Source organism: Pseudomonas sp. 28 E 9, from assembly GCF_900004785.1.
GTDB classification, from domain to species: domain Bacteria; phylum Pseudomonadota; class Gammaproteobacteria; order Pseudomonadales; family Pseudomonadaceae; genus Aquipseudomonas; species Aquipseudomonas orientalis_A.
The window spans coordinates 1-56,378 of the sequence record NZ_CVTK01000037.1; the positions used below are offsets into that span (position 1 = coordinate 1).

Below are 56,378 nucleotides of genomic sequence, written 5' to 3' on the forward strand. Positions count from 1 at the left end.
TCAGGGTCTTGCCGATATCCCCGCTGAAGTTGTATTGCGACAGCGCTTGTTTGACGCCCCCGCCCGCTTCGTGGGTATCGGTGATCAGCGACGAAGCCAGCGGGTGCTGCGTACTTGCACCCAGACCGCCCAGCAGCAGCGCCACCAGCAGCACCGCCAGCCCACCAGCCTGGCCGGCCAGCAGATAGGCCAGGCCCGCCAGCGCAGTGCCGCCCACCAGCAGACGTTCGCGCCCCCAGCGCGTCGCAGCGCGGCTGGCCAGTAGCTGGAAACCGGCCATCATGCCCGCATAGGCACCGCGCAACAGGCCGACCTGGGCGTAGCTGAGGCCGAACTGCGCTTGCCAGATCGGCAACAGCACGTAGATCACATCGGTCAGCCCATCGTGCACGGCATGCGCGCCGCAACCGGCCACCAGGGAACGGCGACGCACGCTTGCCGGGTCAGGCGGCGACAACGACGGGGCTACGGTGTGCTTCAGGGTGTTCATTCGGGTCAGTGGCTCTCAGGCAGAATGCCGGGTCAACCCAGCAACTTCGCACAGTCGTTCATCACGCTGGCTTTACGCTGCAGGTATTCGGCAAAAATGTCGCGCGCCGTGGCGGGGTCCACTTCAACCTGCAGGGCGCTGGTGAACTCGTTCACCGCCGCCACCGCATGGGCGAAATGGTTGCTCTCGGTGCCGCCGGTGTGCACGGTGACCCAGGCCACCGTCGCACGGGATTTTTCCGGCGGCACGCCCATGTCCCGTACGAACCACTGCGAGTACATCGGATGGATGAACTCCACTTCGCCGTGGGTATACACCTCGTGGATCAACGTGGTCAGCAAGCCCTGCAACAGGTCGCGATCACGCAGGCGACGGCTGTCGGTCCAATCCTTGAAGGCCTGGGCCGAGGGCAGGCAATTGTCCTTCAACATCCACTGGTCATCGCCGCACAGCGCGGTCGCCATGGTGTAGAACAGGTCCGCGTGCACAGTGTTGCCCAACGCGCCCAAGTCTTCATCGGTAATGCGCTGCAGGCTGCCGCAGGCACGGTACAGCTGCGCGGCGGCAGCGGAGCCGGCGTCGGAACGCGCCAGCAAGGTAATCCGGTTGGCCAGGCCGGACACACTGGCCGCCGAATTATTGGTCTTGGACCAACTGGCGAAGAACTTGCGCAGTACCGCCGGCGAATGCCGACGCGAGGTGAGTCGCGCAAAAGCCTCTTCGATAGCCATCAGCGCCTCTTCCTGAGCCCAAACGGTTTCGAACAGGGCATGACGCAAGGTACTGGCCGGCATGTCATTCAATACCGGTTCAATGATTTTCAACAGCTGGCTGCGCTTGATCAGGGTGTCAGTCATATTCACCTCTCATAGTCCTTTATTGGATGAAAAAATCAGGCCGGTTTGCCGCGTTGCCCGGCGATCGGTGCCTGGGTGTTTACCGGTTTCCAGCCCAGCAGGGCGATCACCAGCGACAACACCTGAAAGCCTGCGATCAATGCCACGCAGCCCGGCCAGCCCCACTGCTCCCAGAGCAGCGCCGGGGCCACGGCGCCGGCGCTGCCGCCCAGGTAATAGCCGGTCAGGTACAGGCCCACGGCGCCGGATTTGTCCTGCCCGGCCGTAGTGGCGATGTAGGCGTTGGCGCAGGCCTGGGCCAGGAATACGCCGGTCGAGCTCAGGGCCAGGCCCAGCACGATCAGCCACAGGGACGGCAACAAGGTCAGGGCCGACCCGCAGAGCCCGAGGGCCACGGCGGCGCTCAATAACTGCGATTGCGGTCGCGATTTGCTCAAGCGCCCGGCAATGGGAATCACCACCAGCGCCAGCAGGAACACGGCATACAGTGTCCCCAAGGCGGCGGCGCCCAGGTTGAATGGTGCCTGGCTGAGATACAGCCCGGCATAGGTAAAGGTGGCGATTTGCGAGAACAGCACACAGAAACCGACGCCATAGGCCGCCAGCAAGGGTTTACGCAGGAGCCGGCGCACCCCGTGCGCGCCCACGGCCGCGAGGTTGGGACGTGCCACTGGATTGGCCGGCAGCAGCCACAGGATCAGCATGCCGATTGCCAGGCTGATCACCGCCAACAGCTCGAAGGCTTCGCGCCAGCCGACGTATTGGGTCATGACCCCGGAGACAAAGCGCCCGGCAAACCCGCCGAGCACCGTACCCGCGACGTACAGGCTGGTGATCTCGGTGACGGTCGCTGCGCGCCAGCGGTCGCCGATATAGGCCACGCTGGTGGCGAACACCACCGGGATCAACATACCCTCGATAAACCGCCACACCAGCAGCTCGGCAAAACTGTCCACATAGGCCGTCAGCAGCGTCGGCAGCGCCAGCAGCAAGGCGGCCGCGACAATCACTGTGCGTTGCTCGAAACGTCCGGTCAGGCGCCCGACAAACGGCGCAGTCAACGCCACCGCCAGGGTGGTCACGGTAATGCTCCACCCGGCCTGCCGGGCGCTCACCTGGAAGCTTTGGGCAAACACAGGCAGGATGCTCTGGGTCGCGTAGAGATTGAGGAACGCCGCACAGCCACACAGGAACACGGCGAGGCGGGCGTGATGCAAGCGCGGGTTCATGGGACCTCTCGTCTTATTGTCGAGGATCTTTATAGAATGCCCAGCGTGGCGAACACCAATACCGAATTCGGACCGATCAATACCCAGGAAACAGAATGCTTGATCTACGCAAGTTACGTTACTTCCTGACGGTCGCCGAAGAGCTGCACTTCGGCCGTGCGGCGCAGCGCCTGCACCTTGCCCAGCCGCCCCTGACGCGGCAGATCTCGGCCCTGGAAACCGAGCTCGGCTTTCGTCTGTTCGACCGCACCAGCCGCACGGTCACCCTGACCGCCCAGGGCCGGCACTTTCTACCCTATGCCCGCGCCGCGCTGGAGCACGCCCGGCTCGCGCAGGACATCGCCGCCAAGCTGGCCGCCGGCGCCACCGGCCAACTGGTGGTGGGCTATGCCAGCTCCATCGCGCTGTCGGAGCTGTTCAGCCAAACCCTGCGAGCCTTCGCCCAGCGTTTTCCCGAAGTGCAACTGACCCTGGTGGAGAGCGCTTCCGGCAGCCTGCATGCGCACGTGCTGGACGGTCGCATCGACATCGGCATGAGCCGCCTGCTGCCGGAGCCCGGGCAAACCGACGTCCAGGTGTTGTCGTTGGGGCAGGAACCCCTGGTCGCAGCGCTTTGCAGCGACAACCCATTAGCGGGCCAGGACGAAGTCACCCTCGCCCAGCTCAGTGAGTTCCCGTTGATTCTGTTTCCCAGCGATTACGGTTCGGGCCTCAACGGTTCCATCGAGCAGCTGTATCAACGCCACGGCCTGGCGCTGCGCCCGGGCCCCGCGGGGCGCCAGATCACCTCGATCATCGCCCTGGTGGCGGCAGGCCAGGGTGTCTCGCTGGTGCCCCAGTGCACCCGCACGCTGGCCAGGCAAGGCGTGGTCTACCGACCATTGGCAGACCCCGAAGCCTGGGTGCACCTGCTGATCCTCACGCGCTCGCAATCACGCTCGCTGCTGGTCGAGGCGTTCATGGGCGTGGTCGGAGAATTGCTGCAAGGCCGACCGGCGCTGGCGCCGCCGGCATAATCCGGGCAAAAAAATACCCCTGCGCGAGGGTAATGCCGTTCAGTTTTTGTAGGAGCGAGCTTGCTCGCGAAAAACCCCAGGCGCCGCGTTCAATCAGGAATCACGCGTTATCGTTGACGTTTTTCGCGAGCAAGCTCGCTCCTACAGAGGGCGATGTACGCTTAACTGAACAGCATTACCCTACGCGAGGGGTATTTTTCTACAGGCTGCTGCGTACAGGCGCCGCCGAAGCGGCGCCCGTTGCCGAATCAGGCCAGTTTCTTGTGGCGTACCCGGTGCGGTTGGGCAGCGGCTTCGCCCAGGCGCTTTTTCCGGTCCGCCTCGTACTCGGTGTAGTTACCTTCGAAGAACACCGCTTGCGAATCATCCTCGTAAGCCAGGATGTGAGTCGCCACGCGGTCAAGGAACCACCGATCGTGAGAGATCACAATGGCGGCGCCCGGGAAGTCCAGTAGGGCTTCTTCCAGGGAACGCAGGGTTTCAACGTCGAGGTCGTTGGACGGTTCGTCGAGCAGCAACACGTTGCCGCCCTCTTTCAAGGTCAGGGCCAGGTGCAAGCGGCCACGCTCACCACCGGACAGGTCCTTGACGAACTTCTGCTGGTCTCCGCCCTTGAAGTTGAAGCGACCCACATAGGTACGCGCCGGGATTTCATAGTTGCCGATACGGATCTGGTCGGAGCCGTCGGAAATCTGCTGGAACACCGTCTTGCTGCCATCGAGGTCTTCACGGCTCTGGTCCACACAGGCCAGCTGCACGGTTTCGCCGATCTCGATGCTGCCCGAATCCGGGGTTTCCTTGCCCATCAGCATGCGGAACAGCGTGGATTTACCCGCACCGTTACCGCCGATAACGCCGACGATCGCGCCTTTTGGCATGGAGAACGACAGGTTGTCGATCAGCACGCGGTCGCCATAGCCTTTGGAAACGTTCTTGAACTCGATGACCTTGTCACCCAGGCGCGGACCGGCCGGGATGTAGATCTCGTTGGTCTCGCTGCGCTTCTGGAATTCCTGCGACTGCATTTCTTCAAAGCGTTGCAGACGGGCCTTGGATTTGGACTGGCGGGCCTTGGCGCCTTTGCGCACCCACTCCAGTTCTTCCTTCATGGCTTTTTCATGGGCCGACTGCTGCTTGGATTCGGCGGCCAGACGGTCGGACTTGGCTTCCAGCCAACCGGAGTAGTTGCCCTCGTAAGGGATACCGGCGCCACGGTCGAGTTCGAGGATCCAGCCGGCGACGTTGTCGAGGAAGTAACGGTCGTGCGTGATCGCTACCACGGTGCCCGGGAAATCGTGCAGGAAGTGCTCCAGCCAGGCGACGGAATCGGCGTCCAGGTGGTTGGTCGGTTCGTCGAGCAGCAGCATGTCGGGAGCCGACAGCAGCAGGCGGCACAGGGCAACACGGCGCTTCTCGCCACCGGACAGGAACTCGACCTTGGCGTCCCAGGCCGGCAGGCGCAGGGCGTCGGCGGCGACTTCGAGCTGGCGCTCCAGGTTATGACCGTCGCCGGCCTGCAGGATGGCTTCGAGCTTGGCCTGTTCGGCGGCCAGCTTGTCGAAGTCGGCATCCGGCTCGGCGTAGGCGGCGTAGACCTCGTCCAGGCGCGCCTGGGCGTCCTTGATCACGCTGACGGCCTCTTCGACCACTTCACGCACGGTCTTGGTGGGGTCCAGGATCGGCTCCTGGGGCAGGTAGCCGATGTTCAGCTCCGGCATCGGGCGGGCTTCGCCTTCGAACTCGGTGTCGACGCCGGCCATGATTTTCAGCAGCGTGGATTTACCCGAACCGTTGAGGCCGAGCACGCCGATCTTGGCGCCAGGGAAGAAGGACAGCGAAATATTTTTCAGGATTTCCCGCTTCGGCGGAACAACTTTTCCCAGCCGATGCATGGTGAAGACGTATTGAGCCATGGTGAACCTAGCGTCAGTGACTGATGAATTATGCGGACGAAGCCCGTGCCAGGCCATGCGCCGCGCGGGCCGTTGACTATCATCAATGCCTGCGAGCGAAAAAAAGCCTGAATATCTGGGGCTGGAACGCCCCCGCGTAACCGGCAAAGCTACCTGAATGCGCTGGGGCAGTCCAGCCAGGCGGGACTGGCACTTTGCCACAACTCAAGGCATGCTAGCCGCCCTCCGGGCGTCCGGCTTATAGTGCACGTCGCGCGCCAGTCCAGCCAACCGCAGGATCACAGCTTGTCCAAAGTCACGCCGCCCACGCCCTTGCGCGCCGCTCATCTAGCGCCAGGAGCGCCCCTGCACGGCACCTTTAAAGGCGCGTTGGCGACGCTTGTGCTGGTGTTGCTCGCGTTATTGTTCTGGCAACTGCTCGACCAATTGCAGCAAAACCAGAAAAACCAGCAGCAATACACCATCGACTACAGCGCCGACCTGGCCGAGCAGATCAGCCAGAACATGGCCCTGAGCGCACAGATCGCCTTGAATCTGCTGCCGATGGTCGAGCCACCGCGCAACGCCGAACAACAACAGGCCCTGATGCGCACGTTGCAGCGCTCATTTCCCGAATTGCGCAGCTTCGCCCTGCTCGCCCCCAGCGGCGCGCTGATCAGCGACACCGCCGGCGACAGCCAGGACAGCGCCCTGCTCGAAGAACTGGTCAAGCGCAGCCACGCCCAAGCCTATTACCTGAGCAACGACAGCGACGGCACCGTCATCTATCTGTTGCTGCACCAGCCCAGCGGTGGCTCGAAACTGTACTGGGCACTGCGCCTGACGCCCACTTACCTGGCCAACCTGACGCGCCAGGATGCGCAGGGCCAGCGCCCGATGTGGGCGATCGAGAACCGCCTGAACCACCGCATGGTCAGCCGCGACAGCGGCATGCCAGCACCCTGGGCCACTGCGTTGACCCCGGACGAGTTGAATAAAAGTGTGCTGGTCACACCCTTGAGCAAAAGTGACTGGCAACTGCACGGGCTGTTCGACCGCAGCGCGGTGCTCGAACAACTGCTGCCGGCCTTTATCGGCAAATGCCTGCTGGGCCTGGCATTTTCGCTGATCCCGGTGATCGTGCTGCTGAACATGCGCCGGCGCCAGCGCCAGGTGAATGAAGGCCGCCGACGTTACCAGGATATTTTCGAAGGCACCGGCGTGGCCTTGTGCGTACTCGATCTGTCGGGCGTGAAGGCGTTCTGCGACAAGACCCAGGTGCAGGACAGCGAACAATTGCACGCCTGGATGCAGGCCAACCCCGCCGAGCGGCGCAAACTGCTCAAGGAGTTGCGCGTCACCGAGATCAACCAGATGGCGGTGCGCCTGTTGGGCGTCAGCTCCTGCGAGCAGGCCTGGGAGCGCCTGATTGACGATGGCCCGCACAATGCCACCTCGATCGGCCACCAAGTGCTGGAAGCCGTACTGACCCGGCAAAAACAACTGGAGCTGGAAATCCAGCTCAACGATGTGACGGGCAATGAACAATACCTGTGGCTGGTCATGCGTTTGCCGGAACAGCAGGATGACATCAGGGCGGTCATCCTCAGCATCAGCGATATCACCAGCCGCAAGCTGATCGAGCTGTCACTGGTCGAGCGCGAGAGTTTCTGGTCGGATGTGGTACGCACCGTGCCCGACCACCTGTATGTGCAGGACGTGGTCAGCCAGCGCATGATCTTCAGCAACCATCACCTGGGCCATACCCTCGGCTACAACAAGGCCGAACTGCAGAAAATGGGCGAGTACTTCTGGGAAATCCTGCTGCACCCCGAAGACGCCGAACATTACCAGGACGCGCGTCAACAGCAACGCGAGGTGGGTTATACGACCCAACTGCACTGCCAGCTGCGCTTTCGTCACCGCAACAACCAGTGGCGACGCTTCGACATTCGCGAGCAGGCCCTGGCCACGGACACCTCGGCGGTGGTCACACGGATCATCGGCGTGGCCAAGGACATCACCGACCAGATCGAGGCCAGCGAATCCCTGCGCGACAGCGAACAACGCTACCGCATGCTGGCCGAAAGCATCAGTGACGTGATCTGTTCCACCGACAGCCGACTGGCCCTCAACTACGTCAGCCCATCGGTCAACGCCGTGCTGGGGTACGACGTGGACTGGGTGTTCAAGAACGGCTGGCAGTCGATCATTGCCAACCCGCAGCAGCTCACCGGCATTTACGGCCTGATGGAACAGGTCAGCCGTGCCGTGGGTAATCCCGAGGCGCTGAACAGCCTGCGCGATGAGGTGCAGACCCAACTGTTCCTGTTCGACTGCCTGCGCGCCGATGGGCGCAAAGTGCCGATCGAGCTGCGCGTGGTGCTGGTGTGGGACGAACATGGCGCGTTTGAAGGCATCCTCGGCGTCGGCCGTGATATCAGCCAGCAACGCCGCGCGGAAAAAGACCTGCGCATGGCGGCCACGGTGTTCGAACACTCCACCTCGGCGATCCTGATCACCGACCCGGCCGGCTATATCGTACAGGCCAACGAAGCCTTCAGCCGGGTCAGCGGTTACGCCGTCAGCGATGTACTCGACCAGTTGCCGAACATGCTCACCGTCGATGAACAGCAGGAAGCCCACCTGCGCTACGTGCTCAAGCAATTGCACCAGCACAGCACCTGGGAAGGTGAAGTGTGGCTCAAGCGCCGCAATGGCGAGCACTACCCGGCCTGGGTCGGTATCACGGCAGTGTTCGATGATGAAGGCGACCTGGCCAGCTACGTGTGTTTCTTCAGCGATATCAGCGAGCGCAAGGCCAGCGAACAGCGCATCCACCGCCTGGCCTACTACGACGCCTTGACCCACCTGCCCAACCGCACGCTGTTCCAGGACCGCCTGCACACCGCGTTGCAGTCGGCCGAGCGGCAGAAATCGTGGGTGGTGCTGATGTTCCTCGACCTTGACCGTTTCAAGCCGATCAACGACTCCCTGGGCCATGCCGCGGGCGACCGTATGCTCAAGGAAATGGCCACGCGCCTGCTCGGTTGCGTGGCCGAAGACGACACCGTGGCACGGATGGGCGGCGACGAGTTCACCCTGCTGCTGCAACCGCGTATCAACCGCGAAATGGCGCTGAACCGTGCCATCACTGTGGCCGAACAGATCCTGGCCAGCCTGGTGAAGCCGTTCGTGCTCGAAGGCCGCGAGTTCTTCGTGACCGCCAGCATCGGCATCGCCTTGAGCCCCCAGGACGGTAACGAGCTGAGCCAGCTGATGAAAAACGCCGACACGGCGATGTACCACGCCAAGGAGCGCGGCAAGAACAACTTCCAGTTCTACCAGGCCGACATGAACGCCAGCGCCCTGGAGCGCCTGGAACTGGAAAGCGACCTGCGCCACGCCCTGGAACAGGACGAATTCGTGCTCTATTACCAGCCGCAGTTCAGCGGCGACGGCAAACGCCTGACCGGCGCCGAAGCCCTGCTGCGCTGGCGCCATCCACGCCGCGGCCTGGTGCCGCCGGGGGATTTCATTCCGGTGCTCGAAGAGCTGGGGCTGGTGGTGGATGTGGGCGATTGGGTGATCAGCGAAGCCTGTCGCCAGCTCAAGACCTGGCACCAGAACAAAGTGCGGGTGCCGAAAGTCTCGGTCAACATCTCGGCGCGACAGTTCTCCGACGGGCAGCTGGGCACGCGCATCGCCACCATCCTCAAGGACACCGGCCTGCCACCGGCGTGCCTGGAGCTGGAGCTGACCGAAAGTATCCTGATGCGCGAAGTCAACGAAGCCATGCAGATCCTCGCCAGCCTGAAAAACCTGGGGCTGAGCATTGCGGTCGACGACTTCGGCACCGGTTATTCATCGCTCAACTACCTCAAGCAATTCCCCATCGACGTCCTGAAGATCGACCGCACCTTCGTCGACGGCCTGCCCTCCGGCGAGCAGGATGCGCAGATCGCCCGCGCCATCATCGCCATGGCCCACAGCCTGAACCTGGCGGTGATCGCCGAGGGCGTGGAAACCCACGAGCAGTTGGACTTCCTGCGCGAGCATGGCTGCGATGAAGTGCAGGGCTACCTGTTCGGGCGGCCGATGCCGGCGAATCGGTTCGAGGCGCAGTTCAGCAATGATGCGCTGTTCATGTTTGACTGAGATGTGTGGTGAGGCCACTGGCCTCATCGGGGGCAAGCCCCCTCCCACATTTTGATCTGCGAACACATTCAAGTGTGGGAGGGGACTTGCCCCCGATGAGGCCGGCACAGTCACCACCCACACCCAGATGAGCCCCACTTGTCCGCGACATGATGTCCTTTCATATGCCATCCAAAACCCATTGGGTTAGAATGCCCTCCTTTTCTGCCCCCGATCCTTGAGGACCGCCATGTTCAGCCGTGATTTGACTATTGCCAAGTACGACGCCGATCTCTTCGCCGCCATGGAGCAAGAAGCCGTGCGCCAGGAAGAGCACATTGAGCTGATCGCTTCGGAAAACTACACCAGCCCTGCGGTGATGGAGGCTCAAGGTTCGGTGCTGACCAACAAGTACGCCGAAGGTTACCCAGGCAAGCGCTACTACGGCGGTTGCGAATACGTCGACGTGGTTGAGCAACTGGCCATCGACCGTGCCAAAGAGCTGTTCGGCGCCGATTACGCCAACGTCCAGCCCCACGCCGGCTCCCAGGCCAACAGCGCCGTGTACCTGGCCCTGCTGCAAGGTGGCGACACCATCCTGGGCATGAGCCTGGCCCACGGCGGCCACCTGACCCACGGCGCCAGCGTGTCCTCCTCCGGCAAGCTGTACAACGCCGTTCAATACGGTATCGATGCCAACGGCCTGATCGACTACGACGAAGTCGAGCGCCTGGCGGTCGAGCACAAGCCAAAAATGATCGTGGCCGGTTTCTCCGCCTACTCGCAGATCCTCGATTTCCCACGCTTCCGTGAAATCGCTGACAAGGTCGGCGCCTATCTCTTTGTGGACATGGCTCACGTTGCAGGCCTGGTCGCTGCGGGCGTCTATCCGAACCCGGTGCCTTACGCCGATGTGGTCACCACCACTACCCACAAGACCCTGCGCGGTCCACGTGGCGGCCTGATCCTGGCGCGCGCCAATGCCGAGATCGAGAAGAAGCTCAACTCCGCCGTATTCCCGGGCGCCCAGGGTGGCCCGCTGGAACACGTGATCGCGGCCAAGGCGATCTGCTTCAAGGAAGCGCTGCAGCCTGAGTTCAAGACCTACCAGCAACAAGTGGTCAAGAACGCCAAGGCCATGGCCGGCGTGTTCATCGAGCGCGGTTTTGACGTGGTGTCCGGCGGTACCGAAAACCACCTGTTCCTGCTGTCGCTGATCAAGCAGGACATTTCCGGTAAAGATGCTGACGCTGCCCTGGGCAAAGCCTTCATCACCGTGAACAAGAACTCCGTGCCGAACGACCCACGTTCACCGTTCGTCACCTCCGGCCTGCGCTTCGGCACCCCGGCTGTGACCACCCGTGGCTTCAAGGAAGCCGAGTGCAAGGAACTGGCCGGCTGGATCTGCGACATCCTGGCGGACCTGAACAACGAAACCGTGATCGACGCGGTACGTGAGAAGGTCAAGGCCATCTGCAAGAAGCTGCCGGTGTACGGCGCCTGATTGCAGTTGCTTGAATGAAAAAGCCCGGCTCTTGAGCCGGGCTTTTTTATTCCAAGTTGAAATGCGGTCAAGTGTGGGAGGGGGCTTGCCCCCGATGGCAATCTATCAGTCGCTGCCTGTGGTGACTGACACTCAGCTATCGGGGGCAAGCCCCCTCCCACATTGGGTTGCATTTCAAGTCAGGTGGGTTGATAGACCCTGGCAAAGCCTTGGCGAATCTTGTCTTCCGGCAATTCATCGGCAATAAACACAATCACACTTTCCCGCGCCTCGCCCTCGGCCCACTCGGTGTCCCAGTCGAAGCCGTAGAGCTTCAGCACACCCTGAAACACCATGCGCCGATCTTCCCCGGCAATATTCAGCACGCCCTTGTAGCGCAGCAGTTGCTTGCCATGGTCTTCCAGCAGTTCGTTCATGAACTCACTGAGGCGGTCGATATCCAGCGGTTGGTCGGTGCGCAGCACCAGGCTGGAAATACGGTCGGCCGATGGCGCAGCGCTGACCGGGCGCAGGCTCATGCCGGCGTTGAGGTTGAAGCCGCGCACATCCAGTAACTCGGCGAGGTCGATCTTGCCATGCTCCACCACCCGGATCGGTGCGCGGCGATTGATGCGGGTCAGGCGTTCGCTGAGGGCGTTGAAGGAGGCTTCGTCCACCAGGTCGCGCTTGCTCACCAGCAGGCGGTCGGCAAAGCCGATCTGGGCCTGGGCGATGGTCTGGGTCAGGTGTTGCTCGGCGTGGGCCGCGTCCACCAGGGTGATGATGCCGTCGAGGATATAGCGCTCGCGCAGTTCCTCATCGATGAAAAAGGTCTGGGCCACCGGCGCGGGATCGGCCAGGCCGGTGCACTCGATCACCAGGCGGTCGAAGGCGATTTCGCCGCTGTCCAGCCGCTCGAGCAGCAAGTACAGCGCCTTGGTCAAATCGGTATGGATGGTGCAGCACACACAGCCGTTGGAGAGGGTCATGACCTGTACCGGCTCTGCGCCCAACAGTTGGGTATCGATGCCGGCATCACTGAATTCGTTTTCGATCACGGCGATCTTCAAGCCGTGTTCGGCCTTGAGCAGATGGCGCAGCAAGGTGGTCTTGCCGGCGCCGAGAAAGCCGCTGAGCACGGTGACCGGAATGGGAGAGGACACAGACAGTTCTCCTTATGTCTGAAGGAACACAAAACAAATGTGGGAAGGGGCTTGCCCCCGATGGCGGTGTGTCAGGCACTGATGTGTCGCTGATACACCGCTATCGGAGGCAAGCCCCCTCCCACATGGAATCACTACTGGCCCGAGTGCCGGGTCAGCAGCACTTGGGCCCACCCTTGCCGCCGTAACGGGCCTCCTGGCGTTCGCGGAAGAACGCCTTGTAGTCCATCATCGGCTTGTCCGGGTGCTTGGTTTGCATATGCTCGACGTACGTGTCGTAGTCGGGCATGCCGACCATCAGGCGCGCGGCCTGACCGAGGTATTTACCGAGGCGACTGATGTCATTGAACATGGGTGCAATCCTCGGTTATGCGTCCGGTACGGCCTGGAACGGCGCTTCTTTATCCGTACGCTCTTTGTTGCCCCAGGCGGCAATGCCGACCTTGAGCGCATAGAACAGGATGCTGAACACCACGAACAGGAACAGCGCCGTCAGCGTTGCGTTGGTGTAGGCGTTGTAGATCACGTGCTGCATCTGGTCGATGCTCTTGGCCGGGGCGAGGATCTGACCGTTGGCCAGGGCATCGCTGTATTTCTTCGCCAGCGACAGGAAGCCGATTGCCGGGTTGGCGTCGAACAGCTTGATAAAGCCCGCCGTGGTGGTGCAGATCAACAGCCAGACGGCCGGCACCAAGGTCACCCAAATGTAGCGCTGACGCTTCATTTTGATCAGCACAACCGTGGCGAGCATCAGTGCGATCCCGGCCAGCATCTGGTTGGAGATACCGAACAGCGGCCACAAGGTGTTGATGCCGCCCAGTGGGTCGATCACGCCCTGGTACAGCAGGTAACCCCACATCGCCACACAACCGGCGGTGGCGATCAGGTTGGCGGTCCAGGATTCGGTGCGCTTGAGCGACGGCACGAAGGAGCCGAGCAGGTCCTGCAGCATGAAACGACCGGCACGGGTACCGGCGTCGACCGCCGTCAGGATGAACAGCGCTTCGAACAGGATCGCAAAGTGGTACCAGAACGCCATGGTGTTTTCACCCGGCAGTACGCTGTGCAGGATCTGCGCGATACCGACCGCCAGGGTCGGTGCACCGCCGGCACGGGCCAGGATGGTGGTTTCACCGATGTCATGGGCCACGGCCGACAGCGCCTCGGGGGTGATTGCAAAGCCCCAGCTGCTGACGGTCTGCGCCACGGTCACCACGTCGCTACCGACAATCGCCGCCGGGCTGTTCATGGCGAAGTACACGCCAGGCTCGATCACCGACGCGGCAACCATCGCCATGATGGCCACGAACGACTCCATCAGCATGCCGCCGTAACCGATGTAGCGCGCATGGCTTTCATTGGCCAGCAGCTTGGGCGTGGTGCCCGAGGAGATCAGCGCATGGAAGCCGGAGACCGCGCCGCAGGCAATGGTGATGAACAGGAACGGGAACAGGCCGCCCTTCCACACCGGACCGGTGCCGTCGATGAACTGGGTAAGCGCCGGCATTTTCAGGTCAGGCATGGTGACCAGGATGCCAATCGCCAGCGCGATGATGGTGCCGATTTTCAGGAAGGTCGACAGGTAGTCACGCGGGGCCAGGATCAGCCACACCGGGAGTACTGCGGCAACAAAACCGTAGCCGATCAGCATCCAGGTGATCTGGATCCCGGTAAAGGTGAAGGCCTTGGCCCACACCGGGTCAGCGGCGATCTGCCCGCCCAGCCAGATCGAACCCAGCAGCAACAGCACACCGATGATCGAAATCTCGCCAATGCGGCCCGGGCGAATGTAGCGCATGTAAATGCCCATGAACATTGCGATCGGGATGGTCGCCATCACCGTGAAGATGCCCCACGGGCTTTCGGCCAGGGCCTTGACCACGATCAGCGCCAGCACCGCGAGGATGATGATCATGATCAGGAAGCAGCCGAACAGCGCAATGGTCCCGGGAATGCGGCCCATTTCTTCGCGGACCATGTCGCCCAGGGAACGGCCGTTACGCCGGGTGGACAGGAACAGGATCATGAAATCCTGCACCGCACCGGCCAGCACCACACCGGCAATCAGCCACAGCGTACCGGGCAGGTAACCCATTTGCGCCGCCAATACCGGGCCGACCAGAGGGCCCGCACCGGCAATCGCCGCAAAGTGGTGACCGAAAAGGATGTGTTTGTTGGTCGGCACGTAGTCCAGACCGTCGTTGTTGACCACTGCGGGAGTTGCCCGCCGTGGGTCCAGTTGCATCACGTTATTGGCGATGAACAGGCTGTAGTACCGGTACGCGACCAGGTAGATGGCCACCGCAGCGACCACAATCCACAAGGCGTTGATCGCCTCGCCGCGGCGCAAGGCCACTACGCCGAGGGCGCATGCTCCTACGATTGCCAGCACCAGCCAGGGTAGATGGCGTAGCAGGCTATTATTATTTTTCATTTTTATATTCCAGCCAGGGTGGACAGAAAGGACAGCCAGCCCGAGTTTAGCGCTGTTGGCCTTAAAGGCCACCCCCCTACCTTGGTCTAGAGCCTTGCCGAGGCAAAAAAAGCAGAAATAAAGGCTGGATGATGGCGCAGCGGTGGCTGCATTGCTGGAAACCTGGAATCCACACAGGTCAAAATGTGGGAGGGGGCTTGCCCCCTCCCCTATTGGCTTCAGGGTGTTGCTGATTACTCGAACAGCGCATCCAGCGCCTGTTCCAGGCGCGTGACCCCGATCACCTGCAATCCCGGCGGCATTTCCTTCGGCGCATTGCCCTTGGGCACGATCGCCCGCTTGAAGCCATGCTTGGCCGCCTCTTTCAAGCGCTCCTGGCCACTGGGCACCGGTCGCACTTCGCCCGACAACCCCACCTCGCCAAACACCAGCAAGTCATGGGGCAACGGCCGATTGCGCAGGCTGGACATCACCGCCGCCATCAACGCAAGGTCGGACGCGGTCTCCAGCACCTTGACCCCGCCCACCACGTTGAGGAAGACGTCCTGATCGTGAGTCGGAATGCCGCCATGGCGGTGCAATACCGCCAACAGCATGGCCAGGCGGTTCTGGTCCAGGCCGAGGGTGACCCGGCGCGGGTTGGCCAGATGGCTGTCATCCACCAGCGCCTGGACTTCCACCAGCATCGGCCGGGTGCCTTCCCACGTCGCCATCACCACGCTGCCCGGGACTTCTTCCTGAGCGCGGGTGAGAAAGATCGCCGACGGATTGGAGACTTCTTTCAGCCCGCGGTCGGTCATGGCAAATACACCCAACTCGTTTACCGCGCCAAAACGGTTCTTCACCGCCCGCAGCAACCGCAGGCGGCCATCGGATTCACCTTCGAAATACAGCACGGTATCCACCATGTGCTCCAGCACTCGCGGCCCGGCCAGCGCGCCTTCCTTGGTCACGTGGCCGACCAGGAAGATCGCCGTGCCGCTCTGCTTGGCATAGCGCACCAACAGCGCCGCGCTTTCACGCACCTGGGATACGCCGCCGGGCGCCGATTGCAATTGCTCGGTGAAAATCGTCTGGATCGAGTCGATCACCATGACCTTGGGCTTTTCGATGCGCGCCGTGGCGATGATGCTTTCGATGCAGGTTTCGGTCATGACCCGCAGTTGGTCCTGGGGCAGGCCCAGACGACGGGCGCGCATGGCCACTTGTTGCTGGGACTCTTCCCCGGTGACGTACAGCGCCGGCATGCGGCTGGCGATGCTGCACAGGGTTTGCAGCAGGATCGTGGATTTACCGATGCCGGGGTCGCCGCCGATCAGCACGACCGAGCCGTCCACCAGGCCACCGCCCAATACCCGGTCCAACTCGCCGGAGGCCGTGGAGAAACGCGGGATCTCTTCGACGCTGACTTCGGCCAGGGTCTTGATCTGCGCTTGTTGCCCGGTCCAACCGGCGCGGCCGGTGGGCGCTGCGGCGCCACCGCTTTCAATCATGGTTTCAGTCAGGGTGTTCCACGCACCGCATTCGCCGCACTGGCCCGCCCATTTGGGAAAGGTCGCGCCGCACTCCGTGCAGCCGTACATGCGCTTGGCCTTTGCCATTGAAGAACCTCCAACCGAAAAACCGCGATGATAGCTCAGCGCGGCGCCGGGGTCCGGATTTCACCGTTGGCCAAGCGTGAAGCGCTGTTGCCGATGGGGTCTTCGGCGTTCAGGTCGGCGCCTTTGGCCTTCAAATCGCTTAACAATTCCACGCGTTTGAATAGCCCGGCGTACATGGCGGCCGTCTGCCCCGCGCCGTTGCGTTGGTCGGGGTTGCAGTCGGTGTCCAGCAAGCGCTGGGCGATTTGCAGTTCGCCTTTGAAAATCGCGCCCATCAGCGCGGTGTTGCCGCGTTTGTCCTGCACGCAGGCGTCGGCGCCAGCGGCCAACAGGCGCTCAACGTAGGCGCTCTGGCCGTGATAGGCGGCGAGGATCAAGGCGGTGTAGCCCTTGTCGTCCTGAGTATTCAGGGCGTAGCCCGATTCAATGAACGTGTTGAGCATGTCGAGGTCGCCACGACGGGCGGCGTCGAAATAATAATCCTGAAGCTGCGCCTTGAGCGCACCAGGGTCATTGGATGGGGGTTGTTCAGCCAGCACACTGAACGAACAGCAGGCCAGCAGTGCCCATATGAACGTACGCATGATCAAGATCCTTGAGAAAGATCCCCTTGCAGGAGCGAGCTTGCTCGCGAAGAACTCAAAGGCAACGCATTCATCCAGGATGTACGCGTTATCGTTGACGTTCTTCGCGAGCAAGCTCGCTCCTACAGGAGGGCGTGGTTAGTCGCTCAGTTTGTCAGCCAGTGCTTTGACACGCGCCAAGTCACCCTTGGCCACCTTGGCCACACCGGTGCCGTACTCCGGGTCGGCCTTATAGAGGAACGACAGGATGATGTGCTTGCTTTCATCATCGGTGGTCGCCAGCGAGCCGCCGAAGTTGTCGATCAGGTCCTGACGTTCTTTCTTGCTGTAGGAGCGATACAAGTCACCGGCCTGCTTGAAGTTCTGCTCACGCTGAATCTTCGCCTGCTGGGTGCTGCCCGACAGCGGCGACTGGCTGTAGCGCGCAGCTTGTGGCTCTTCCCGTGGCAACAGGCGGCTTGGCTGGTAGTTCACGCCGGTGGTGGTCTTGCCGAAGTTCAGCGCGCCGTCCTGGTTGCCGTTGTTGACGGTGACCCGTGGGGCGTTGATCGGCAGTTGCAGGGCATTGGCGCCCAATCGGTACATTTGCGTGTCGGCGTAGGAGAACACCCGACCTTGCAGCAGGCGGTCTTCCGACGGCTCGATACCCGGCACCAGGTTGGCCGGGGCCATCGCCACTTGTTCGGTCTCCTGGAAAACATTGCCCGGGTTGCGATTGAGCACCATTTGCCCGACTTTGCGCTCCGGCACATTTGGCCAGATCTTGGTGGCGTCCAGCGGGTCGAAATCGAACTTGGCCAGGTCTTCAGGTTTCAACACCTGCACATACAGGTCCCACTTGGGGAAGTCGCCCTTGTTGATATGGGTGACCAGGTCATTGGTCATATGGCTGTAGTCACGCCCTTGCACTTCGGTGACTTGCTTGGGGTCAAGGTTCTTGATGCCTTGCAGGCTCTTCCAGTGAAACTTGACGTAGTGCACTTCACCCTTGGCGTTGATCAACTTGTAGGCATGTACGCCGTTGCCGTCCATCTCCCGGTAACTGGCCGGCGTGCCGGAGTCCGAGTACAACTCGGTCAGTGTGCGTGTGGACTCGGGAACATGGGAGAAGAAGTCGAAACGACGCGAGTCATCGTCCAGGTTAGTGCGCGGGTCCGGTTTGAATGCGTGGACCATGTCCGGGAACTTGATGGCATCGCGAATGAAGAACGTCGGGAAGTTATTACCGACCAGGTCCCAGTTGCCTTCGGCGGTATAGAACTTGGTGGCGAAGCCCCGTGGGTCGCGCAGGGTTTCCGGGGAATGGTTTCCGTGGACCACGGCCGAGAAGCGCACGAATACCGGCGTGGCTTCACCGGCGGCAAATACCTTGGCCTTGGTCAGGTCGCTGAGGTTGTCGGTCACGGTGAAGGTGCCATGGGCGCCCGTGCCACGGGCATGCACCACGCGCTCGGGGATACGTTCGCGGTCGAAGCGCTGCAGCTTCTGAATCAATTGAACGTCCTGCAGCAGCACGGGGCCATTGGCGCCGGCCGTCTGCGAGTTCTGGTTATCGCCAACAGCGGCGCCGTTGTCACGGGTCAGGTTGGCGGCTTGCACGGAGAGGGTCAGCAGGCTGGCGGTCACCAACGCCAAGGCTTGGCGTGCCGACACGGGCCTGCGATTGATTGAATGGTTCATCAAGGTTTCCTCTGGTTTTTTTAGTGCACATTCAGTTGTGCTTGCCAGAGGCTAGTGACCTGCGGGTCAGAAGATAAATAGAAAAACCCCACAGGCGCGATTGAGAAAAAAATGTGGTAACCCGCTGAAATTGGCCGTATTCCGCGCGCGATTGGTGGCACTTTGCAAACTAATTGCGTTTTAATGTGTCGATAAAAACCAACAGTGTTAAAGGTTGTGTCGCGCGAGCCCGCTACGACTGACTTACACTGACCTCCACCCTTCTCATCTGTAACAAGGAATAACTTATGGGCGTGATCAGTGAGTTCAAGGCCTTCGCGGTCAAAGGTAATGTGGTCGACATGGCCGTCGGTATTATCATCGGCGCTGCGTTCGGCAAAATTGTTTCCTCGTTTGTAGGCGACGTGGTAATGCCGCCCCTCGGCCTGTTGATCGGTGGCGTGGACTTCGGCGACCTGGCAATCACGCTTAAAGCCGCGCAAGGCGATGCGCCCGCCGTGGTGCTGGCATACGGCAAGTTCATCCAGAGCGTGGTCGACTTTTTGATCGTCGCCTTCGCCATCTTCATGGGTGTAAAGGCGATCAACCGCCTCAAGCGCGAAGAGGCCGTAGCCCCGAGCCTGCCGCCGACGCCGACCAAGCAAGAGGTGCTGCTGGGCGAGATTCGCGACCTGCTCAAGGCACAGAACGACAAACCGCTCTGACCGGCAGATGCAAAAAGGCGCCTTGTGAGGCGCCTTTTTTTACCAGTAGTTTTCCACCGCCACCTGGCCCGGGCGTCGGCTCAGGCTCAGTTGCATGTCGCGCTGCTTGAGCAACTGGCGCGTGTCATCGACCATCTGCGGGTTGCCGCAAATCAGCACGCGGGAGTGTTGCGCCGTCAACGCGATGCCGGCCGCGCGCTCCAGCTCCCCGTTCTCGATCAAGGTGGTGATGCGCCCGTTCAATGCGCCCGTATGCCGCTCGCGGGTGACGATAGGGATGTAGATCAGCTTGTGGGCGTATTCGGCCAGGTATTCGCGCTCGCCCAGGTCCTTGATCAGCGTCTGGTATGCCAGTTCCCTGGCCTCGCGTGCGCTGTACACCAGAACGATACGTTCAAATTTCTCCCACACCTCGAAATCCTGCAGGATCGACAGGAACGGTGCCACCCCGGTGCCGGTGCCCAGCAGCCACAGATCACGCCCGTCTACAAAGCGGTTCAGCGTCAGAAAGCCCGTGGCCTGGCGCTCCACCAGCAAGCTATCGCCGACTTTCAGGCGGCTCAACTCACTGGTGAACTCGCCGCCTGGAACCACGATGGAGAAGAAATCGAGGTATTCGTCAAACGGCGACGACACGATGGAGTAGGCGCGCCACACGGTACTGCCATCCGCCTTGGTGACACCCAGACGCACGAATTGGCCGGCGGTAAAGCGAAAACCGGCATCACGCGTGGTGCGCAGGGTGAAAAGGCTGGGAGTCAGCGATTGCACGTCGAGCAAGGTCTGGCGGGTAAATTTCTCAGCACTGGCCGTCATGGGGGGGCTCCGTTTTGCACAGGGCCGTAGTGTCTCTCAAAGCGCGCCGCGCAAACACCGCTGATTGGTAATGGCATTACAGTCAACCGAGTCGACGGCCCTGTCAGGCGCGTAACAATCGGTGACAAAAAGCGTCCCAACACCGAACTAAACATTTCGCTATCAATACGCCCGCAATACGCAACAACACGAAGGCGAACGTACCGATAGCGTCACTTTGACATCATTCGTAAATGATTGAAAAACTGCGCTCTCTTCCATAAGTCCGACTAAAGCCCAGTCCTTGTCCACGCTGTTACAGCCTGACCCAAGGCGGTCAAGGAGTTTTTTTTCAGCCTCACAAGTAAGACTTATCCTACACTTTCCATTCAAGTCGCATTGGGATCAGGACGTACCCAAGTCACACGAAAACCTATGGAGAGCAATCGATGGTCAAATGGCGCAATACACGGCTGCCCAAGCTTGAGGGCGAGAGCGAAATCACCAGCGTGTTTGAAATGGTCGTCAATCACACGTATGAATTAGGATTCCAACATTGCTCATTTACGATGAGTTCTCAAGCCCCAAGCAACCAAACAGACCCCATACATCTTGATAACCATCCGAGTGAATGGAGAAATATTTACAAACGAGCGCATTTCTTCGAAATAGACCCTGTTGTATCCCACTGCAAGAACAGTGTCCTGCCCATTGTCTGGGACCCGAAAACGTTTAGCAGTACCCCCCAGTTGTGGGAGTTGGCCCAGTCGTTTGGCGTGCACTTGGGCTGGACCCAGGCGGTCCATGATTTCCAGGGTGTATTCAGCATGCTCACGCTGACGCGTGGCAAAGGCGAGGTCAGCCCCGAAGAGCTTTACGAAAAAGCCGGGCAGGTGTTGTGGCTCTGTCATGCGATGCATGCAGTGGTTGCAAAAAAATACGCCGACAAAGCCCATATCAACACGCCCAGCAAGTTGACCGCACGGGAGACGGAGGTGCTCAAGTGGTCCGCCATGGGCAAGACCGCTTCCGAGATCGCGGCCATTCTCTGCCTGTCCGAGCGTACCGTGGGCTTTCATATCAGCAGTACCTTCAAGAAACTTGGCGTGCACAATAAGATCCAGGCCGTGCTCAGTGCCTCTAAAGCAGGACTGTTTTGACCCAAACAAGAAACACCGCATGTCATCGTGCTGAAAAAAAAGTAACATTTGCGGCCCATTCTGAGTGTTGATTCAGCCCTTTCACAGGTTGCCTCGCCGTTCACTCAGACGGTTCCGTCGATTACCCAGAGCCTCCCCCGCCATGCCCCTGCTTGACAGCCCCTTCGCCCAGCTCGATTTGATCCGTCAGCCCGAGCAACACAATGATCCGCTGCAAGCCTTCGATGCCGCCGACGAATACCTGCTCAACCACCTCGCCGGCCAGCAACCCCCTGCGGAAACCCGTGTGCTGGTACTTAATGACAGCTTCGGCGCCCTCGCGGCCAGCCTTGCAGGCCAGGTGCAGGTGACCTCCAGCGGGGACTCGTTCCTCGCCGCCCAAGGCCTGGGAAAAAACCTGGTGCGCAACGGTAAAGCCTTTGATGCGGTAACGTTCGTACCGGCCAGCCAAGTGCCGGTCGGGCCATTCGATCGGGTGTTGCTGCGTGTGCCGAAGACCCTGGCGCTGCTGGAAGAGCAGTTGATCCGGTTGCAGGGGCAACTGGCACCGGGCGCCGAAGTGATCGCCGGGGCCATGGTCAAACACTTGCCACGCGCCGCTGGTGAACTGCTGGAGCGTTATATCGGGCCGATGCATGCCACGCTTGCGGCAAAGAAGGCCCGGCTGCTGATCGCCACCGTCGCGCAACGCCCCGCGCCCGTATCGCCCTACCCTACCCGCTACTCGCTGGATACCCCGGCCATCGAACTGCTCAACCATGCCAACGTGTTCTGCCGCGAAGGCCTGGACATCGGCACGCGCGCCTTCCTGCCGCACCTGCCGAACAACCTGGGCGGCGCCCGCGTGGCCGACCTTGGCTGCGGCAACGGCGTATTGGCAATTGCCAGCGCGCTGCAAAATCCCGACGCGCACTACACCCTGGTGGACGAGTCCTTCATGGCGGTGCAGTCAGCTGCCGAAAACTGGCAGGTCGCGCTGGGCGGGCGTGATGTCATCGTGCGCGCCGACGACGGCCTGGCCGGCCAGGACCCGCAGTCGTTGGACGTGGTGCTGTGCAACCCGCCTTTCCACCAGCAGCAGGTGGTGGGCGACTTTCTCGCCTGGCGTATGTTCCAGCAGGCGCGGGAGGCGCTGGTGGTGGGTGGCGCGCTGTATATCGTCGGTAACCGTCACCTGGGTTATCACAGCAAATTGGCGCGCCTGTTCCGTGGCGTCGAACAAGTGGCAGCCACGCCCAAGTTTGTCATTCTCAAGGCGCGCAAATAAAAAAACCCTGCCCTTCCGGTAAGAAGAGCAGGGCTGAAAAACCGGGCCGCAAAGCCCGGATCGGGATGTCAGTGGGTGGTCAGCCCGGCCGCGTTCATGAACATGCGCATCAGGCTGGCGACGATAAACAAGGCCAGCACACTGCCGGTCCAGATCATCGCCAGCCATCCAAGGCGCCGCCACAGCGGCTGTTTCTCGGCCTGTTCGATATCGTGCAACGAAGGTTTGCCCGCCATGCTGCGACCCTCCTAGTGATAGCCGTCTTCATGGGTGACCTTGCCGCGGAACACGTAGTAGCTCCAGAAGGTGTAGCCCAGGATGAACGGAATGATGAACAAGGTCCCCACCAGCATGAAGCCCTGGCTTTGCGGCGGCGCGGCGGCGTCCCAGATCGAGACTGACGGTGGAATGATGTTCGGCCACAGGCTGATCCCCAGGCCGCTGTAACCCAGGAAGATCAATACCAGCGTCAGCAGGAACGGCGTGTAGTGCGCCCGGCGTGCCACGGCGCGGAACAACCCGTACATCGTCACCAGCACCAGCAGCGGCACGGGCAGGAACCAGAACAGATTCGGCAGGGTGAACCAGCGCGAGGCGATTTCGGCGTGGGTCAGCGGCGTCCAGAGGCTGACGATACCGATCACCGCCAACACCACGAAGGCCAGCGGGCGCGCCAGGTTGTGCATCTGTTCCTGCAACTTGCCTTCGGTCTTCATGATCAGCCAGGTGCAGCCGAGCAAGGCATACGCCACGATCAACGCCACGCCGCAGAACATCGTGAACGGGGTCAGCCAGTCCAGCGAGCCACCGGCGAACTGGCGATTCACCACCGGAATGCCATCGATAAACGCCCCCAGCGCCACGCCCTGGAAGAACGTGGCCGTCAGCGAGCCGCCGATAAACGCCTTGTCCCACAGGTGGCGCTTGTGGTCCTTGGCCTTGAAGCGGAACTCGAAGGCCACGCCGCGAAAGATCAGCCCGATCAACATCAGGATCAGCGGCAGGTACAACGCCGACAACACCACCGAATAGGCCAGCGGAAACGCACCGAACAACCCCGCGCCGCCCAATACCAGCCAGGTTTCGTTACCGTCCCAGACGGGCGCCACGGTGTTCATCATGACGTCGCGGTCGGTCTTGCCCTTCACGAACGGAAACAGGATGCCGATGCCCAGGTCGAAGCCGTCCATCACCACGTACATCATGATGCCGAAGATAATGATCACGGCCCAGATCAGCGGAAGATCAATGCCCATCTCAATGCCCCTTGTGCTGGATGTCGTCGTGGTCGTTGTCGGTGCCATCATCGGCAGCGGACAACGGACGCGCCGGGGTACGTTTCTGGCCAGGTCCACCCTGGGTCGGCTCGGTGACCTGGTAAACCACAGGCCCTTTGCGCACCAGTCGCATCATGTAACCCAGGCCCGCGCCGAACAGCGCGAAGTACACCACCACGAACAGCACCAGGGTGATAGTCATCTGCGCCAGGCTATGCCCGGAAGAGGCATCCGCCGTGCGCATCAGCCCGTAGACCACCCACGGCTGGCGGCCGATTTCGGTGGTGAACCAGCCGGCGAGAATCGCGATCAACCCTGAAGGGCCCATCCACAACGCCAGGTACAGGAACGGCTTGGACGTGTACATCTTGTCGCCGCGGCGCAGCCACAGGCTGAACAGCCCCGTGAAGATCATCAGGAAACCCAGGCCGACCATGACCCGGAACGACCAGAACACCACGGTCGAATTCGGCCGGTCTTCAGGCGGGAAGTCCTTGAGCGCCGGCACCTGTTTGTCCAGCGAGTGGGTCAGGATCAGGCTGCCCAGGTAAGGGATTTCCACCGCGTACTTGGTTTTTTCCGCCTTCATGTCCGGCCAGCCGAACAGGATCAGCGGCGTGGGTTCATTGCCGATGTTTTCCCAGTGACCTTCAATCGCGGCGATTTTGGCCGGTTGGTGCTTCAGGGTATTGAGGCCGTGGAAGTCGCCGATCACCGCCTGGATCGGCGCGACGATCAAGGCCATCCACATTGCCATCGAGAGCATCTTGCGGATCGCCGGGTTGTCCTTGCCGCGCAGCAGGTGCCAGGCCGCCGACGAACCGACGAAGAACGCCGTGGCCACGAAGGCAGCGGTGGCCATGTGCGCCAGGCGGTAGGGGAACGAGGGGTTGAAGACCACGGCGAACCAATCGGTGGGGATCACGCGGCCATCGACGATTTCAAAGCCTTGGGGTGTCTGCATCCAGCTGTTGGAGGAGAGAATCCAGAACGTCGAAATCAGCGTACCGATCGCCACCATCACGGTGGAGAAGAAGTGCAGGTTGCGCCCTACCTTGTTCCAGCCAAACAGCATCACGCCCAGGAAACCGGCTTCGAGGAAGAAGGCGGTGAGCACTTCGTACGTCAGCAGCGGCCCGGTGACGGCGCCGGCGAAGTCCGAGAACCTGCTCCAGTTGGTGCCGAACTGGTAAGCCATGACCAGGCCGGAGACCACGCCCATGCCGAAGTTGACGGCAAAGATCTTCGACCAGAAATGGTAGAGGTCACGGTAGGTGTCATTGCGGGTCTTGAGCCACAAGCCCTCCAGCACCGCGAGGTAACTGGCCAGGCCGATGGTGATCGCCGGGAACAGGATGTGAAACGAGATGGTGAACGCAAATTGAATTCGGGCGAGATCTAGCGCCTCCAAACCGAACATAAGTCTTCCTCTGTCAGGTAATACCGGCTGCGGGCTCGGAGCCTGCACCCACTGCCCCCACGGATATGGAGTGTGGCGAATTTCAATTCGTTTCTTTTTTTACCCGTCACGCAGGGAGTCTGGCCTTTCGACCGCCAGAACAATCCCCTGGCAGGTTTTGATCTGGATCAAGCATCGTTGAAAGAGTAGTCCCATTTGCGCTGTCCGGTTGTGTGGTCTTTTGCCGCGTGACAGCTTGCCTCACCCGAGTTATTGCAACTCTTTGTTACAACATAATGCTAATCTCGATGTTCACTCCGACCCCCGACCTGTACGCCCAATGTCTAGCGAACCCGCGTTGCTGTTACGTCACCACCGCCCTTTCGTCGCGTTCTGGCTGGCGCGGATCTTTACCGCCAGCGGCTTCCAGATGCTGACCGTGGCCATCGGCTGGAACCTCTACCAACTGACCGGCAATGTGCTGGACCTGGGATTGGTCGGCCTGGTGGAGTTCGTGCCGCGTGTGCTGTTCATGCTGCACACCGGGCACGTGGCCGATCGCTATGAGCGACGCAAGGTCGCCGCCATCTGCCAGACCGTCCAGGCGCTGATTGCCCTGTCCCTGGCCATCGGCGGGCTGACCGGCAACGTAACCCGCGAGATGATCTTCATTCTCGCCTTCCTGCTGGGCGCCGCCCGTTCATTCGAAATGCCCACCACCCAGGCAATGCTGCCCAGTATCGTGCCCGCCACGCTGTTCCCCCGGGCCGTGGCGTCGTCGCAATCGGCCCAGCAATTGGCGACCATCGTCGCCCCGGCCCTCGGCGGCTTGCTCTACGCGTTCGGCAGCGTGTGGGTGTACGGCCCGACCGTGGTGCTGTACCTGATCGCCTGCGGGCTGACCCTGAACCTCCCCGCCCGCCAGACGCCGCTGAACAAAGGCAAGGCCACCCTCGACTCGTTACTGGCCGGGATTCGCTTTATCCGCAGCCGGCCGGACATCCTCGGCGCCATCTCCCTGGACCTGTTCGCCGTACTGTTGGGCGGCGCCACCGCGCTATTGCCGGTGTTCGCCAAGGACATCCTGTTGACCGGCCCCTGGGGCCTGGGCCTGCTGCGCTCGGCACCGGCGGTGGGGGCGCTGCTGATGTCACTGTGGCTGGCGCGCTTTTCGGTGGACCGCAAAGTGGGACGCGTAATGTTCACCGCCGTCGGCGTGTTCGGCGTGGCGACCATCGCGTTCGGCCTGTCGACCTCGTTCTGGTTCTCCCTGGCCGTACTGGTGGTCCTCGGCGCGGCGGACATGATCAGCATGGTGATCCGGGCTTCGTTCGTGCAACTGGAAACACCGGATGAAATGCGCGGCCGAGTGAGCGCAGTCAACGGCTTGTTTATCGGCGCATCCAATCAACTGGGTGAGTTCGAATCGGGCATCACCGCGCACTGGTTCGGCACGGTGCCCGCCGTCGTCATGGGCGGCGTGGGTACGCTGGTCGTGACCGGAGTGTGGATCAAACTGTTCCCGACCCTGGCCAACCGCGACCGTATGCATGTTCCGGTGGAAGAAACGGCCTTGAAAACCACCGCCTGACCCGCTTTGACAATAAGGTCAAATGTGGCATGGGGCTTGCCCCCGATAGCCAGCCCCGGATAACCCCGGATAGCCATAGTTATCGACGCAACTTTGTAGCGCCAACCGTAACCACGATGCGCAGCGAGTCGCTCTTGATCTTGATCTGCTCTTGATCCTAGGCGCCCCGTTAAACCACGCTGGCCGAACGCAGGCTTGAATCCGTGGGCAACCCGGCAGGACGCCGGGTTAGCCGCCCCGCGCCATGGATGGCGCGGGGCGGCGGCCCACGGATTCAAGCCTTCGTTCGGGCACACCGAGCCTAGGCGAGGTGCCGAGTGGTGGGGCAAGAGCGTTTTGCTTACTTTTGCGCTTTTCAAAAGTGAGCCGCTGTAAAAGCGGAACCATTAGCAGCCGTTACCGCAGAAACGGATATGTACTCGTTCCAATCCAGCATCCTGGCCAGCCCAGAGGCCGCCATCGGGGGCAAGCCCCCTCCCACATTTGGACAGTGGCGCATCAGTAAAACAGCTATGGGCTGCCCCCTGCCTTTTAGAGCACCTTGTCCAAGGTAATCGGAAACTCCCGAACCCGTTTGCCAGTAGCGTGATAGATAGCATTCGCCACCGCCGCCGCCACCCCGACAATACCGATCTCTCCCACACCCTTGGACCCCAGGGCATTGACGATCTCGTCATGCTCTTCGACAAACAGCACATCAATCTCGCCAATATCGGCATTCACCGGGATATGGTACTCGGCCAGACTGTGGTTCATGTAGCGTCCCAGTTCATGATCAACCTGAGTCTCTTCATGCAGCGCCATGCCAATCCCCCACACCACGCCACCAAGGATCTGGCTGCGCGCCATTTTCGGATTGACCACACGCCCGGCCGCAATCGCACTGACCACGCGGCTGACCTTGATGGTGCCAAGGTCCTCGTCCACGCGAACTTCGACAAACACCGCCGAATGGGTGGCACTGGCATAGCCCTCGCGCTTCTTGTCAGGCTCGCTGTCTACCTGCACCTCCAGCGCGTCCTCACCGCTGTCCTTGACCAACTGCGCCAGCGACACACTCACATCGCCAGTATGCAACTGACCCTCTTCGAATCGCACGGACTCGGCGTCCTTGAACACCGGGTAGACCTGCCGCGCGGTTTCCAGCAGTTTCGCATTGAGCGCTTCACAGGCCTGCTGCACGGCGGTACCAACGGACGACACGGTAAACGAGCCGCCCTGCAAGGGCGCCGTGGGCAAGGACGAATCGCCCAGCAGGAAGCTGATATCGCCCATCGCCACGCCGCTGGCCTGGGCCGCGATCTGGGTCATCACGGTGTAGGTGCCGGTACCGATATCGGTGGTGGCGCTGCTGACGGTGAGTTTTCCGTCCCGGTCGATGCGCGCCTTGGCACTGGCTTTCATCTGCATGGCTTCCCACACCCCGCCGGCCATGCCCCAGCCGATCAACTGGCGGCCGTCGCGCATGCTGCGCGGTTCGGGGTTGCGCTGGCTCCAGCCGAAACGCTCGGCGCCTTCGCTGTAACACTCGCGCAGGGCCTTGCTCGACCAGGGTTTGTCCTCGTTCTGGTTACGCTCGGCGTAGTTGATCAGGCGCAGTTGCACCGGGTCGATGGCCAGGGCACAGGCCAGTTCGTCCATGGCGCACTCCAGGCCGATCACGCCCAGGGCAGCACCGGGAGCGCGCATGTCCAGTGGGGTGAAGACGTCCAGCGGTACCAGCTTGTAGGTCAACTGCACGTTATCGCAGTGGTAGAGCATGCCGCTCCATTCCACCACGTGTTCGCTGAAATCCTCGAAGCGCGAGGTCTGGCCGATTGCGGTATGCCCCAGCGCCAGCAGGCGCCCGTTGGCGGCGGCGCCCATCTGCAAGCGCTGCAAAGTGCGCGGGCGGTAGCCGAAGGTGAACATCTGCTGCCGGGTCAGGGTGACGCGTACCGAGCGCTTCAATGCCAGCGATGCCATGACCGCCAGCGGCAATTGGTACTGCGGGCGCAGGCCCGAACCAAAGGCACCGCCGACAAACGCGGCAAAGATGCGCACCTGGCTTTTATCCAGGCCAAACACTTTCTGCACATAGGCCTGGCAGTTCTGCGGCCCCTGGGTCTTGTCGTGGATATGCAGCGTGCCGTCCGGCTGGTACAGCACGGTGCTGGCGTGGGGTTCCATCGGGTTATGGTGTTCGATGGGCGTGCTGTAGTGCAGATCGAGGCTGATGGCGGCGCCGGCCCATTCGGCCTGGAAATTGCCACGCGGGCCGGGCGGGGTCTGCGGCGAAGGGTGGGCCGATTCCTGCTGGGTGATCAGGTCCGTCTCGAAGTCTTCGGGCGCGTATTCAATCTCCACCAGCGAGCCGGCATGCCTGGCCAGCTCCAGGTTATCGGCGATCACCAGCGCCAGCGGCTGCCCGCTGTAGAGCACGCGGTCGTTGTACAGCGGGCGAAACGACGAGCCGTCGGCGGCATCCGCATCGGCGAAGGCATCGTCGTAGCTGGCGATCCTGGGGCGATTGAGGTGATCAATCACTTCCACCACGCCCGGCAAGGCCAGGGCCCTGGAGGCATCGATCCGGATGACCCGGCCTTTGGCGATGGTGCTAGATACCACACTGCCATGCAGCAGGCCGTCTTCGGGAAATTCACCGGCGTAGCGCGCCTGGCCGGTGACCTTGAGCAGACCGTCGACACGGTCCAGGGGTTTGCCGATGGCACTCATGGCTGTTCTCCCGCGACCGCAGCGTCGCTCAGTGCTCGAATGATTGCGCGACGCGCCAGCTTGATCTTGAAGCCGTTGTGTTGCAGCGGCTCGGCATCTTGCAGCAGGGCATCGGCGGCGTTACTGAAGGTTTCGCGGCTGACGGTGCGGCCGATCAGAGACGCCTCCACCGCACGGTCACGCCAGGGTTTGTGGGCCACACCGCCAAGGGCCAGGCGGGCGTCGATGATCTCGTCGCCGTCCAACTCCAAGGCAGCGGCAACCGACACCAGCGCAAACGCGTAGGACGCGCGGTCGCGGATCTTCAGGTAGTGACTGTGGCGAGCCAGGTTATCGGCGGGCAATTCCACGGCGGTGATCAGTTCGTCATCGGCCAATTGGTTGTCCCGTTGCGGCGCATCACCCGGCAGGCGGTGGAAGTCGGCAAACTCGATAACCCGCGCCCCGCCGCGCCCTTGCACATGCACCCGCGCCTCCAGCGCTGCCAGGGCCACGCACATGTCCGAAGGGTGCGTGGCGACGCATTGCGCGCTGGCGCCAAGGATTGCGTGGATGCGATTCAAGCCGGTGCGCGCCGGGCAGCCGCTGCCGGGCTCGCGCTTGTTGCACGGCACCGTGGCGTCATAGAAATAGTAGCAACGGGTGCGTTGCAACAGGTTGCCACCGGTACTGGCCATGTTGCGCAGTTGCGGCGAGGCCCCGGCCAGGATGGCCTGGGACAGCAACGGGTAACGCTGCTCGATCAGCGGGTGCCAGGCCAGGTCGGCATTGCTCACCAGCGCGCCAATGAGCAGGCCGCCCTCGGCGGTTTCTTCGATGGCGCGCAGCGGCAATCCGGTGATATCAATCAAGTGGTCGGGGCGGCTGATGTTCTCTTTCATCAGGTCCAGCAGGTTGGTGCCGCCGGCAATGAAGCGCGACGCCGCACTGCTCAGGTGCACCGCCTCGTGCACATCGGCCGGTTTGCTGTACTGGAAGGGATTCATTGCTCACCTCCGCGGTTGCGGCACGCCGGCAGCGCGTCTTCGATGGCGTCGCGGATATTGCTGTAGGCACCGCAGCGGCACAGGTTGCCGCTCATCAATTCCTGGATCTGCGCAGTGTCGTGGGCGCGGCCTTCGTTGGCCAGGCCGACCGCCGAGCAGATCTGGCCGGGGGTGCAATAGCCGCACTGGAAGGCATCGTGCTTGATAAAGGCTTGCTGCATCGGATGCAATTGGTCGCCGTCGGCCAGGCCTTCGATGGTGGTCAGCTCGGCGCCGTCACACATCACGGCCAGGGTCAGGCAGGCGTTTACGCGTTTGCCGTCACGCAACACGGTGCAGGCACCGCATTGGCCGTGGTCACAGCCCTTTTTGCTGCCAACCAAGTCCAGTTGTTCGCGCAGCAGGTCCAGCAAGGTGGTCCAGGGCAGCACACTCAATTGGCGATCCTGGCCATTCAAGGTCAAGCGTATCGGGTGGGCAACGTACGGCTGGGCCGCCGCGCCATTGGGGGTCGCGCTCATAAACACCTCACGGGTTGGTGTACATCCGCGGCGTTCAGGAAAATCGCCGTCTCAGGGGTACGACTTCCCGAGGTTTTGAGCGTTCAAGATGATTGATCAGTGGATATTGAGTGTTGCGGTCAACGTATTTTGCGGCGGGTTGATCGACGAATTGCTGTAGATGAAGTCCCCCGGGCCCTCGACATTCAGGTCGAACACATAGATATAGCCCATCAGCGTGCCCGCGCCATTGCACGCCTGGCTGATGTTGCCGACCTGGCACACCGCCGTGCGCTGGCCATTGAGCACCGCACCGTTGAAGCGCCCGACCGGATTGTTGCCCAGGCCCACTTCCATCACCGACACCTGGGTTGGCCCGCGATGTGTACACATCTGAGTGACGGTGACGCGCTCCGGGATGGTTTCCGTGCAAGTGGGCGACTCGACCTTGAACACCCGCACCTCGCTCAAAGCCGGTGCAGTCGCGCCCCACGCCGGTGCTGCGCCCAGCCACAGGCTGATACTGGCGATCAGCGCTAGACTCCACACGTTGGCTTTTTTCATGCTGTCGATGACCCACTGTTGAACGTCGCTGCAGTATGCCTCAAGGCCATGCGCCACACAGCCTCGGCTGCTGGTATGATGCGCCGCTTTTTCCGATCCTCTCTGAAGCCACAGGCGCTTGGCGCAGTTTGTGCTTTGACTTAGAGGTCAACAAATCACGACGCAAGATAGCGTCACAGGGAGCCGGCATGCTGGAAAAGCTGTTTCAACTCAAAGCCCACAACACCAATGTGCGCACCGAGATTCTCGCGGGTATCACCACATTCCTTGCCATGGCCTACATCCTGTTCGTCAACCCGAGCATCCTCGGCGAAACCGGCATGGACAAAGGCGCAGTGTTTGTCGCGACCTGCCTGGCGGCGGCCATCGGTTCCACCGTGATGGGCCTGATCGCCAACTACCCGATTGCGCTGGCGCCGGGCATGGGCCTGAACGCCTTCTTTACCTATACCGTGGTGCTGCACATGGGCCACACCTGGCAGGTTGCGCTGGGGGCGGTATTCATTTCGGCGGTGCTGTTCTTCCTGCTGTCGATCTTCCGTATCCGTGAGTGGATCATCAACAGCATTCCCCTGCCCCTGCGCTCGGCGATTGCTGCCGGTATCGGCCTGTTCCTGGCGCTGATCGCCCTGCACAACGCCGGTATCGTGGTCGCCAATCCGGCCACGCTGGTGGGCCTGGGCGATCTGAAACAACCGGCGCCGATCCTGGCAACCCTGGGCTTCGTGCTGATCGTCGCGCTGGAAGCCCTGGCAGTGCGCGGTGCCGTGTTGATCGGCATCCTGGCGGTGACCATTGTCTCGATCCTGCTGGGCGTCACCCCGTTCGGCGGCGTGACCTCCATGCCACCGTCACTGGCCCCGACCTTCCTGCAACTGGACATCAAGGGCGCGCTGGATATCGGCCTGGTCAGCGTGATCTTTGCGTTCCTGTTCGTCGACCTGTTCGACAACTCCGGCACCCTGATCGGCGTCGCCAAGCGCGCCGGCCTGATGGGCAAGGACGGCCATATGCCGAAAATGGGCCGTGCGCTGATCGCCGACAGTACGGCGGCCATGGCCGGCTCGCTGCTGGGCACCTCGACCACCACCAGCTACATCGAATCCGCCGCCGGCGTGAGCGCCGGTGGCCGTACCGGCTTGACCGCCATCGTGGTCGCGATCCTGTTCCTGCTGGCACTGTTCTTCTCGCCCCTGGCGGCCAGCGTACCGGCCTTCGCCACCGCGCCGGCGCTGCTGTTCGTGGCGGTGTTGATGACGTCCGGCCTGGCCGAAATCGACTGGGATGACATTACTGTGGCAGCGCCGGTGGTGATCACCGCCCTGGCGATGCCCTTCACTTACTCCATCGCCAACGGCATCGCCTTCGGTTTCATCGCCTGGACCGCCATCAAGCTGCTTTCGGGCCGCTACCGTGAGCTGAACCCGGCACTGGTGATTCTGTCGATCCTGTTCGTGATCAAGCTGGGCTGGTTCAACGCATGACTTTCGACGCCGCACACTACACCGTTCAACTGCAAGACAAGGTCACGCGTTTGCGTGACCTGTTGGCCCCCTTCGACGCGCCCGAACCGCAGGTCTTCGACTCGCCGCTGCAGAACTTCCGCCTGCGCGCCGAGTTCCGCCTGTGGCGCGAAGGCGGGGATCGCCACTACGCCATGTTCGCCCAGGACGACAAGCGCACGCCGATCCTCATTGAAGAATTTCCCATTGCCAGCCAGCGCATCAACCAATTGATGCCGCAGCTCAAGGCCGCCTGGCAAGCCAGCGCCGCCCTGAGCCACAAGCTGTTCCAGGTGGAGTTCCTGACCACCCTGGCCGGCGACGCGATGATCACCCTGTGCTATCACCGCCCGCTGGACGAACACTGGCACGCCGCCGCCAACCAGCTGGCGGCCGAGCTGGACGTGAGCATCATCGGTCGCTCCAAGGGCAAGCGCGATGTCATCGGCCGCGACTACGTGGTGGAAAAACTCGAGGTCGGCGGCCGCACGTTCAGCTACCGCCAACCCGAAGGCGCCTTCACCCAGCCCAACGGCACGGTGAACCGCAAGATGCTCAACTGGGCGTACGACGCCCTGGGCGATCGCCCGGACGACTTGCTGGAGCTGTACTGCGGCAACGGCAATTTCACCCTGCCGCTGGCGACCCGCGTGCGCAAGGTGCTGGCCACCGAAATCAGCAAGACGTCGGTCAATGCGGCCCTGAGCAACCTCGATGAAAATGGCGTGGATAACGTCACCCTGGTGCGCCTTTCCGCCGAAGAACTTACCGAGGCGCTGAATGAAGTGCGACCGTTCCGCCGCCTGCACGGCATCGACCTGAAAAGCTACGAATTCGGCAGCGTATTCGTCGACCCGCCCCGCGCCGGCATGGACCCGGACACCTGCGAACTGACCCGGCGTTTCGACAACATCCTGTATATCTCCTGCAACCCGGAGACGCTGGCGGCGAACATTGCGCAACTGCATGACACGCATCGCATTACTCAATGCGCGATGTTTGACCAGTTCCCGTGGACGCACCATATGGAATCGGGTGTATTGCTGACCCGGCGGTAATCTGCGGGGTATGAGTATCGCCAGTTAAGGCTTTTGCAGGAGCGAGCTTGCGCGCGAAAAACGTCAACGATAACGCATGCTTCCTGGATAAACGCGGTGCCTATGAGTTTTTCGCGAGCTCGCTCCTACAGCTCCCCTATTTGGTTATTCAAGTGTCTGTTGGATCTGAGGTCTGCGGTACCTCCTTGCGTGGCCGGCCACCCTTCTTGCCATTGGCACGAGCGGCGGCGGATTTGGCAGCGCTGCTTTTGCGGCCGTTGCGCGATGCCACCAGGCTGGTAGCCAGGTCCATCAGAGGTTGGCTTGTAGCGATCAAGCCGGTGATCGAAACATCCAGGTCCTGGGCCTCACAGCTAATCGCCTTGCCACCGAAAGTCACTTCCAACTGCTGGAAATCTTTCTCTGAAAACCCTTCGAACTCCGGCAGGCCAGCCGCCGGCAACATGACGCGGCTACCATCGCTGAAGCCAATGGAGAGGCAGTCGTTTTCATAACGCACATCGCTGGCGTTGGCGTACAGGCGTTTCAACCTGCGTCCTCGGGCGATTGCCTTGTCAACGTCGGCATCAGTGAGAGGTACATAAGGTGTGACTTTGGCTTTTATGATTTTCATAAATTAATCCCCACACAATCTGGCGCTCTTACCAGATTCAAAATAGTCCGTTGCTCTACGACGTCGTGCCTGGCGCTTGAGATGACGTAGACGCCTTGTCGAATGACCAACCCTGGAACCAACTCACCAGCGTCCCAATTCCAGGAATGATTCTCCAGGCAAACCGTCTGCAGTTTTTCCCACCAAATCCTGCGTGCCCGCGCCAAGTAATGCCGTTGCATGATGGCCCCGCGTATCTCCTTCAGAACCGATAGGGGTGGCTGCCTCCGTTCAGGCTCCACATCCCATAATTCAACGTCCCCGTCCACGAAACTGAAACGAAAACGCGCATCCCATTCCTTGCCCCTGACATGCACATGGGGCGGGCAATGCTCATCCCTGAGAAATACCGAGATTACATATCCCTTGTAAGCACCTACTCTCATCGTAACCCATCCGTTAGGTTATTTTCCGCCAGGTAACAATTTTCCCGTGTCACCCGACAACCGGCTTCATGCTCACGAAGCTGCGTCAGAGATTAGTAACGACGAACAAACCGGCGAATACCGGGTTGTAACCACTCATGCCAACAGCTGGGGATACTTGGGCCACGCCCGCAGAACGTGTTCCCTCAGCAATCCGGCGTAACACATCGAGTGAAGCTGCCCTGCTGATTAACGGTTCGATAATCGAACAACTCCAGCAACTTCGTTTGACCAAATTAACCATTCAGTACATTTTATCTCCACAACCAATAAAAACTCTGGAGACCCCTCTATGCCGCCTATCGTGCTGGTGCTCAACGGCCCCAATCTCAACCTGCTCGGCACCCGCGAGCCGGCCACTTACGGTCACGAAACCCTGGCTGACATCGCCGCCCTGTGTGGCCGCAGCGCCGAAAAACTCGGGCTGAGCATCGAGTTTCGCCAGACCAACCATGAAGGCGAACTGCTCGACTGGATTCACGCCGCCCGTGCCCGTTGCGCCGGGATCGTGATCAATCCGGCGGCATGGACCCACACCTCGGTGGCGATTCGCGATGCGCTGGTGGCCAGCGAAGTCCCGGTGATCGAGGTGCATTTATCCAACGTGCATGCCCGTGAGGCGTTTCGCCATCACTCCTTTGTCTCGCCCGTCGCCAAGGCGGTACTGGCCGGATTTGGCAGCCATGGCTACCACTTGGCCCTGGAGCATTTCAGCCACTCGTTGAAAGGATGCGCGTGATGAAACCCCGTGTTCTCGCCGGCCTGATCGGCGCCGGCATCCAGGCCTCCCGCACGCCCGCCCTGCATGAACAGGAAGGTGACGCCCAGGGCTTGCGCTATTTGTATCGCCTGATCGATCTGGACGCGCAGCGCCTGGACAGCCGTGCCCTGCCCGATCTGCTGCGTGCCGCTGAACAGATGCACTTCACCGGCTTGAACATTACCTACCCGTGCAAGCAGGCGATCCTGCCGTTGCTCGATGAATTGTCCGACGAGGCCAGGGGCATTGGTGCGGTTAATACGGTGGTATTCAAAGGCGGCAAGCGCATCGGCCATAACACCGATTGCCTGGGCTTCGCCGAAGGTTTCCGACGCAACTTCAATGATGTGCCACGCCAGCGCGTGGTGCAGATGGGCGCCGGCGGTGCGGGCGCAGCAGTGGCGCACGCGCTGCTGGCCGAGGGCGTGGAACAACTGAGCATTTTCGACGTGGACACCGCCCGTGCGCGCGAGCTTGTGGATAACCTCGCCCGGAGTTTTGGCGACGGGCGCGCCCAGGTCGGCAGCCACTTGGCCAACGCCATGGCCGAGGCGCAGGGTTTGGTCAATACCACCCCGATGGGCATGGCCAAGCTGCCCGGCACACCCGTGCCGGCCGAGTGGCTACACGCCGGGCTGTGGGTGGCGGAAATCGTGTATTTCCCGTTGGAAACCCAATTGCTGCGTGACGCCCGTACCCTGGGTTGCCGCACCCTGGATGGCGGCAATATGGCGGTGTTTCAGGCAGTGAAGGCGTTTGAGTTGTTCTGCGGCGCGGCGGCGGATGCAGACCGGATGCTGGCGCACTTCCAGAGCATGAACACCTCACTGTAGAAACCGGTGTAAAAATGTGGGAGGGGGCTTGCCCCCGATTGCACTCAGCCCTGAAATGGCGGTGTTTCAGGCGGTGAAGGCGTTTGAGTTGTTCTGCGGCGCGGCGGCGGATGCAGACCGGATGCTGGCGCACTTCCAGAGCATGAACACCTCACTGTAGAAACCGGTGTAAAAATGTGGGAGGGGGCTTGCCCCCGATTGCAGTCTGTCAGTCAGGCATGTGTTGACTGATACACCGCGATCGGGGGCAAGCCCCCTCCCACATTGGTCACTCGGTGAATTCAAGCTTGAAGGTAACGCAACACCGATTCGCAGATCATCGCGCGATGCCGCTGCTTGATCGCCTCATCCGACAGTTCGATCTGAAAAATCTCGCTGAACGTATGGCGGTTGGATACGCGGTAAAAACTGAACGAGTTGATCAACAGGTGGACGTCCAGCGGCTCCAACCCTTCACGAAACAGTCCCATCTCAGCGCCGCGACGCAAGGTCTCACCGAGACTCTCAAGGATTTTGCTGTTCATGTCCTTGATCGTACTGGTGCGTTTCACATACTCGGCGTTGTGGATATTTTCGATGCTGACGATGCGCACGAAATCCACGTTCTGGTCATGGTGGTCGAAGGTGAACTCCACCAGCCGGCGTATCGCTTCGCGCGGCTCCAGAGCCGTGAGGTTCATGCGGGTTTCGGTGTTGCGGATATCGCCGTAGAGCTTCTCCAACACCTCGACGTAGAGCTGCTCCTTGCTGCCGAAGTAGTAATAGATCATGCGCTTGGAGGTGTGGATGCGCTCGGCAATGGCGTCCACGCGGGCGCCGGACAGGCCTTGCTGAACAAACTCGACAACGGCTTCCTGGAGAATATTCTCGCGGGTCTTTTCCGGATTGTTCTTGCGACTCTTGCGCGGTGCATCTGACACGGCAGAGAGGTCGGGAGTCAGGGTCATGGTGCGCTCACGGCGTTTTTATGCAGGCCCGATTATGGGCCGAGGCGCTCCCCGAAGGAAGCACCCCAACCGCCGTTATAAACGTGCCTGGCGCACCGCACCGCTGCGCGACTTGGCCATTGCCGCCAGACGCACGGCCACGTTGGCCGCGCCATAGCCGGCATAGCCGTTCTTGCGCTGGATGATCTCAAAGAAAAACCGGCCCTCGAAGGCTTCGGTGTAGACGTGAAACAGCTCACCGCCCTGGGCGTCACGGTCGTACAGCACGTTGTAGTACGCCAGCTCGCTGAGAAACTCATCGTCGAAATCAAAGCGCGCGGCCAGGTCGTCGTAGTAATTGAGCGGGATGTCCAACAACGGCACCCCGGCCTCCTTGGCCCGGCGCACTTCGGCGAAAATATCCGCGCAATCGAAAGCAATGTGGTGCACGCCCGAGCCGCGATAGCTCGATAACGCGTGGGAAATGGCAGTATTACGGTTCTCGGAAATATTCAGCGGCAGGCGTATCGAACTGCAGCGGCTGCGCAATGCGCGGCTTTTGACCAGGCCGTAGGGGTCGGGCAGCACCACTTCGTCGTCGGCTTCAAAATCCAGCAGGCTCTTGTAGAACAGCACCCAGCTGTCGAGGCTGTCGGCCGGCAGGGCCATGGCCATGTGGTCGATGCGCAACAAGCCACCGCTGGCGGCAGTCGCAGGCTGCAGGTTGAAATCGGTGTCGTAGAGCCCGCCTTCGCCTTTGTCCACCAGGTAGATCAGGCTGCCATCCGGCGCACGCACGGCGGCCAGCTCCAGTTCGTTGGGCCCCACCAGTCCGCGATAGGGCTGGCCCTTGTAGGCCACCGCTCGCTCCAATGCCTTGGCACTGTCTTTGACCCGCATCGCCATGGCGCACAACGACGGCCCATGGGCCTCGAAAAAGTTGTGGGCAAAGGAATAGGGCTCGCAATTGAGGATCAGGTTGATATCGCCCTGGCGCAACAGGCTCACATTCTTGGAGCGATGCTGGCCGGCCTTGGCGAAGCCCAGGCGCTCCAACCAGTGCGTGAGCTTGGCGCCAAGGCTTTCATCGACGGCAAATTCAAGGAATTCGATGCCGTCGTATTCGCTGGCCGCCGGCGTCTCAAACAGGATATCCACGGGTGCGGCAGGTTGTTGTGCTGCCAGGCGCTGACGGGTTTTCTCTTCCAGGTACAGCAACGAGCGCAAGCCGTCCGCCGCGTTGGCCCGCGTCGGTGCAGCGCGAAAGCCGTCGTTGAAAATCTCCAGGGACAAAGGCCCGGTGTAGCCACTCTGGATGATGGGCGCAAGAAAACCTGCCAGATCGAATTCGCCCTGGCCGGGGAAGCAGCGGAAATGCCGGCTCCACTCGAGCACATCCATGGCCAGGATCGGCGCGTCGGCCATTTGTACGAAGAAGATTTTGTCGCCGGGGATCTCGGCGATGGCACTCGGATCGCCCTTGAGGGACAAGGTGTGAAAACTATCGAGCAGCACGCCCAGGCTTGGGTGATTCACTTGGCGAACCAGGTTCCACACCTGTTGCCAGGTGTTCACATGCTTGCCCCACGCCAACGCTTCGTAGCCGACTCTCAAGCCACGTCGGCCCGCGTGTTCGGCCAGCAGGCTGAGGTCGTCGAGCAGGATGCGTTCATCGCCCACGCAATCGGCCGAGGCGTTGCTGCACACCAGCACCAGGTCGGTGCCCAGCTCCTGCATCAGGTCGAACTTGCGCTCGGCGCGTTCCAGGTTACGGGCCAGGCGGTCACGGCGGCAGCCTTCAAAGTCGCGGAACGGCTGGAACAGGGTGATGGCAATACCGAGGTCAGCGCACATCTGTCTAACTTCGCGCGGGCTGCCGTCGTAATACAATAGGTCGTTCTCGAAAATCTCAACGCCATCAAACCCGGCGGCGGCAATGGCTTCGAGCTTTTCCGGCAGGGTGCCGCTCAACGACACGGTAGCGATGGAACGTTGCATGGGTCACTCCCGGCAATTGTTGTTTATGGCAAATTATTCGCCCCCAGCCTACACGCGGCAATTAAAATGTACGAACCGGTTAGTTTTTGGTGCGATTATCGAACACTATGCCCCTTTGGCGAATTGACGACTTTTTAACCACTGCGCACCATCGACCTTGCACTAAGACCCAGATCTCACCATAAAAATTTCAAAAACGGGTACGACCTCATGCCTCTGCAAAATCCCGCCCTGGCCACGCGCCCCGGCACCCCGCACGCCGGCATCGGCGACAAGATCCGCGGCGCCCTGGCCGTGGGTAAAACCCGCTGGGGCATGCTGGCCCTGGTGTTCTTCGCCACCACCCTCAACTACATCGACCGCGCCGCCCTGGGCGTGATGCAACCGATTCTGGCCAAGGAAATGAGCTGGACGGCGATGGACTACGCCAACATCAACTTCTGGTTCCAGGTCGGCTACGCCATCGGCTTTGTGCTGCAGGGCCGGTTGATCGACCGGGTGGGCGTCAAGCGCGTGTTTTTCTGCGCTGTGCTGCTGTGGAGCCTGGCCACCGGTGCCCACGGCCTGGCGACCTCGGCCGTCGGGTTCATGGTCTGCCGGTTTATCCTCGGGCTCACCGAAGCGGCCAACTACCCTGCCTGTGTGAAAACCACGCGCCTTTGGTTCCCCGCCGGTGAACGCGCAGTGGCGACGGGCATTTTCAACGCCGGTACCAACGTCGGCGCCATGATGACGCCCATGCTGCTGCCGTTGATCCTGCACGTGTGGGGCTGGCAGGCGGCGTTCCTGTGCATGGCTTCGCTGGGCTTGATCTGGCTGGTGTTCTGGGGGCTGAAGTATTACAACCCGGAAGAGCACCCTACCGTCAAACAATCCGAATTGGACTACGTGCAACAGCACGCCGAGCCGGAACAACCTGGCGTACCGTTCAGCCGCATCCTGCGCATGCGCGGCACCTGGGCCTTTGCCATCGCCTACGCACTGACCGCGCCGGTGTTCTGGTTCTACCTGTATTGGCTGCCGCCGTTCCTGAACCAGCAATACAACCTGGGCATCAACGTGACGCAGATGGGCATTCCGCTGATCATCATCTACCTCACCGCCGACTTCGGCAGTGTGGGTGGCGGCATCCTGTCCTCGTTCCTGATCGGGCGCGGGATGAACTCGATCAAGGCGCGGCTGCTGTCGATGCTGTTGTTCGCCTGCTGCATCGTCGGCGTGATCATGGCGGCCGGTTCCAGCCAATTGTGGGTCGCGGTGTTCGCCATCTCCCTGGCCATCGGCGCGCACCAGGCCTGGACCGCCAACATCTGGAGCCTGGTGATGGACTACACACCCAAGCACATGATGAGCACGGTGTTCGGTTTCGGCGGCATGTGCGCGGCCATCGGCGGCATGTTCATGACCCAGATCGTCGGCCATATCCTCACCGTGACCAACAACAACTACACCGTGTTGTTCACCCTGATCCCGGCGATGTATTTCATTGCGCTGACCTGGATGTACTTCATGGCGCCGCGCAAGATTCCTACGGTAGACGTTTAATTTACCGACGCCGCTGCTGCCAGGCAGCGGCCAACCCGCTCATGCAGATCACCCCGATACCAACCACCGTGGTCATGTCGGGGGTATGGCTGAACACCAGCCAGCCCAACAAGCCCGCAAACACGATCTGGCAATAGCCGAACGGCGCCAGCAAGGCCGGCGCCGCGAAGCGGAACGCCTGGGTGAGCATCAAGTGCGCGGTCATTCCGCAGGTGCCCAGCGCCAGCATCATCACGCCATGCCACAGGGTGGGTATCTGCCAGAAGAACGGCACCATCGCACTCATCACCAAAGTGTTGCACAGGCCGGCGAAAAAATTGCTGGTAGTGGGGCTGTCGTATTGGCTGAGAATGCGCGTGAGCAGTTGGTAGAAACAGAAGAACAGCGCCGAGCACAGCGGCAACAGCACCGCCGGTGTGAACAACTCACCGCCCGGATGGATGATGATCACCACGCCGACAAACCCGCAGATCACCGCCAGCCATTGGCCACGTGTGACGTGCTCGCCGAGCAAGGGCACCGAGAGCGCCGTCACCAGGATCGGTGCGAGGAAGTTCACCGCCGTGGCTTCCGCCAACGGGATGTAATGCAGCGCCGTGGTGAAAAACAGGCTGGTGCCCAACAGGCACAACGCCCGTACCACCTGCATGCCCGGGCGTTTGCTGCGCAGCACGCGCAGGCCCGATTGCGGCAGGAAGATCCCCGCCATCAACAAGGTGTGCACCATGTAACGCGCCCACACCACCATCACGATCGGGTAGAACCCGGCCAGGTATTTGGACAAGGCGTCGTGGCTGGAGAACAGAAACGTCGCCAGCACAATCAGCAGGATGCCTTTGAAGGGATGGTTGATGCCGGAAAGCGGGGTACTGACAGTCATTGATTTCTCTTGTATGGCGAGCGGAACGCGATAGCACTCAACCTAGTAATCTAGCAGCCGGGCCTGTGTCTGCCCCAAGAGCATAACCAAACACCGGGCGAACAGCGCACTAAATCAGCGGATTTGAGTCCAACGCTGCACGCACGCCCCGGCGTTGCACACTTTTTAATCAAGGCCCTGCCGATATGAAAAAAATCCTGTTTGCGCTGTCTGCCCTCGCCCTGCTCTCTGCCTGCGACAAGGCCCCCAAGGAAGCGCCAAAGCCTGCACCCGCCTCCGTGCAAGCAACCCTGGTGCCCGAGACCCCGCCCACCGATAAATGGGTGGGCAAGTGGATCGGCGTCGAAGGCCTGAACCTGAACATCGCCAAGGACGACAGCATCGGCCGCGGTCATTACATCCTGACCATGCAATATGGCCTGGATGCCGATGCTTCCGGCACGTTCAAGGGCCAGGCAACCGACGAAGGCATCGCCTTCACTCGCCCCGACGGCCCTCAGGTGCTGCGCGCCGGGGACGGTGCCGCCACGGGCCTGAAGTGGCTGGCAGATAAAAAAGACTGCCTGATTGTGGCTGCCGGCGAAGGCTATTGCCGCTAACTACGACCATACTCACTCCATATTTTTGCCGGACCGTTAACAAGAGGATTGCCCCATGCTATGGAAAAAAGGCCGACGCAGCGACAACGTGGTCGATGCCCGCGATGACAGCGGCGGCGGTGGCGGTGGTATGCGCTTCGGTGGCGGCAAGGGCCTGAGCCTGACCGCTATCGTGCTGATCGTCGGCATCGGCTGGCTCACCGGCCAGGACCCGATGCAGATCCTCGGCCAGTTGACCGGCCAGATGGAACAGGCGCCGTCGGTCAGCACGCAGCCACAGTCGCGCCAGGCGCCGCCGGCCAACGATGAGCAGGCCGACTTCGTGCGCGCCGTGCTGGGCGATACCGAAGACACCTGGGGCCAGGTATTCCAGGAAAACGGCCTGGCCTACAAGAACCCGAAACTGATCCTGTTCCGTGGCCGCGTGAACTCCGCCTGCGGGGGCGCCACCTCGGCCAGCGGCCCGTTCTATTGCCCGGCGGATCAGCAGGTGTACCTGGACCTGGATTTCTTCCGGGAAATGTCGCAACGCTTCCAGGCCGCCGGCGATTTCGCCCAGGCGTATGTGATCGCCCACGAAGTCGGGCATCACGTGCAAACGCTGCTCGGCATCTCGTCCAAGATCCAGGCTGCGCGCGAGCAAGGTCGCCCCATGCAAGGCGACGGTGGCCTGCTGGTACGCCAGGAACTGCAGGCCGACTGCTTTGCCGGCGTGTGGGCCAACCGCGCACAAAAACGCCTGAACTGGCTGGAGCCCGGCGATATCGAAGAAGCCCTGAACGCCGCCAATGCCATCGGCGACGACCGCCTGCAGCAACAGGGCCAGGGGCGCGTGATGCCGGACTCGTTTACCCACGGTACTTCGGCCCAGCGCGTACGCTGGTTCAAGACCGGCTTCGCCCAGGGGCAGATTGCCCAGTGCGATACCTTTAATGCCAAGAGTCTCTAAATGAATAAACGATTGGGGTTGCTGCTGGGTGTGTTGGTGTCCTGTTGCACCCTGGCGGCCGAACACGGCGTCAAGGTGGTCAGCCCCGGTCGTTTTCATCTGGAAGCCGGCGACCTCAGCCTCGGCTTGAGCCAGGATTGGCGCCAGCCGTTGCCCAAGGTCACGCGTGCGCTGATCATCGTGCATGGCCGCCTGCGCAATGCGCAGACCTACCTGCAAAGCGGCATCGACGCCGCCAAGCATGCCGGGGTTGGCGACAATACGCTGGTGATCGCGCCGCAGTTTCTCAATCAGTCGGATGTGAAGCGTAACCACTTGGGCGATCAGGTATTGCAGTGGAAGGGTAACGACTGGATGGCCGGCGAACCCTCGACAGGCCCCGGCCATATCAGCTCCTACGCCGCCCTCGACCAGATCATCAAGCACCTCGGCAACCGCGCACTGTTCCCGGCGCTGAAAGAAATCGTCATCGCCGGGCATTCAGGTGGTGGCCAAGTGGTACAACGCTTCGCCCTCACCGGCCACGATCACCCCTTGCTGCAAACCGAGGGCATCAGCCTGCGGTACGTGGTCGCCAACCCCTCGTCCTACGCCTACTTCAGCCCGCAGCGGCCGGTGCCGTTCGACGCGGCCAGTTGCCCAGGTTTCAACGACTGGAAATATGGCATGCAAAACCTGCCGAATTACGTCGGCCATCAGGGTGCCCAGCAACTGGAGCAAACCTACGTGTCGCGCGACATCACCTACCTGCTGGGCCAGCAGGACACCGACCCCAACCATCCTGCGCTGGATAAAAGCTGCGAAGCCGAAACCCAGGGCGCGTATCGGCTGATTCGCGGGCACAACTATGTTGACTACCTCAAGCAGCGACATCCGCAGTTGGGTCACAGGCTGGTGGAAGTGCCAGGGGTTGGGCATGACGGAGACAAGATGTTCACCTCGCCGCAGGGGCAAAAGGTGTTGTTTCCACAATAATCACTGAAGAAACCGGATCAAACATGTGGGAGGGGGCTTGCCCCCGATGGCGGTATGTCAGCCAGCACCTGTTTAGCTGACAGACCGCTATCGGGGGCAAGCCCCCTCCCACAGTTGATCGCTATTGCCTGGGCTGGATCATTCGGCGCAATACCGCACAGTCCTCGGCATGCCAATCCGTCAACTCAGGCCACGGGTTTTCCGGCAGGTTCACCAACACGGTCCTGGTGCCCGCTGCCCGGCCACAGTCCAGGTCAAAACGATAATCCCCCACCATCACCATCTCGCTGGGTGCCACATTCCAAGCCTCCGCCAGCTTCAGCAACCCACCCGGGTCAGGCTTGGGCGGCGCGTCCTCTCGCCCCAGCACATCCTCCTTGGCAAAGCAGTCCGCCAGGCCGATCGCTTCCAGGGTGATATGGGCCAGCTCCTGGGCATTGCGCGTCAGAATCCCCAGGCGATAACCGCGTGCGGCCAGCTCGCGCACCAGGTCAACCGCACCTTGCGCCGCCACCGAGCCCAGCGCCAGCTCGCGCTCGTGCTCCAGCAGCCAGGCATGTTTGGCCGCCGCGATGTCCGCCGGCAGCGCGGCAAGGTGGGTGAGGATATCGTCTTCGGCGGGAATCTCCAGGGCTACCCGGATGGCCGCGAAATCATGCACCGCCACCGTGAGGGTGCCATCCATGTCGAACACCCAATGCCGGACGTCGGCCAGGCTCATGCCCAGTCCTTGCGATGGCGAATCAAGCCTTCCTGGGTCACCGAGGCCACCAGTTGCCCGGCGCGGTTGTACACGCTGCCGCGGGAAAACCCACGGGAATTGCCGGCCCAGGGGCTGTCCATGGCGTACAGCAACCAGTCATCGGCGCGCAGGTCGGCGTGAAACCACAGCGCGTGGTCGAGGCTGGCGACCTGCATGTCTTTCTGCCACACGGTTTTGCCGTGGGGCAGCAGCGAGGTGGTCAACAAGCCGAAGTCCGAAGCGTAGGCCAGCAGGTATTTATGCAATGCCGGCGCATCGGCCAGGGCGCCATCGGCGCGAAACCACACGTACTTGACCGGGTCGGACGGCTGCGGGTTGAACGGGTCTTTTTCGGTGACCGGGCGCACTTCGATGGGCTTGGGGCACAGCAGCTTGTCACGCATGTGCTCGGGGATCAGGTGCGCGCGCTGCTGAGTCAGTTCCAGCTCCGAGGGCAGGTTCTCCGGGCCGACCACTACGGGCATGGTGGTCTGGTGCTCGAAGCCTTCTTCGTCGTACTGGAACGAGGTCGTGCAGGTGAAAATCGGATGGCCCTTCTGAATCGCGGTGACGCGGCGCGTACTGAAACTGCCGCCATCGCGCACGCGGTCCACCGAATACACCACGGGCAATGCCGCATCTCCCGGGCGCAGGAAATACCCGTGCAGGGAATGTACGTGACGCGCTTCTTCTACCGTCTGGCTGGCCGCCGACAGCGACTGGCCGAGCACCTGGCCACCGAACAGTTGGCGAAAACCCAGGTCCTGGCTGCGGCCGCGAAAGAGGTTTTCCTCGATCGGCTCCAGGGTCAGCAAGTCCACCAGATCTTCCAATACTTGGCTCATTCACACTCTCCTCAGAGCAAAACAGCATCTACCTTCACCTGTAGGAGCGAGCTTGCTCGCGAAGGTCGTCAATGGTGACGCGGGGTTCCTGATACTCCACGGCGCACTTGCGTTCTTCGCGAGCAAGCTCGCGCCTACCCGTGCAGCGTGTCCAACCATTGGGCGCGGGTGATGCGGTACAAAACATGTGGGCGCAGCGGGTCATCGGCTGCGACTTTGGGGTGTTGAAAATCTGCCTGCGGATCGTAATGCATACCGATGGCCTGCATGACTTTTTGTGAAGGCAAATTGGCTTCGGTGGTGAAGGCGACGATTTCATCCAGGCTCAGGCGATCGAAACCACAACGCAATGCGGTCCATGCCGCCTCGCTGGCGTAACCCAGGCCCCAATGTTCGCGGGCCAGGCGCCAGCCGATTTCCACCGCCGGGGTGAAGCCCGCTTCAAAACTGACGTTCTGCAGCCCGGTCAGGCCGATGAATTCGCCGGTGTCCTTGCGCTGCAAAGCCCAGAAGCCAAAACCATATTCGGCAAAATGGCCGCGAATCCGCCCAATCAGTGCGGCGCTTTCCAGGTGGCTCAACCTGGCCGGGAAATAGCGCATCACCTGCGGGTCGTTGCACATCTGCGCGAACGCCTGCAGGTCGCTGTCACGCCATGGGCGCATGACCAGGCGTGCACTTTCCAATTCCAGTATCGGCTCCATGGTTCCCCCTCCCTTGCCATGTGCGTGAGTGTACAGCGCTGGTAAGATCCGACGCAGATTCCCGTCAGAAAATCCCATGCCCTTGCCATTGATCTACCACGATGACTACAGCCCCGAGTTCCCGGCGGACCACCGGTTCCCCATGGACAAGTTTCGCCTGTTGCGCGACCACCTGGTGGACAGCGGCCTGACCGAGGACAGCCAGTTGCTGCGCCCGCAACTGTGCCCGGCGGACATTCTGGGCCTGGCCCATGACACCGGGTATATCGAACGCTATATGAGCGGCGAGTTGTCTCGCGAGGACCAACGGCGCCTCGGCCTGCCGTGGAGCGAGGCCCTGGCGCGCCGCACCGTGCGCGCGGTGGGCGGCTCGATCCTGGCGGCGGAGCAGGCGCTGGAACACGGCCTGGCCTGCCATCTCGCCGGCGGCACCCATCACGCCCATTACGATTACCCGGCGGGCTTTTGCATCTTCAACGACCTGGCGGTGATCAGCCATTACCTGCTGGCCGGCGGCCGGGTCAATCGGGTGCTGATCTTCGATTGCGACGTGCACCAGGGCGACGGCACCGCGCGTATCCTGCATGACACGCCGGACGCCATCACCGTATCGCTGCACTGCGAAAAGAACTTTCCGGCGCGCAAGGCCCAGAGCGACTGGGACATTCCGTTGCCGATGGGCATGGGCGACGACGCCTACCTCAAGGTGGTCGATGACGCGCTCAATTACCTGTTGCCGCTCTATCAGCCGGACCTGGTGCTGTACGACGCGGGTGTGGACGTACACAAGGACGACGCCCTCGGTTACCTCAAGCTGACAGATGCCGGCGTTGCCGCGCGCGATGAAAGCGTGATGCGTCACTGCCTGGGCCGCGATATTCCGGTCATGGGCGTGATCGGTGGCGGCTACAGCAAGGACCGCCCTGCCCTGGCCCGCCGCCACGGCATCCTGCATCACAGTGCGCAGCGGGTGTGGACGTCATCAGGCTGTCATTGAAGTGTGTGCGTTACCCACAATGCCTGTGGAACCACCTGTGGATAACTTGAGCGTAACGGCCTGCAAGCAAGTAACCGTATGGCGTGTAGGAAAGTGTACATTTTTTGATCAGGCAGGCGTGCCGTCGTCGGGTAGAATGCTCGGCCTATTCACACCACCGTAGCCTTGCCCATGCCTCAGTCTTCTCCCCCCTCTGTCTCCATTATCGGCGGCGGCCCTGCCGGGCTGATGGCCGCCGAAGTCTTGAGCCAGGCGGGCGTGCGGGTGGCGCTGTACGACGGCATGCCGTCGGTGGGACGCAAGTTCCTGCTGGCCGGCGTGGGCGGCATGAACATCACCCACTCCGAAGCCTACCCGGCGTTCCTTGCGCGCTATGCCGAACGCGCGCCGCACATGGCACCGTTGCTGCGCAGCTTCGGGGCCGAGGCGTTATGCGAATGGATTCACGGCCTGGGCATCGAGACCTTTGTCGGCACCTCAGGCCGCGTATTTCCTACGGACATGAAAGCCGCGCCGCTGCTGCGTGCCTGGCTCAAGCGCCTGCGCGAACAAGGCGTGGTTATCCACACCCGGCATCGCTGGGTGGACTGGAATGCCGAAGGTGACCTGCTTATCCACAGCCCCGAGGGCGAAAAAGTTGTCCACAGCGATGCCGTGCTGCTGGCCCTGGGCGGCGGCAGTTGGTCCCGCCTGGGCTCCGATGGCGCCTGGCTGAATCTGCTGGAAGGCCAAGGCGTGCCTTACGTGCGCCTGCAACCGAGCAACTGCGGGTTCGAAGTGTCGGCCTGGAGCGAGTTGATGGTCAGCAAATTCGCCGGAGCGCCGTTGAAAAACGTCGCCATTGGGCTTGGAGATGACAAGCCTCGGCTGGGCGAATGCGTGATCACCGCTACCGGCATCGAAGGCAGTTTGATTTACGCCTTATCGGCGCCGATTCGCGAGGCGATCAACCGTGATGGCGCCGCCACTGTGCATATCGATCTGCTGCCGAGCAAGCCGCTGGACAAGGTCCAGGCTGCGCTGGCCAAGCCGCGTGGGTCGCGGTCCATGAGCAAGCATTTGCACAGTCAGTTGGGATTGGATGGGGTCAAGGCGGCGCTGTTGCGTGAGCTGGCGCCAGCTGAACACTTTAATGACCCGGCGCAGTTGGCGGTGGAGATCAAGGCGTTGCCGCTGACGTTGGTCAAGACGAGGCCCATCGACGAAGCCATCAGCACCGCAGGGGGGGTGCCGTTTGAAGCGTTGGATGAGCGGCTGATGCTCAAGCAATTGCCTGGGGTGTTTTGTGCGGGGGAAATGCTGGATTGGGAGGCGCCGACCGGGGGGTATCTGCTGACGGGGTGTTTTGCCAGTGGCAGGGCGGCTGGGCTTGGGCTGTTGGAATGGCTTAGGCGCTGAGAGGTGGGGTGGATTCAAGGCCGCCATCGGGGGCAAGCCCCCTCCCACACTTTGATTTGTGAACACATTCGAAATGTGAGAGGGGGCTTGCCCCCGATGAGGCCATCAGCCCCACCGCAAAATCACTTCTTCTTACGCGGCCCGGTATTAAACACCGGCACCTTGCGCACCGGCTTGATCGACGGCTCCACCGGCGCCGCGTCACCACTGTCCACCCACTTACCCAAATTGCGCTTACCACCGCCGCCCGATGTCTTGGGCTTCTTCGGCTTTTTCGGCTTCTTCACCACCTGCCCACTGGCATCGGTATCCGGTACGCGGTGCTCGGGTACGAAATCCGGTTCCATCTTGCGGGTCAGGGTCTGGCGCGTGAGCATCTCGATCGCCGAGAGCATGTTCACTTCATCGGCACACACCAGCGAAATCGCCTCGCCAGTGTTGCCCGCACGGCCGGTACGGCCGATACGGTGGATGTAGTCTTCGGCGACAATCGGCAGGTCGAAGTTGACCACCAGCGGCAGGTCTTCGATGTCCAGGCCACGGGCCGCCACGTCGGTAGCCACCAGGATCTGAACTTCGCTGGCCTTGAAGCGGTCCAGTGCGCGTTGGCGGGTCGCCTGGGGTTTGTCGCCATGGATGCCGTCGGCATTGATGCCCAGGCCCTGCAACTTGTCCACCAGCGCGTCCACGCCGTTACGCGTCTTGGCGAATACCAGCACCTGCTTCCAGCGGCCCTTGCGCATCAGGTGCACGAACAGTTCCGCCTTGCGCTTTTTATCCACCGGCACCACCCACTGCTGCACGGTGTTGGCGGCGACGTTGCGCGGGCTGACTTCGATACTCAGCGGGTCATTGAGCATCTGCCCGGCGAGCAGGCGAATGTCATCGGAGAACGTGGCGGAGAACAGCAGGGTCTGGCGTTTCTTCGGCAGCATGCGGTAGATGTTCGCCAGCTCTTCGGAGAAGCCCAGGTCGAGCATGCGGTCGGCTTCATCCAGCACCAGGGTTTGCAGCTGATTGAGTTTCAGCGCGTTCTGGCGGAACAGGTCGATCAGGCGGCCAGGGGTGGCGACCAGGATGTCGACACCCTTGCGCAGCTTCATCATCTGCGGGTTGATGCTCACGCCGCCGTACACCGCATACGTGGTCAGCGGCAGGTGCTGGGCGTATTCGGCGACGCTGGTGTGAACCTGCTCGGCCAGCTCGCGAGTGGGGCACAGGATCAGCGCACGCGCCGAGTTGGCGGCGACTTTCGGCCCTTCCATCGTCAGCAGTTGCAGCAGCGGCAAGGCAAAGCCGGCGGTCTTGCCGGTGCCGGTCTGGGCGGCGGCCATCAGGTCGCGACCGGCCAGCACCGCCGGAATGGCTTGCGCCTGCACCGGCGTCGGGGTCTGGTAGCCAAGCGTCTCAAGGGCGCGCAGCAAGGGTTCGATCAGGCCAAGTGTGGCGAAAGTCATGTGTTTACCGTAGGAAAAATTCAGCGCAAGGGCGTAATGCGCGGCAGTTTACCTTATTTCCGGTTTCGGCTTGCGCCATTGGGGCAGGCTGATCAACAGCACGGCGCTGATGATCACCAGCATTGCCAGGGCCTCTTCCACACCGATGCTCTCGCCGACGAACACAATCCCCAGCAACACCGCCACCGCCGGGTTCACATAGGCATAGCTGGTCGCCGCCGCCGGGCGCACGTGCTTGAGCAGGTACATGTAGGCGTTGAACGCGATGATCGAACCGAACACCGTCAAGTAGGCCAGGGCCAGCCAGCCTTCCAGCGGCGGCATGGCCTGCAGGTGCTCGCCGGACAGCGTACTGACGATCAGCAGCGCCACACCGGCCACCAGCATTTCCGCGGCACTGGCCATGGCACCCTGGGGCAGCGGCAAGTGGCGACTCCACACCGAGCCGAAAGCCCAGGAAGCCGCCGCCATCAACAGCAACACCGCCCCCAGTGGGCTCGATTGCAAGGTGCTGCCCATGTTGAGCATCGCAATACCGATGATCCCCAGAATCACCCCGGCCCATTCCAGCCGCGTATTACGCGCGCCCCAGAAAAAACCACACAGCAGGGTGAACAGCGGCACGGTCGCCACCGCCAATGCCGCCACGCCGGACGACACGCCCATATGTTCCGCCACGCTGACGCCGCCATTGCCTACGGTGAGCAACAAAATGCCGATCATCCCGGCCGCCTTCCACTGCGGCCACGTCGGCGCCGGCACCCCGCGCCAACGCAGGTAGGCGTACATCAACGCGCCCGCGGTGCAAAACCGAATCCCCGCCAGCAGCAGCGGTGGCCAATACTCCACGCCAATGCGAATCACCAGGTAAGTGGAACCCCAGATCACATACAACGCAAAAAAGGCGGCGATCAACGGTAAGGGAAAACGACGTGGGCCAGGCATGGGCGGCTCTATGGCAGGAGTTGGGAGGCTTATTCTAGAAACGAAGGAGCATAAACATAAGTTACAAAACCTGTTTAAAGCGCCCATACACTTTTCAAAGCATGGTTATGAAGGCTATAACCCATGCTTTCGAAAGCCACGCGCAACCGGAGCCTTATCATGGACAAATACGACCGCATGCTCCTCAGCGCCCTGCTCGAAGACGGCCGCGCTTCCTACGCCCAACTGGCCCGCACGGTGAACCTCTCCGCCCCCGCCGTGGCCGAGCGCGTGGCCAAGCTGGAGGCCAGCGGGGTGATTACCGGCTACCAGGCCAAGGTCGACTTGTCCAAAGTCGGCCTGCCGATTCAATGCGTGATTGAATTGCGGCTGACCAATCACGGCAGCCAGAAGGTTTACGACGCCCTGGCGCAAATTCCCGAGCTGACCGAATGCCATCGGGTCACCGGCGACCCGTGCGTGATCATGCAAGCAGCAGTGGGCACCATGCCGGAGCTGGAAGACCTGATTAATCGGGTGGCGAAGTTCGGGTTCAGCAAGACGTCGATTATTTTGTCCAGCGCCATAGAGCGCCGAGTGCCGCTGAGACAATTGGAAGGGAATGGCAAACATGGCGGTTAAACAACTGCAATTTGAGCGGGTCATCAGTCTCAGCCATCCAATCAACCCGCGTATCCCGCTGTGGCCGGGCGACCCGCCAGTGGCGTTCGAAGACGTTGCGTCATTGGAGCGGGACGGCTATTACCTGCGCCGCTTCAGCATGGGCGAACACAGCGCCACCCATATGAATGCGCCGAACAGCTTTTATGCCGATGGGATGGGGATTGACGGTTACTCGGCAGAAGCGCTGGTGCGGCCGGCGGTGGTGATCGATGTGCGCGGCAAAGCCGCGGCCGATCCGGATTACCAAGTCAGCCCGCAGGATATCCACGCCTGGGAACACCGACACGGCCCTATCGATGCGGGTTCGGTGGTGCTGGTGTACACCGGGTGGCAACACCTCTGGAACGACCCGACCGCCTTTTTCGGCCACGATGCGCAAGGCTCGCACTTTCCAGGGATTGGCGAGGCCGCCATTGGCTTTTTGCTGGAGCATCGCCAGATTGCCGGCGTGGGCATTGATACCCACGGCGTGGATTATGGGCAAAGCAGCGCGTTCGCCATCAATCATGCGGTACTGGCCGAAAACGGGATTGTGCTGGAGTGCCTGACCCAGCTCGACCGGCTACCGGCCACTGGGGCAACGCTGGTCATCGGGATATTGGCGCTTGAGGGTGGCTCGGGTTCACCGGCCTCGGTGATGGCCTTTATTCCCTGACATCATCGCGGCGTTGAGCGCTCAACGATCAGATCGACTGTCTGCCTGATGGTCGTCATGGATGAAGTCGGTGTGCTCCGTCACCTGGCTTCGTTCGATAAAACCGATGATATCGACGAATAGCTGGATAACCTTTTCGCTATGGGGGGGACGCCATACATGAGTGAAGAGGAAAATCAGAAAGGTCCTAGGTCACAGCCGGATTTGGCCTACCGACCATTCAGAACTCAAGGGAAAGCGATCTCAAACCACCGGAATTTCAGTGGCCAGCAAGACCGATCCCTTTCATTTGCGGGACGTTTCCGAGAGAATCCCACGGCCTTGTTTCCGTCGGATTCGGTAGCTAGTCTCGGCCTGTCATCGAATGTTCGGTGACCGGACGTGCAAGTCCGACTAAACAAAAGCTTTTCAGATGCCTCACACAGTCAACGCCCAGTTATTACGACATGGCGCTGATTTGTTATGGCAGCTGTGCGCGGGAGATCCTCGGATCTGCTGGGTTTGCCTTTTGTCCCGGTCTTGCACACTCGCGTACCGCTGCCACCCTATTTGCGTGCAAGCGAATAGACGCAGCTCCTGCTTAACAAGAGGAGTTTCACCATGGTCAAAGTCACCCCCGACCCACCCAAGTCCAAACCCGATTTCCCCAGCGAAGACGCCCTGCTCCACCGTCGTGCCATCGACTACTACCTCAAGGCATCCGCCCCGGACGCGCCCATTTTTATCCTGAATGACAACCTGAGCTTCGAAGACGCCCTGGCCCATGCGGCGGATTTGCTGCATTGCGCGGTGGAGACGGCCCACGCGTCGGGTGAGGTGATGAAGGCGCCGCAGCGGGCGGTGATGCATTTGGTGGAGATGGCGAAGGGGGTGGTGGATCAGGCGTTGGAGTGTGCGCAACCTCGATAGGCGACGCATCACCCAATGTGGGAGGGGGCTTGCCCCCGATTGCGGTGTACCAGCCAGCTTATCTGTAGCTGACCCACCGCTATCGGGGGCAAGCCCCCTCCCACATTTGGAAATTCAGTGGTCTTGAAACCGTGCCCAGGCTCAGAACCCGCGATGTTTCTTCAGGTGCTCATTGATCTTCGCGGCCGGCACTTTCTGCAAGGTGCACAGCAAATCGTGGGACAGTTCGCGCAGGCCGTGGGTCTGGCGCAGTTCCCGGGCCAGGTGCGCCGTCAGGTTGGCGGCCATCTCGGCATCCGCCAGCGCCCGGTGAGCCTGGCCGGTGTGGGGCAGTTGGGCGTAGCTGTTGAGGGTGCCGAGCTTGTGATTGGGCGCCGCCGGCATGAGGCGGCGGGCCAGCAGCAGGGAGCAGGCGAATTTCTGCAGGCGGGTGCGGCGGATCAGGCCCAGTTCAAAGTCCCAGAACTTCTGGTCGAACGCGGCGTTGTGCGCCATCAGCGGCGTGGTGCCGACGAACTCATTGACCTCATTCATCACCCGCTCGGCCGGTGGCGCGTTGCGCAGCATGGCGTTGCTGATGCCGGTGAGTTGTTCGATGAAGCCGGGCACGCGCACGCCGGCATTCATCAGGCTCTGGTAGCGGTCGACAATGTGCCCGCGCTCAAGGATGACCACGCCAATTTCCGTGGCCCGGCAGTGGCTGCTCGGGGTGATGCCGGTGGTTTCAAAGTCGATGACCGCTATACGTTCCAAACCTGTTCCAACTCCGTTCAACAATGTATTGAGCCGCCGCGCTTATTTGAGCAGCAACGCGCCTTCGATCGGTACGTAGCGGCTGGCCGCGCGTATCAGCGAGTTGGCCGTCAGCCCCGGCACCCCGTAGGCCACCGCTTGCACACCATGCTTGTGGATGATGCGCTCGAGCAGCATGTCGAAATCCCCGTCGCCGGAGGCCAGCACCACTTCGTCGACGTGATCGGCGGCGTCCATGATGTCGAGGGTGATGCCCACGTCCCAGTCGCCCTTGGCCGAACCGTCGCTGCGCTGGATGTAAGGCTTGAGTTTTACCGTAAAGCCCAGGTTGCGCAGGATCTGCTGGAACTGTTGCTGTTTGCTGTCGCCACGGTCGATGGCGTAGGCGTAGGCCTCGACGATCTGCCCATGGGCGCTGATATCAGCCCAGAGCGCCGCGTAGTTGAAGTGGCAGCCGTAGGCCTGGCGAACGGTGTAATAGAGGTTTTGCACATCGGCGAACACTGCAATTTTCTTCACCGCACTTCCTCACTGACCGCCAGGCGCCAGCGCCCGGAAAGGTTGCCAGTATGCCAGCCATGGGGAGGTTTCCGGGAAAAAATCAGACCGGGGCGACGCAGCGCCCCGGGTCGAGCGGGTCAGACGAAGGAATCGTCGTCGCCAAAGGCGGAGGAATCGTCGACATAATCGCTGTCGGCGACGCTGTCCACGTTGTTGCTGCCCCAGTTGTCATTCCCGGCGAACTTCTGGTCATCGTTGCCCCAGCCACCTTGATCACTGGCCGGCGCCGGTTGTTCGATGATCTCTTCCACCACCTGCGGCTGCTGGTTGTGATGAAACAGGCTGCTGATGCCCTCGGCGAGCAATACACCACCGGCCACGCCGGCTGCGGTCTTCATGGCGCCACCGAGGAACCCGCTGCCGGCTGGCGCGACGGCGGCCGGTTGTGGCGGCTGTTGATAATTCTGCTGCGGCGCCGACGCGTTGAACGATGGCCGCGCCGGTTCACGCCAACCGCCGCCCGAATTACCCGGCGCAGGCTGCGCCTCGCGCGAACCGCCGCCAAAGATGCTCGACAGGAAGCCACCACCGCCGCTGGCCGGGGCCGGTTGCGCGGATTTGGCGCGCTGCAATTCTTCCTGCAGTTGCTGGATCTGCTGGGCCTGCTGCTTGTTCTGCGCATCCAGGCTTTGCAGCGCGTGTTCCTGCACCAGGAGCGACTGGGTCATGTAGTAGCCGGCGGCCGGTTGGCGAGTCATGTGTTCCTTGATCCGCGCTTCGGCCTGGGCGTCGCGGGGGGCTGAGTCCGTCTCGGCTTGCTGCAACCGTGAAAACAGTCCATCGATCAGGGTTTGTTCTTCGCTGTTCATGGCGACCTCGTTAGATTGCCGGTAAAAATCAGGGTCCCGCCTGACATCAGGCAAGGTACGTCCTAGTTATGGGGCTGTTACCAATTGTTTCAATGGTCTTTACTCAAGGTTTACGTTTGCTTGCCCAGGCCGGCTATCGGTTAAAGTGTGTCCCTGCTTTTCGGCCTGTGATGACTCTGATGAATCCGTTAGACGTGCTGCGCGACTCCTTCCGCTTTACCCTGCGCAACCTGGGCGCCATCGTCCAGTTGTGCCTGCCGCTGGTGATCCTCGAAGCCCTGTTGCAACAGGTGCTCGACCACATGCTGGGCCCG

At 61.5% G+C, this 56,378-nt stretch carries 52 protein-coding genes and 2 pseudogenes (1 of these 54 running past the window's edge); 22 read left to right on the forward strand and 32 right to left on the reverse strand.

Annotated elements, in window-relative coordinates:
• The 3 genes from BFQ00_RS07335 to BFQ00_RS07345 all read right to left on the reverse strand — a co-directional run.
• Positions 1-490 (reverse strand): MFS transporter (locus BFQ00_RS07335; protein WP_139114974.1); only part of this gene is annotated, 490 nt, incomplete at its 3' end.
• A 32-nt stretch (positions 491-522) separates the two neighbouring features.
• The gene (locus BFQ00_RS07340; RefSeq protein ID WP_065933050.1) at positions 523-1,347 is read right to left on the reverse strand and encodes a hypothetical protein; all 825 of its coding nucleotides are present in this window, start codon (positions 1,345-1,347) and stop codon (positions 523-525) included.
• A gap of 35 nt (positions 1,348-1,382) precedes the next feature.
• Positions 1,383-2,576, reverse strand: coding sequence for an MFS transporter (locus tag BFQ00_RS07345; protein WP_065933051.1), 1,194 nt, complete (start codon positions 2,574-2,576; stop codon positions 1,383-1,385).
• Positions 2,577-2,671: 95 nt separating this feature from the next.
• Here BFQ00_RS07345 and BFQ00_RS07350 point away from each other — a divergent pair, with 95 nt between their 5' ends.
• On the forward strand, positions 2,672-3,592 hold the full coding sequence (locus tag BFQ00_RS07350; RefSeq protein WP_065933052.1) for a LysR family transcriptional regulator: 921 nt from the start codon (positions 2,672-2,674) through the stop codon (positions 3,590-3,592).
• A 248-nt stretch (positions 3,593-3,840) separates the two neighbouring features.
• Here BFQ00_RS07350 and ettA read toward each other — a convergent pair whose 3' ends face one another.
• A complete protein-coding gene (gene ettA, locus BFQ00_RS07355) occupies positions 3,841-5,505 on the reverse strand; it encodes an energy-dependent translational throttle protein EttA (RefSeq protein ID WP_065886915.1) in 1,665 nt (554 codons plus the stop codon).
• Positions 5,506-5,790: 285 nt separating this feature from the next.
• Here ettA and BFQ00_RS07360 point away from each other — a divergent pair, with 285 nt between their 5' ends.
• Together BFQ00_RS07360 and glyA are read left to right on the forward strand one after the other, a co-directional pair.
• On the forward strand, positions 5,791-9,642 hold the full coding sequence (locus BFQ00_RS07360; protein ID WP_065933077.1) for a sensor domain-containing protein: 3,852 nt from the start codon (positions 5,791-5,793) through the stop codon (positions 9,640-9,642).
• Positions 9,643-9,871: 229 nt separating this feature from the next.
• On the forward strand, positions 9,872-11,125 hold the full coding sequence (gene glyA, locus BFQ00_RS07365) for a serine hydroxymethyltransferase (RefSeq protein ID WP_065933053.1): 1,254 nt from the start codon (positions 9,872-9,874) through the stop codon (positions 11,123-11,125).
• A 179-nt stretch (positions 11,126-11,304) separates the two neighbouring features.
• Here the strand turns inward: glyA and yjiA are convergent, their stop codons facing one another.
• From yjiA to katB, 6 genes are all read right to left on the reverse strand, one after another.
• On the reverse strand, positions 11,305-12,267 hold the full coding sequence (gene yjiA / locus BFQ00_RS07370) for a GTPase (RefSeq protein ID WP_065933054.1): 963 nt from the start codon (positions 12,265-12,267) through the stop codon (positions 11,305-11,307).
• A gap of 154 nt (positions 12,268-12,421) precedes the next feature.
• Positions 12,422-12,619 (reverse strand): YbdD/YjiX family protein, encoded by a 198-nt coding sequence (locus tag BFQ00_RS07375; protein ID WP_003176208.1) that lies wholly within the window; start codon positions 12,617-12,619, stop codon positions 12,422-12,424.
• A 15-nt stretch (positions 12,620-12,634) separates the two neighbouring features.
• Positions 12,635-14,701: a carbon starvation CstA family protein gene (locus BFQ00_RS07380; protein ID WP_065886913.1), complete on the reverse strand. Its 2,067-nt coding sequence runs from the start codon at positions 14,699-14,701 to the stop codon at positions 12,635-12,637.
• A 233-nt stretch (positions 14,702-14,934) separates the two neighbouring features.
• Complete coding sequence (gene radA / locus BFQ00_RS07385; protein ID WP_032884669.1) at positions 14,935-16,302, reverse strand: DNA repair protein RadA; 1,368 nt, start codon at positions 16,300-16,302, stop codon at positions 14,935-14,937.
• Positions 16,303-16,337: 35 nt separating this feature from the next.
• Positions 16,338-16,886: an ankyrin repeat domain-containing protein gene (locus tag BFQ00_RS07390; RefSeq protein ID WP_065933055.1), complete on the reverse strand. Its 549-nt coding sequence runs from the start codon at positions 16,884-16,886 to the stop codon at positions 16,338-16,340.
• A 138-nt stretch (positions 16,887-17,024) separates the two neighbouring features.
• The gene (gene katB, locus BFQ00_RS07395) at positions 17,025-18,566 is read right to left on the reverse strand and encodes a catalase KatB (RefSeq protein ID WP_065933056.1); all 1,542 of its coding nucleotides are present in this window, start codon (positions 18,564-18,566) and stop codon (positions 17,025-17,027) included.
• Between the two features lie 287 nt (positions 18,567-18,853).
• Between katB and mscL the strand changes: the two genes are divergently transcribed.
• A complete protein-coding gene (gene mscL / locus BFQ00_RS07400) occupies positions 18,854-19,270 on the forward strand; it encodes a large-conductance mechanosensitive channel protein MscL (RefSeq protein WP_065886910.1) in 417 nt (138 codons plus the stop codon).
• 39 nt (positions 19,271-19,309) lie between these two features.
• On the opposite strand, the gene BFQ00_RS07405 is transcribed toward mscL, so the two are convergent.
• Positions 19,310-20,086, reverse strand: coding sequence for a ferredoxin--NADP reductase (locus BFQ00_RS07405; protein ID WP_065886909.1), 777 nt, complete (start codon positions 20,084-20,086; stop codon positions 19,310-19,312).
• A 428-nt stretch (positions 20,087-20,514) separates the two neighbouring features.
• On the opposite strand from BFQ00_RS07405, the gene BFQ00_RS07410 reads away from it, so the two are divergent.
• Positions 20,515-21,225 carry a helix-turn-helix transcriptional regulator gene (locus BFQ00_RS07410; protein ID WP_065886908.1) on the forward strand — a complete coding sequence of 237 codons (711 nt, stop codon included), beginning with the start codon at positions 20,515-20,517 and terminating at the stop codon, positions 21,223-21,225.
• A gap of 142 nt (positions 21,226-21,367) precedes the next feature.
• On the forward strand, positions 21,368-22,492 hold the full coding sequence (locus BFQ00_RS07415; RefSeq protein WP_065933057.1) for a methyltransferase: 1,125 nt from the start codon (positions 21,368-21,370) through the stop codon (positions 22,490-22,492).
• 68 nt (positions 22,493-22,560) lie between these two features.
• Here BFQ00_RS07415 and BFQ00_RS07420 read toward each other — a convergent pair whose 3' ends face one another.
• From BFQ00_RS07420 to BFQ00_RS07430, 3 genes are read right to left on the reverse strand one after another with little or no spacing between them, the layout of a single operon-like run.
• Entirely contained in the window at positions 22,561-22,728 is a 168-nt protein-coding gene (locus BFQ00_RS07420) for a DUF2474 domain-containing protein (protein WP_065886906.1), read from the reverse strand.
• Positions 22,729-22,740: 12 nt separating this feature from the next.
• Positions 22,741-23,748, reverse strand: a complete 1,008-nt coding sequence (cydB, locus tag BFQ00_RS07425) for a cytochrome d ubiquinol oxidase subunit II (protein ID WP_065886905.1) — start codon at positions 23,746-23,748, stop codon at positions 22,741-22,743.
• 1 nt (position 23,749) lies between these two features.
• Positions 23,750-25,189: a cytochrome ubiquinol oxidase subunit I gene (locus BFQ00_RS07430; RefSeq protein ID WP_065897633.1), complete on the reverse strand. Its 1,440-nt coding sequence runs from the start codon at positions 25,187-25,189 to the stop codon at positions 23,750-23,752.
• Between the two features lie 319 nt (positions 25,190-25,508).
• On the opposite strand from BFQ00_RS07430, the gene BFQ00_RS07435 reads away from it, so the two are divergent.
• The gene (locus BFQ00_RS07435) at positions 25,509-26,759 is read left to right on the forward strand and encodes an MFS transporter (RefSeq protein ID WP_065933058.1); all 1,251 of its coding nucleotides are present in this window, start codon (positions 25,509-25,511) and stop codon (positions 26,757-26,759) included.
• 531 nt (positions 26,760-27,290) lie between these two features.
• On the opposite strand, the gene BFQ00_RS07440 is transcribed toward BFQ00_RS07435, so the two are convergent.
• From BFQ00_RS07440 to BFQ00_RS07455, 4 genes are all read right to left on the reverse strand, one after another.
• A complete protein-coding gene (locus BFQ00_RS07440; RefSeq protein ID WP_065933059.1) occupies positions 27,291-29,474 on the reverse strand; it encodes a xanthine dehydrogenase family protein molybdopterin-binding subunit in 2,184 nt (727 codons plus the stop codon).
• Complete coding sequence (locus BFQ00_RS07445; protein WP_065886901.1) at positions 29,471-30,460, reverse strand: FAD binding domain-containing protein; 990 nt, start codon at positions 30,458-30,460, stop codon at positions 29,471-29,473. Before BFQ00_RS07445 ends, BFQ00_RS07440 begins: the two co-directional genes overlap by 4 nt.
• Positions 30,457-30,981 carry a (2Fe-2S)-binding protein gene (locus BFQ00_RS07450; RefSeq protein WP_065886900.1) on the reverse strand — a complete coding sequence of 175 codons (525 nt, stop codon included), beginning with the start codon at positions 30,979-30,981 and terminating at the stop codon, positions 30,457-30,459. Before BFQ00_RS07450 ends, BFQ00_RS07445 begins: the two co-directional genes overlap by 4 nt.
• A gap of 96 nt (positions 30,982-31,077) precedes the next feature.
• Positions 31,078-31,524, reverse strand: coding sequence for a DUF4879 domain-containing protein (locus BFQ00_RS07455; protein WP_065933078.1), 447 nt, complete (start codon positions 31,522-31,524; stop codon positions 31,078-31,080).
• Positions 31,525-31,712: 188 nt separating this feature from the next.
• On the opposite strand from BFQ00_RS07455, the gene BFQ00_RS07460 reads away from it, so the two are divergent.
• The gene (locus tag BFQ00_RS07460) at positions 31,713-33,008 is read left to right on the forward strand and encodes an NCS2 family permease (protein WP_034117796.1); all 1,296 of its coding nucleotides are present in this window, start codon (positions 31,713-31,715) and stop codon (positions 33,006-33,008) included.
• On the forward strand, positions 33,005-34,084 hold the full coding sequence (gene trmA / locus BFQ00_RS07465) for a tRNA (uridine(54)-C5)-methyltransferase TrmA (protein WP_065933060.1): 1,080 nt from the start codon (positions 33,005-33,007) through the stop codon (positions 34,082-34,084). The genes BFQ00_RS07460 and trmA overlap by 4 nt, the downstream gene beginning before the upstream one ends.
• A 148-nt stretch (positions 34,085-34,232) precedes the next feature.
• On the opposite strand, the gene BFQ00_RS07470 is transcribed toward trmA, so the two are convergent.
• Positions 34,233-34,697 (reverse strand): DUF2442 domain-containing protein, encoded by a 465-nt coding sequence (locus BFQ00_RS07470; RefSeq protein WP_065886898.1) that lies wholly within the window; start codon positions 34,695-34,697, stop codon positions 34,233-34,235.
• A complete protein-coding gene (locus tag BFQ00_RS07475) occupies positions 34,694-35,122 on the reverse strand; it encodes a DUF4160 domain-containing protein (protein WP_065886897.1) in 429 nt (142 codons plus the stop codon). Before BFQ00_RS07475 ends, BFQ00_RS07470 begins: the two co-directional genes overlap by 4 nt.
• A 331-nt stretch (positions 35,123-35,453) precedes the next feature.
• On the opposite strand from BFQ00_RS07475, the gene aroQ reads away from it, so the two are divergent.
• From aroQ to BFQ00_RS29010, 3 genes and pseudogenes are all read left to right on the forward strand, one after another.
• Positions 35,454-35,900 (forward strand): type II 3-dehydroquinate dehydratase, encoded by a 447-nt coding sequence (gene aroQ / locus BFQ00_RS07480; protein WP_065933061.1) that lies wholly within the window; start codon positions 35,454-35,456, stop codon positions 35,898-35,900.
• A complete protein-coding gene (locus BFQ00_RS07485) occupies positions 35,900-36,754 on the forward strand; it encodes a shikimate dehydrogenase (protein WP_065933062.1) in 855 nt (284 codons plus the stop codon). The genes aroQ and BFQ00_RS07485 overlap by 1 nt, the downstream gene beginning before the upstream one ends.
• A 55-nt stretch (positions 36,755-36,809) precedes the next feature.
• Positions 36,810-36,914: pseudogene (locus tag BFQ00_RS29010) on the forward strand (shikimate dehydrogenase); the annotation flags it as partial.
• A gap of 121 nt (positions 36,915-37,035) precedes the next feature.
• Here the strand turns inward: BFQ00_RS29010 and BFQ00_RS07490 are convergent.
• Positions 37,036-37,701 (reverse strand): TetR/AcrR family transcriptional regulator, encoded by a 666-nt coding sequence (locus BFQ00_RS07490; RefSeq protein WP_065933063.1) that lies wholly within the window; start codon positions 37,699-37,701, stop codon positions 37,036-37,038.
• 75 nt (positions 37,702-37,776) lie between these two features.
• Positions 37,777-39,678 (reverse strand): 3-dehydroshikimate dehydratase QuiC, encoded by a 1,902-nt coding sequence (gene quiC / locus BFQ00_RS07495; RefSeq protein WP_065933064.1) that lies wholly within the window; start codon positions 39,676-39,678, stop codon positions 37,777-37,779.
• Positions 39,679-39,888: 210 nt separating this feature from the next.
• On the opposite strand from quiC, the gene BFQ00_RS07500 reads away from it, so the two are divergent.
• The gene (locus tag BFQ00_RS07500) at positions 39,889-41,223 is read left to right on the forward strand and encodes an MFS transporter (protein WP_065933065.1); all 1,335 of its coding nucleotides are present in this window, start codon (positions 39,889-39,891) and stop codon (positions 41,221-41,223) included.
• A 1-nt stretch (position 41,224) separates the two neighbouring features.
• Here BFQ00_RS07500 and BFQ00_RS07505 read toward each other — a convergent pair whose 3' ends face one another.
• Entirely contained in the window at positions 41,225-42,103 is an 879-nt protein-coding gene (locus BFQ00_RS07505; protein WP_065933066.1) for a DMT family transporter, read from the reverse strand.
• Positions 42,104-42,288: 185 nt separating this feature from the next.
• Between BFQ00_RS07505 and BFQ00_RS07510 the strand changes: the two genes are divergently transcribed.
• From BFQ00_RS07510 to BFQ00_RS07520, 3 genes are read left to right on the forward strand one after another with little or no spacing between them, the layout of a single operon-like run.
• Entirely contained in the window at positions 42,289-42,702 is a 414-nt protein-coding gene (locus tag BFQ00_RS07510) for a lipoprotein (protein ID WP_065886890.1), read from the forward strand.
• A 55-nt stretch (positions 42,703-42,757) separates the two neighbouring features.
• Entirely contained in the window at positions 42,758-43,651 is an 894-nt protein-coding gene (locus BFQ00_RS07515; protein WP_065886889.1) for a KPN_02809 family neutral zinc metallopeptidase, read from the forward strand.
• On the forward strand, positions 43,652-44,626 hold the full coding sequence (locus BFQ00_RS07520; RefSeq protein WP_065933067.1) for an alpha/beta hydrolase: 975 nt from the start codon (positions 43,652-43,654) through the stop codon (positions 44,624-44,626).
• 121 nt (positions 44,627-44,747) lie between these two features.
• Here BFQ00_RS07520 and BFQ00_RS07525 read toward each other — a convergent pair whose 3' ends face one another.
• From BFQ00_RS07525 to BFQ00_RS07535, 3 genes are all read right to left on the reverse strand, one after another.
• Positions 44,748-45,347 carry an HAD family hydrolase gene (locus BFQ00_RS07525; protein WP_065933068.1) on the reverse strand — a complete coding sequence of 200 codons (600 nt, stop codon included), beginning with the start codon at positions 45,345-45,347 and terminating at the stop codon, positions 44,748-44,750.
• Complete coding sequence (gene tesB / locus BFQ00_RS07530) at positions 45,344-46,213, reverse strand: acyl-CoA thioesterase II (protein ID WP_065895199.1); 870 nt, start codon at positions 46,211-46,213, stop codon at positions 45,344-45,346. The genes BFQ00_RS07525 and tesB overlap by 4 nt, the downstream gene beginning before the upstream one ends.
• Before the next feature lie 134 nt (positions 46,214-46,347).
• The gene (locus BFQ00_RS07535) at positions 46,348-46,917 is read right to left on the reverse strand and encodes a GNAT family N-acetyltransferase (protein ID WP_065886885.1); all 570 of its coding nucleotides are present in this window, start codon (positions 46,915-46,917) and stop codon (positions 46,348-46,350) included.
• A 76-nt stretch (positions 46,918-46,993) separates the two neighbouring features.
• Between BFQ00_RS07535 and BFQ00_RS07540 the strand changes: the two genes are divergently transcribed.
• Both BFQ00_RS07540 and BFQ00_RS07545 read left to right on the forward strand, forming a co-directional pair.
• Positions 46,994-47,914 carry a histone deacetylase family protein gene (locus BFQ00_RS07540; RefSeq protein WP_065933069.1) on the forward strand — a complete coding sequence of 307 codons (921 nt, stop codon included), beginning with the start codon at positions 46,994-46,996 and terminating at the stop codon, positions 47,912-47,914.
• 171 nt (positions 47,915-48,085) lie between these two features.
• Positions 48,086-49,312, forward strand: coding sequence for a TIGR03862 family flavoprotein (locus BFQ00_RS07545; RefSeq protein ID WP_065933070.1), 1,227 nt, complete (start codon positions 48,086-48,088; stop codon positions 49,310-49,312).
• Positions 49,313-49,434: 122 nt separating this feature from the next.
• Here the strand turns inward: BFQ00_RS07545 and BFQ00_RS07550 are convergent, their stop codons facing one another.
• Positions 49,435-50,769, reverse strand: coding sequence for a DEAD/DEAH box helicase (locus BFQ00_RS07550; protein ID WP_065933071.1), 1,335 nt, complete (start codon positions 50,767-50,769; stop codon positions 49,435-49,437).
• A gap of 48 nt (positions 50,770-50,817) precedes the next feature.
• Complete coding sequence (yedA, locus tag BFQ00_RS07555; RefSeq protein WP_065886881.1) at positions 50,818-51,714, reverse strand: drug/metabolite exporter YedA; 897 nt, start codon at positions 51,712-51,714, stop codon at positions 50,818-50,820.
• Between the two features lie 159 nt (positions 51,715-51,873).
• On the opposite strand from yedA, the gene BFQ00_RS07560 reads away from it, so the two are divergent.
• Together BFQ00_RS07560 and BFQ00_RS07565 are read left to right on the forward strand one after the other, a co-directional pair.
• Positions 51,874-52,335, forward strand: coding sequence for an Lrp/AsnC family transcriptional regulator (locus BFQ00_RS07560; RefSeq protein ID WP_065933072.1), 462 nt, complete (start codon positions 51,874-51,876; stop codon positions 52,333-52,335).
• Complete coding sequence (locus BFQ00_RS07565) at positions 52,325-53,032, forward strand: cyclase family protein (protein ID WP_242527058.1); 708 nt, start codon at positions 52,325-52,327, stop codon at positions 53,030-53,032. Before BFQ00_RS07560 ends, BFQ00_RS07565 begins: the two co-directional genes overlap by 11 nt.
• 54 nt (positions 53,033-53,086) lie before the next feature.
• On the opposite strand, the pseudogene BFQ00_RS30365 reads toward BFQ00_RS07565, so the two are convergent.
• Positions 53,087-53,209, reverse strand: a pseudogene (locus tag BFQ00_RS30365) (acyl carrier protein); the annotation flags it as partial.
• A gap of 423 nt (positions 53,210-53,632) precedes the next feature.
• Here BFQ00_RS30365 and BFQ00_RS07570 point away from each other — a divergent pair.
• Positions 53,633-53,941: a DUF6124 family protein gene (locus BFQ00_RS07570; RefSeq protein WP_065886876.1), complete on the forward strand. Its 309-nt coding sequence runs from the start codon at positions 53,633-53,635 to the stop codon at positions 53,939-53,941.
• A 141-nt stretch (positions 53,942-54,082) separates the two neighbouring features.
• Here the strand turns inward: BFQ00_RS07570 and BFQ00_RS07575 are convergent, their stop codons facing one another.
• The 3 genes from BFQ00_RS07575 to BFQ00_RS07585 form a co-directional block, all read right to left on the reverse strand.
• On the reverse strand, positions 54,083-54,694 hold the full coding sequence (locus tag BFQ00_RS07575) for a 3'-5' exonuclease (protein WP_057724934.1): 612 nt from the start codon (positions 54,692-54,694) through the stop codon (positions 54,083-54,085).
• 42 nt (positions 54,695-54,736) lie between these two features.
• Entirely contained in the window at positions 54,737-55,213 is a 477-nt protein-coding gene (locus BFQ00_RS07580; RefSeq protein WP_057724933.1) for a LabA-like NYN domain-containing protein, read from the reverse strand.
• A 119-nt stretch (positions 55,214-55,332) separates the two neighbouring features.
• The gene (locus BFQ00_RS07585) at positions 55,333-56,064 is read right to left on the reverse strand and encodes a DUF2076 domain-containing protein (RefSeq protein ID WP_065933074.1); all 732 of its coding nucleotides are present in this window, start codon (positions 56,062-56,064) and stop codon (positions 55,333-55,335) included.
• A gap of 179 nt (positions 56,065-56,243) precedes the next feature.
• Between BFQ00_RS07585 and BFQ00_RS07590 the strand changes: the two genes are divergently transcribed.
• Positions 56,244-56,378 carry the start of a YciC family protein gene (locus BFQ00_RS07590; protein ID WP_065933075.1) on the forward strand. The gene runs 525 nt beyond the window's last position, so the window shows 135 of its 660 coding nt (coding positions 1-135); the start codon lies at positions 56,244-56,246; the stop codon falls past the right edge of the window.

Bases quoted from the DNA above. Each gene is read 5' to 3' on its own strand.
- BFQ00_RS07350 (WP_065933052.1), top strand. From the start codon at position 2,672: ATGCTTGATCTACGCAAGTTACGTTACTTCCTGACGGTCGCCGAAGAG.
- BFQ00_RS07485 (WP_065933062.1), top strand. From the start codon at position 35,900: ATGAAACCCCGTGTTCTCGCCGGCCTGATCGGCGCCGGCATCCAGGCC.
- BFQ00_RS07585 (WP_065933074.1), bottom strand. From the start codon at position 56,064: ATGAACAGCGAAGAACAAACCCTGATCGATGGACTGTTTTCACGGTTG.
- quiC (WP_065933064.1), bottom strand. From the start codon at position 39,678: ATGCAACGTTCCATCGCTACCGTGTCGTTGAGCGGCACCCTGCCGGAA.
- BFQ00_RS07410 (WP_065886908.1), top strand. From the start codon at position 20,515: ATGGTCAAATGGCGCAATACACGGCTGCCCAAGCTTGAGGGCGAGAGC.
- BFQ00_RS07455 (WP_065933078.1), bottom strand. From the start codon at position 31,524: ATGAAAAAAGCCAACGTGTGGAGTCTAGCGCTGATCGCCAGTATCAGC.
- radA (WP_032884669.1), bottom strand. From the start codon at position 16,302: ATGGCAAAGGCCAAGCGCATGTACGGCTGCACGGAGTGCGGCGCGACC.
- BFQ00_RS07515 (WP_065886889.1), top strand. From the start codon at position 42,758: ATGCTATGGAAAAAAGGCCGACGCAGCGACAACGTGGTCGATGCCCGC.
- BFQ00_RS07565 (WP_242527058.1), top strand. From the start codon at position 52,325: ATGGCGGTTAAACAACTGCAATTTGAGCGGGTCATCAGTCTCAGCCAT.
- yedA (WP_065886881.1), bottom strand. From the start codon at position 51,714: ATGCCTGGCCCACGTCGTTTTCCCTTACCGTTGATCGCCGCCTTTTTT.
- BFQ00_RS07520 (WP_065933067.1), top strand. From the start codon at position 43,652: ATGAATAAACGATTGGGGTTGCTGCTGGGTGTGTTGGTGTCCTGTTGC.
- BFQ00_RS07375 (WP_003176208.1), bottom strand. From the start codon at position 12,619: ATGTTCAATGACATCAGTCGCCTCGGTAAATACCTCGGTCAGGCCGCG.
- BFQ00_RS07525 (WP_065933068.1), bottom strand. From the start codon at position 45,347: ATGAGCCTGGCCGACGTCCGGCATTGGGTGTTCGACATGGATGGCACC.
- BFQ00_RS07345 (WP_065933051.1), bottom strand. From the start codon at position 2,576: ATGAACCCGCGCTTGCATCACGCCCGCCTCGCCGTGTTCCTGTGTGGC.
- BFQ00_RS07550 (WP_065933071.1), bottom strand. From the start codon at position 50,769: ATGACTTTCGCCACACTTGGCCTGATCGAACCCTTGCTGCGCGCCCTT.
- BFQ00_RS07540 (WP_065933069.1), top strand. From the start codon at position 46,994: ATGCCCTTGCCATTGATCTACCACGATGACTACAGCCCCGAGTTCCCG.
- BFQ00_RS07420 (WP_065886906.1), bottom strand. From the start codon at position 22,728: ATGGCGGGCAAACCTTCGTTGCACGATATCGAACAGGCCGAGAAACAG.
- tesB (WP_065895199.1), bottom strand. From the start codon at position 46,213: ATGAGCCAAGTATTGGAAGATCTGGTGGACTTGCTGACCCTGGAGCCG.
- BFQ00_RS07340 (WP_065933050.1), bottom strand. From the start codon at position 1,347: ATGACTGACACCCTGATCAAGCGCAGCCAGCTGTTGAAAATCATTGAA.
- cydB (WP_065886905.1), bottom strand. From the start codon at position 23,748: ATGGGCATTGATCTTCCGCTGATCTGGGCCGTGATCATTATCTTCGGC.
- BFQ00_RS07500 (WP_065933065.1), top strand. From the start codon at position 39,889: ATGCCTCTGCAAAATCCCGCCCTGGCCACGCGCCCCGGCACCCCGCAC.
- trmA (WP_065933060.1), top strand. From the start codon at position 33,005: ATGACTTTCGACGCCGCACACTACACCGTTCAACTGCAAGACAAGGTC.
- aroQ (WP_065933061.1), top strand. From the start codon at position 35,454: ATGCCGCCTATCGTGCTGGTGCTCAACGGCCCCAATCTCAACCTGCTC.
- BFQ00_RS07445 (WP_065886901.1), bottom strand. From the start codon at position 30,460: ATGAATCCCTTCCAGTACAGCAAACCGGCCGATGTGCACGAGGCGGTG.
- BFQ00_RS07460 (WP_034117796.1), top strand. From the start codon at position 31,713: ATGCTGGAAAAGCTGTTTCAACTCAAAGCCCACAACACCAATGTGCGC.
- BFQ00_RS07390 (WP_065933055.1), bottom strand. From the start codon at position 16,886: ATGCGTACGTTCATATGGGCACTGCTGGCCTGCTGTTCGTTCAGTGTG.
- BFQ00_RS07560 (WP_065933072.1), top strand. From the start codon at position 51,874: ATGGACAAATACGACCGCATGCTCCTCAGCGCCCTGCTCGAAGACGGC.
- BFQ00_RS07450 (WP_065886900.1), bottom strand. From the start codon at position 30,981: ATGAGCGCGACCCCCAATGGCGCGGCGGCCCAGCCGTACGTTGCCCAC.
- BFQ00_RS07440 (WP_065933059.1), bottom strand. From the start codon at position 29,474: ATGAGTGCCATCGGCAAACCCCTGGACCGTGTCGACGGTCTGCTCAAG.
- BFQ00_RS07570 (WP_065886876.1), top strand. From the start codon at position 53,633: ATGGTCAAAGTCACCCCCGACCCACCCAAGTCCAAACCCGATTTCCCC.
- mscL (WP_065886910.1), top strand. From the start codon at position 18,854: ATGGGCGTGATCAGTGAGTTCAAGGCCTTCGCGGTCAAAGGTAATGTG.
- BFQ00_RS07505 (WP_065933066.1), bottom strand. From the start codon at position 42,103: ATGACTGTCAGTACCCCGCTTTCCGGCATCAACCATCCCTTCAAAGGC.
- BFQ00_RS07545 (WP_065933070.1), top strand. From the start codon at position 48,086: ATGCCTCAGTCTTCTCCCCCCTCTGTCTCCATTATCGGCGGCGGCCCT.
- BFQ00_RS07405 (WP_065886909.1), bottom strand. From the start codon at position 20,086: ATGACGGCCAGTGCTGAGAAATTTACCCGCCAGACCTTGCTCGACGTG.
- BFQ00_RS07415 (WP_065933057.1), top strand. From the start codon at position 21,368: ATGCCCCTGCTTGACAGCCCCTTCGCCCAGCTCGATTTGATCCGTCAG.
- BFQ00_RS07490 (WP_065933063.1), bottom strand. From the start codon at position 37,701: ATGACCCTGACTCCCGACCTCTCTGCCGTGTCAGATGCACCGCGCAAG.
- BFQ00_RS07475 (WP_065886897.1), bottom strand. From the start codon at position 35,122: ATGAGAGTAGGTGCTTACAAGGGATATGTAATCTCGGTATTTCTCAGG.
- BFQ00_RS07430 (WP_065897633.1), bottom strand. From the start codon at position 25,189: ATGTTCGGTTTGGAGGCGCTAGATCTCGCCCGAATTCAATTTGCGTTC.
- katB (WP_065933056.1), bottom strand. From the start codon at position 18,566: ATGAACCATTCAATCAATCGCAGGCCCGTGTCGGCACGCCAAGCCTTG.
- glyA (WP_065933053.1), top strand. From the start codon at position 9,872: ATGTTCAGCCGTGATTTGACTATTGCCAAGTACGACGCCGATCTCTTC.
- BFQ00_RS07510 (WP_065886890.1), top strand. From the start codon at position 42,289: ATGAAAAAAATCCTGTTTGCGCTGTCTGCCCTCGCCCTGCTCTCTGCC.
- BFQ00_RS07535 (WP_065886885.1), bottom strand. From the start codon at position 46,917: ATGGAGCCGATACTGGAATTGGAAAGTGCACGCCTGGTCATGCGCCCA.
- BFQ00_RS07380 (WP_065886913.1), bottom strand. From the start codon at position 14,701: ATGAAAAATAATAATAGCCTGCTACGCCATCTACCCTGGCTGGTGCTG.
- BFQ00_RS07435 (WP_065933058.1), top strand. From the start codon at position 25,509: ATGTCTAGCGAACCCGCGTTGCTGTTACGTCACCACCGCCCTTTCGTC.
- ettA (WP_065886915.1), bottom strand. From the start codon at position 5,505: ATGGCTCAATACGTCTTCACCATGCATCGGCTGGGAAAAGTTGTTCCG.
- BFQ00_RS07470 (WP_065886898.1), bottom strand. From the start codon at position 34,697: ATGAAAATCATAAAAGCCAAAGTCACACCTTATGTACCTCTCACTGAT.